The sequence below is a fragment of the Microtetraspora sp. NBRC 13810 genome, assembly GCF_030268685.1.
Taxonomy (GTDB): Bacteria; Actinomycetota; Actinomycetes; order Streptosporangiales; family Streptosporangiaceae; genus BSRQ01.
Genome location: NZ_BSRQ01000012.1, coordinates 114,961 through 170,801, shown reverse-complemented (window position 1 = coordinate 170,801; position 55,841 = coordinate 114,961). Strand labels below are relative to the sequence as shown.

General features: G+C 72.0%; 57 protein-coding genes and 1 pseudogene (2 of these 58 only partly in view). 29 read left to right on the top strand and 29 right to left on the bottom strand.

What is annotated here, in order from left to right; all coding sequences use genetic code 11:
• The 3 genes from QSK26_RS24040 to QSK26_RS24030 form a co-directional block, all read left to right on the top strand.
• Positions 1-245, top strand: the 3' end of a protein-coding gene (locus QSK26_RS24040; RefSeq protein WP_285777498.1) for a YceI family protein. It extends 616 nt beyond the left edge of the window; 245 of the gene's 861 nt are visible here — the last part of the coding sequence; its start codon lies off the left edge, out of view; its stop codon occupies positions 243-245.
• Between the two features lie 61 nt (positions 246-306).
• Positions 307-783, top strand: a complete 477-nt coding sequence (locus QSK26_RS24035; protein ID WP_285777497.1) for a MarR family winged helix-turn-helix transcriptional regulator — start codon at positions 307-309, stop codon at positions 781-783.
• Between the two features lie 94 nt (positions 784-877).
• The gene (locus QSK26_RS24030; RefSeq protein ID WP_285777496.1) at positions 878-1,039 is read left to right on the top strand and encodes a hypothetical protein; all 162 of its coding nucleotides are present in this window, start codon (positions 878-880) and stop codon (positions 1,037-1,039) included.
• Between the two features lie 7 nt (positions 1,040-1,046).
• On the opposite strand, the gene speB is transcribed toward QSK26_RS24030, so the two are convergent.
• The 3 genes from speB to QSK26_RS24015 all read right to left on the bottom strand — a co-directional run bounded on the left by speB (position 1,047) and on the right by QSK26_RS24015 (position 5,914).
• Entirely contained in the window at positions 1,047-2,009 is a 963-nt protein-coding gene (gene speB, locus QSK26_RS24025; protein WP_285777495.1) for an agmatinase, read from the bottom strand.
• A gap of 16 nt (positions 2,010-2,025) precedes the next feature.
• Complete coding sequence (codA, locus tag QSK26_RS24020) at positions 2,026-4,413, bottom strand: cytosine deaminase (RefSeq protein ID WP_285777494.1); 2,388 nt, start codon at positions 4,411-4,413, stop codon at positions 2,026-2,028.
• A gap of 79 nt (positions 4,414-4,492) precedes the next feature.
• Complete coding sequence (locus QSK26_RS24015; RefSeq protein ID WP_285777493.1) at positions 4,493-5,914, bottom strand: purine-cytosine permease family protein; 1,422 nt, start codon at positions 5,912-5,914, stop codon at positions 4,493-4,495.
• 142 nt (positions 5,915-6,056) lie between these two features.
• Here QSK26_RS24015 and QSK26_RS24010 point away from each other — a divergent pair, with 142 nt between their 5' ends.
• Positions 6,057-7,712: a PucR family transcriptional regulator gene (locus QSK26_RS24010; RefSeq protein ID WP_285777492.1), complete on the top strand. Its 1,656-nt coding sequence runs from the start codon at positions 6,057-6,059 to the stop codon at positions 7,710-7,712.
• Between the two features lie 73 nt (positions 7,713-7,785).
• Here QSK26_RS24010 and QSK26_RS24005 read toward each other — a convergent pair whose 3' ends face one another.
• The 5 genes from QSK26_RS24005 to QSK26_RS23985 all read right to left on the bottom strand — a co-directional run bounded on the left by QSK26_RS24005 (position 7,786) and on the right by QSK26_RS23985 (position 12,740).
• On the bottom strand, positions 7,786-8,931 hold the full coding sequence (locus tag QSK26_RS24005; protein ID WP_285777491.1) for an RNA polymerase sigma factor: 1,146 nt from the start codon (positions 8,929-8,931) through the stop codon (positions 7,786-7,788).
• Complete coding sequence (locus tag QSK26_RS24000; protein ID WP_285777490.1) at positions 8,928-9,347, bottom strand: YciI family protein; 420 nt, start codon at positions 9,345-9,347, stop codon at positions 8,928-8,930. The genes QSK26_RS24005 and QSK26_RS24000 overlap by 4 nt, the downstream gene beginning before the upstream one ends.
• A gap of 139 nt (positions 9,348-9,486) precedes the next feature.
• On the bottom strand, positions 9,487-9,981 hold the full coding sequence (locus tag QSK26_RS23995) for a GNAT family N-acetyltransferase (RefSeq protein WP_502888739.1): 495 nt from the start codon (positions 9,979-9,981) through the stop codon (positions 9,487-9,489).
• A gap of 240 nt (positions 9,982-10,221) precedes the next feature.
• Positions 10,222-11,349 carry an ARPP-2 domain-containing protein gene (locus QSK26_RS23990; protein WP_285777488.1) on the bottom strand — a complete coding sequence of 376 codons (1,128 nt, stop codon included), beginning with the start codon at positions 11,347-11,349 and terminating at the stop codon, positions 10,222-10,224.
• Positions 11,346-12,740 (bottom strand): hypothetical protein, encoded by a 1,395-nt coding sequence (locus QSK26_RS23985; RefSeq protein WP_285777487.1) that lies wholly within the window; start codon positions 12,738-12,740, stop codon positions 11,346-11,348. Before QSK26_RS23985 ends, QSK26_RS23990 begins: the two co-directional genes overlap by 4 nt.
• Positions 12,741-12,995: 255 nt before the next feature.
• Between QSK26_RS23985 and QSK26_RS23980 the strand changes: the two genes are divergently transcribed.
• From QSK26_RS23980 to QSK26_RS23965, 4 genes are all read left to right on the top strand, one after another.
• Complete coding sequence (locus tag QSK26_RS23980; protein WP_285777486.1) at positions 12,996-14,105, top strand: helix-turn-helix domain-containing protein; 1,110 nt, start codon at positions 12,996-12,998, stop codon at positions 14,103-14,105.
• A 690-nt stretch (positions 14,106-14,795) separates the two neighbouring features.
• The gene (locus QSK26_RS23975; RefSeq protein ID WP_285777485.1) at positions 14,796-15,185 is read left to right on the top strand and encodes a peptidase inhibitor family I36 protein; all 390 of its coding nucleotides are present in this window, start codon (positions 14,796-14,798) and stop codon (positions 15,183-15,185) included.
• A gap of 150 nt (positions 15,186-15,335) precedes the next feature.
• Positions 15,336-16,382, top strand: a complete 1,047-nt coding sequence (locus tag QSK26_RS23970; protein ID WP_285777484.1) for a sigma-70 family RNA polymerase sigma factor — start codon at positions 15,336-15,338, stop codon at positions 16,380-16,382.
• Between the two features lie 65 nt (positions 16,383-16,447).
• Positions 16,448-16,990 carry a dihydrofolate reductase family protein gene (locus tag QSK26_RS23965; RefSeq protein WP_285777483.1) on the top strand — a complete coding sequence of 181 codons (543 nt, stop codon included), beginning with the start codon at positions 16,448-16,450 and terminating at the stop codon, positions 16,988-16,990.
• 35 nt (positions 16,991-17,025) lie between these two features.
• Here the strand turns inward: QSK26_RS23965 and QSK26_RS23960 are convergent, their stop codons facing one another.
• Both QSK26_RS23960 and QSK26_RS23955 read right to left on the bottom strand, forming a co-directional pair.
• Positions 17,026-17,910, bottom strand: coding sequence for a helix-turn-helix domain-containing protein (locus QSK26_RS23960; RefSeq protein ID WP_285777482.1), 885 nt, complete (start codon positions 17,908-17,910; stop codon positions 17,026-17,028).
• A gap of 55 nt (positions 17,911-17,965) precedes the next feature.
• Positions 17,966-19,846: an ABC transporter ATP-binding protein gene (locus QSK26_RS23955; protein WP_285777481.1), complete on the bottom strand. Its 1,881-nt coding sequence runs from the start codon at positions 19,844-19,846 to the stop codon at positions 17,966-17,968.
• 528 nt (positions 19,847-20,374) lie between these two features.
• Here QSK26_RS23955 and QSK26_RS23950 point away from each other — a divergent pair.
• Positions 20,375-22,063, top strand: coding sequence for a phosphodiester glycosidase family protein (locus QSK26_RS23950; RefSeq protein WP_285777480.1), 1,689 nt, complete (start codon positions 20,375-20,377; stop codon positions 22,061-22,063).
• 98 nt (positions 22,064-22,161) lie between these two features.
• Here the strand turns inward: QSK26_RS23950 and QSK26_RS23945 are convergent, their stop codons facing one another.
• Positions 22,162-23,109: a DUF2218 domain-containing protein gene (locus tag QSK26_RS23945; RefSeq protein WP_502888738.1), complete on the bottom strand. Its 948-nt coding sequence runs from the start codon at positions 23,107-23,109 to the stop codon at positions 22,162-22,164.
• Between the two features lie 236 nt (positions 23,110-23,345).
• Between QSK26_RS23945 and QSK26_RS23935 the strand changes: the two genes are divergently transcribed.
• From QSK26_RS23935 to QSK26_RS23920, 4 genes are all read left to right on the top strand, one after another.
• Positions 23,346-24,428 (top strand): hypothetical protein, encoded by a 1,083-nt coding sequence (locus tag QSK26_RS23935; RefSeq protein ID WP_285777479.1) that lies wholly within the window; start codon positions 23,346-23,348, stop codon positions 24,426-24,428.
• Between the two features lie 82 nt (positions 24,429-24,510).
• Positions 24,511-25,056, top strand: coding sequence for a GNAT family N-acetyltransferase (locus QSK26_RS23930; protein ID WP_285777478.1), 546 nt, complete (start codon positions 24,511-24,513; stop codon positions 25,054-25,056).
• Positions 25,057-25,300: 244 nt separating this feature from the next.
• Positions 25,301-26,050, top strand: a complete 750-nt coding sequence (locus QSK26_RS23925) for a beta-phosphoglucomutase family hydrolase (RefSeq protein WP_285777477.1) — start codon at positions 25,301-25,303, stop codon at positions 26,048-26,050.
• Positions 26,047-28,401, top strand: a complete 2,355-nt coding sequence (locus QSK26_RS23920; protein WP_285777476.1) for a glycoside hydrolase family 65 protein — start codon at positions 26,047-26,049, stop codon at positions 28,399-28,401. Before QSK26_RS23925 ends, QSK26_RS23920 begins: the two co-directional genes overlap by 4 nt.
• A gap of 21 nt (positions 28,402-28,422) precedes the next feature.
• Here QSK26_RS23920 and QSK26_RS23915 read toward each other — a convergent pair whose 3' ends face one another.
• Positions 28,423-28,830 carry a hypothetical protein gene (locus QSK26_RS23915; RefSeq protein WP_285777475.1) on the bottom strand — a complete coding sequence of 136 codons (408 nt, stop codon included), beginning with the start codon at positions 28,828-28,830 and terminating at the stop codon, positions 28,423-28,425.
• A gap of 299 nt (positions 28,831-29,129) precedes the next feature.
• Between QSK26_RS23915 and QSK26_RS23910 the strand changes: the two genes are divergently transcribed.
• The gene (locus QSK26_RS23910) at positions 29,130-30,377 is read left to right on the top strand and encodes a cation:proton antiporter (RefSeq protein WP_285777474.1); all 1,248 of its coding nucleotides are present in this window, start codon (positions 29,130-29,132) and stop codon (positions 30,375-30,377) included.
• A 52-nt stretch (positions 30,378-30,429) separates the two neighbouring features.
• On the opposite strand, the gene QSK26_RS23905 is transcribed toward QSK26_RS23910, so the two are convergent.
• The 4 genes from QSK26_RS23905 to QSK26_RS23890 form a co-directional block, all read right to left on the bottom strand.
• Complete coding sequence (locus tag QSK26_RS23905) at positions 30,430-31,404, bottom strand: NAD(P)-dependent alcohol dehydrogenase (RefSeq protein ID WP_285777473.1); 975 nt, start codon at positions 31,402-31,404, stop codon at positions 30,430-30,432.
• A gap of 2 nt (positions 31,405-31,406) precedes the next feature.
• Positions 31,407-31,631, bottom strand: coding sequence for a helix-turn-helix transcriptional regulator (locus tag QSK26_RS23900; RefSeq protein WP_285777472.1), 225 nt, complete (start codon positions 31,629-31,631; stop codon positions 31,407-31,409).
• 2 nt (positions 31,632-31,633) lie between these two features.
• Positions 31,634-32,053: a hypothetical protein gene (locus QSK26_RS23895; RefSeq protein ID WP_285777471.1), complete on the bottom strand. Its 420-nt coding sequence runs from the start codon at positions 32,051-32,053 to the stop codon at positions 31,634-31,636.
• Positions 32,054-32,167: 114 nt separating this feature from the next.
• Positions 32,168-33,019, bottom strand: a complete 852-nt coding sequence (locus QSK26_RS23890) for a DUF72 domain-containing protein (RefSeq protein WP_502888737.1) — start codon at positions 33,017-33,019, stop codon at positions 32,168-32,170.
• Positions 33,020-33,157: 138 nt separating this feature from the next.
• On the opposite strand from QSK26_RS23890, the gene QSK26_RS23885 reads away from it, so the two are divergent.
• Positions 33,158-33,499, top strand: coding sequence for a hypothetical protein (locus QSK26_RS23885; RefSeq protein ID WP_285777469.1), 342 nt, complete (start codon positions 33,158-33,160; stop codon positions 33,497-33,499).
• A gap of 18 nt (positions 33,500-33,517) precedes the next feature.
• On the opposite strand, the gene QSK26_RS23880 is transcribed toward QSK26_RS23885, so the two are convergent.
• The 8 genes and pseudogenes from QSK26_RS23880 to QSK26_RS41860 all read right to left on the bottom strand — a co-directional run bounded on the left by QSK26_RS23880 (position 33,518) and on the right by QSK26_RS41860 (position 40,134).
• A complete protein-coding gene (locus tag QSK26_RS23880; protein ID WP_285777468.1) occupies positions 33,518-35,659 on the bottom strand; it encodes a peptidase domain-containing ABC transporter in 2,142 nt (713 codons plus the stop codon).
• Positions 35,656-36,672: a TIGR04500 family putative peptide maturation system protein gene (locus tag QSK26_RS23875; protein ID WP_285777467.1), complete on the bottom strand. Its 1,017-nt coding sequence runs from the start codon at positions 36,670-36,672 to the stop codon at positions 35,656-35,658. The genes QSK26_RS23880 and QSK26_RS23875 overlap by 4 nt, the downstream gene beginning before the upstream one ends.
• Positions 36,662-37,660, bottom strand: a complete 999-nt coding sequence (locus tag QSK26_RS23870; protein WP_285777466.1) for an MvdC/MvdD family ATP grasp protein — start codon at positions 37,658-37,660, stop codon at positions 36,662-36,664. The genes QSK26_RS23875 and QSK26_RS23870 overlap by 11 nt, the downstream gene beginning before the upstream one ends.
• A gap of 140 nt (positions 37,661-37,800) precedes the next feature.
• The gene (locus tag QSK26_RS23865; RefSeq protein ID WP_285777465.1) at positions 37,801-37,959 is read right to left on the bottom strand and encodes a hypothetical protein; all 159 of its coding nucleotides are present in this window, start codon (positions 37,957-37,959) and stop codon (positions 37,801-37,803) included.
• 168 nt (positions 37,960-38,127) lie between these two features.
• Complete coding sequence (locus QSK26_RS23860) at positions 38,128-38,586, bottom strand: hypothetical protein (RefSeq protein WP_285777464.1); 459 nt, start codon at positions 38,584-38,586, stop codon at positions 38,128-38,130.
• A 474-nt stretch (positions 38,587-39,060) separates the two neighbouring features.
• A complete protein-coding gene (locus QSK26_RS23855; protein ID WP_285777463.1) occupies positions 39,061-39,546 on the bottom strand; it encodes a hypothetical protein in 486 nt (161 codons plus the stop codon).
• Positions 39,547-39,615: 69 nt separating this feature from the next.
• Positions 39,616-39,858, bottom strand: a pseudogene (locus QSK26_RS41865) (sigma-70 family RNA polymerase sigma factor); the annotation flags it as partial.
• 63 nt (positions 39,859-39,921) lie between these two features.
• Positions 39,922-40,134 (bottom strand): sigma factor, encoded by a 213-nt coding sequence (locus QSK26_RS41860; RefSeq protein WP_352244382.1) that lies wholly within the window; start codon positions 40,132-40,134, stop codon positions 39,922-39,924.
• A 223-nt stretch (positions 40,135-40,357) separates the two neighbouring features.
• On the opposite strand from QSK26_RS41860, the gene QSK26_RS23845 reads away from it, so the two are divergent.
• Positions 40,358-40,744, top strand: coding sequence for a TraR/DksA family transcriptional regulator (locus tag QSK26_RS23845; protein ID WP_285777462.1), 387 nt, complete (start codon positions 40,358-40,360; stop codon positions 40,742-40,744).
• Positions 40,745-40,758: 14 nt separating this feature from the next.
• Complete coding sequence (locus tag QSK26_RS23840) at positions 40,759-41,232, top strand: sigma-70 family RNA polymerase sigma factor (protein WP_285777461.1); 474 nt, start codon at positions 40,759-40,761, stop codon at positions 41,230-41,232.
• Here QSK26_RS23840 and QSK26_RS23835 read toward each other — a convergent pair.
• Complete coding sequence (locus QSK26_RS23835; protein WP_285777460.1) at positions 41,204-41,689, bottom strand: glutathione peroxidase; 486 nt, start codon at positions 41,687-41,689, stop codon at positions 41,204-41,206. The genes QSK26_RS23840 and QSK26_RS23835 overlap by 29 nt on opposite strands.
• 129 nt (positions 41,690-41,818) lie before the next feature.
• Here QSK26_RS23835 and QSK26_RS23830 point away from each other — a divergent pair, with 129 nt between their 5' ends.
• From QSK26_RS23830 to QSK26_RS23780, 11 genes are all read left to right on the top strand, one after another.
• Positions 41,819-42,109 carry a hypothetical protein gene (locus tag QSK26_RS23830; RefSeq protein ID WP_285777459.1) on the top strand — a complete coding sequence of 97 codons (291 nt, stop codon included), beginning with the start codon at positions 41,819-41,821 and terminating at the stop codon, positions 42,107-42,109.
• 478 nt (positions 42,110-42,587) lie between these two features.
• Positions 42,588-43,535 (top strand): chlorinating enzyme, encoded by a 948-nt coding sequence (locus tag QSK26_RS23825; RefSeq protein ID WP_285777458.1) that lies wholly within the window; start codon positions 42,588-42,590, stop codon positions 43,533-43,535.
• A 15-nt stretch (positions 43,536-43,550) separates the two neighbouring features.
• Positions 43,551-45,119, top strand: coding sequence for an amino acid adenylation domain-containing protein (locus QSK26_RS23820; RefSeq protein ID WP_285777457.1), 1,569 nt, complete (start codon positions 43,551-43,553; stop codon positions 45,117-45,119).
• Entirely contained in the window at positions 45,119-45,367 is a 249-nt protein-coding gene (locus QSK26_RS23815; RefSeq protein WP_285777456.1) for a phosphopantetheine-binding protein, read from the top strand. Before QSK26_RS23820 ends, QSK26_RS23815 begins: the two co-directional genes overlap by 1 nt.
• Positions 45,368-45,378: 11 nt before the next feature.
• Positions 45,379-46,134, top strand: a complete 756-nt coding sequence (locus QSK26_RS23810) for a thioesterase II family protein (RefSeq protein ID WP_285777455.1) — start codon at positions 45,379-45,381, stop codon at positions 46,132-46,134.
• Positions 46,131-47,288 carry an acyl-CoA dehydrogenase family protein gene (locus tag QSK26_RS23805; RefSeq protein WP_285777454.1) on the top strand — a complete coding sequence of 386 codons (1,158 nt, stop codon included), beginning with the start codon at positions 46,131-46,133 and terminating at the stop codon, positions 47,286-47,288. Before QSK26_RS23810 ends, QSK26_RS23805 begins: the two co-directional genes overlap by 4 nt.
• A 2-nt stretch (positions 47,289-47,290) precedes the next feature.
• A complete protein-coding gene (locus QSK26_RS23800; protein ID WP_285777453.1) occupies positions 47,291-48,454 on the top strand; it encodes an aromatic ring-hydroxylating oxygenase subunit alpha in 1,164 nt (387 codons plus the stop codon).
• A complete protein-coding gene (locus QSK26_RS23795; RefSeq protein WP_285777452.1) occupies positions 48,454-49,638 on the top strand; it encodes a benzoate/H(+) symporter BenE family transporter in 1,185 nt (394 codons plus the stop codon). Before QSK26_RS23800 ends, QSK26_RS23795 begins: the two co-directional genes overlap by 1 nt.
• A gap of 134 nt (positions 49,639-49,772) precedes the next feature.
• Entirely contained in the window at positions 49,773-50,273 is a 501-nt protein-coding gene (locus QSK26_RS23790) for an SRPBCC family protein (protein ID WP_285777451.1), read from the top strand.
• Entirely contained in the window at positions 50,270-50,611 is a 342-nt protein-coding gene (locus QSK26_RS23785; RefSeq protein WP_285777450.1) for a YciI family protein, read from the top strand. The genes QSK26_RS23790 and QSK26_RS23785 overlap by 4 nt, the downstream gene beginning before the upstream one ends.
• A gap of 16 nt (positions 50,612-50,627) precedes the next feature.
• Positions 50,628-51,890, top strand: a complete 1,263-nt coding sequence (locus QSK26_RS23780) for an RNA polymerase sigma factor (protein WP_285777449.1) — start codon at positions 50,628-50,630, stop codon at positions 51,888-51,890.
• On the opposite strand, the gene QSK26_RS23775 is transcribed toward QSK26_RS23780, so the two are convergent.
• The 4 genes from QSK26_RS23775 to QSK26_RS23760 all read right to left on the bottom strand — a co-directional run bounded on the left by QSK26_RS23775 (position 51,844) and on the right by QSK26_RS23760 (position 55,169).
• Positions 51,844-53,022, bottom strand: a complete 1,179-nt coding sequence (locus QSK26_RS23775; RefSeq protein ID WP_285777448.1) for a winged helix DNA-binding domain-containing protein — start codon at positions 53,020-53,022, stop codon at positions 51,844-51,846. The genes QSK26_RS23780 and QSK26_RS23775 overlap by 47 nt on opposite strands.
• 210 nt (positions 53,023-53,232) lie before the next feature.
• Positions 53,233-54,357, bottom strand: coding sequence for a bifunctional WXG100 family type VII secretion target/C40 family peptidase (locus QSK26_RS23770; protein WP_285777447.1), 1,125 nt, complete (start codon positions 54,355-54,357; stop codon positions 53,233-53,235).
• Positions 54,354-54,668 carry a hypothetical protein gene (locus tag QSK26_RS23765; RefSeq protein ID WP_285777446.1) on the bottom strand — a complete coding sequence of 105 codons (315 nt, stop codon included), beginning with the start codon at positions 54,666-54,668 and terminating at the stop codon, positions 54,354-54,356. The genes QSK26_RS23770 and QSK26_RS23765 overlap by 4 nt, the downstream gene beginning before the upstream one ends.
• 144 nt (positions 54,669-54,812) lie before the next feature.
• On the bottom strand, positions 54,813-55,169 hold the full coding sequence (locus tag QSK26_RS23760) for a hypothetical protein (protein ID WP_285777445.1): 357 nt from the start codon (positions 55,167-55,169) through the stop codon (positions 54,813-54,815).
• Positions 55,170-55,247: 78 nt separating this feature from the next.
• On the opposite strand from QSK26_RS23760, the gene QSK26_RS23755 reads away from it, so the two are divergent.
• Positions 55,248-55,841: the 5' portion of an HAD family hydrolase gene (locus tag QSK26_RS23755; RefSeq protein ID WP_285777444.1), read on the top strand. It continues 57 nt past the right edge of the window; the window shows 594 of its 651 coding nt (coding positions 1-594); its start codon is at positions 55,248-55,250; its stop codon lies off the right edge, out of view.

The window sequence follows — 55,841 nt, the reverse complement described above, 5'->3', positions numbered from 1 at the left end:
ACGGCGAGCTGACCATGGCCGGCCACACCCGGCCGGTCGATCTCGACCTGTCCTACCTGGGCACCAGCCCGGACCCGTGGGGCGGGCTGCGCGCCGCTTTCCGCGCCGTCACCGAGCTGCGCCGGGAGGACTACGCCATGAACTACAACCAGGTCGTCGCGGCCGGGATCTCGCTCATCGGCGCCACCCTCAAGGTGGAGCTGGACATCCAGGCGGTCCAGGGGGAACTCCCGCCACAGGGTTGATCGTTCACCGGAATGAGGGCCGGACAGTCGGCAAACAGTCGGCAAGGAGGAGGGAGGAACAATGATGGCCGAGGCGCAGGCGACGACGATGCCCGTGGGCGAGTCCGCGGCGATCGACGCGGTGGAGCATCAGCTCGGCGTCCTCTTCCGGCGTTCCCGCGCGCTGTCCGCCGAGATGGGCCGGGCGGTGCACCCCGAGCTTGAGCCCGGCGCCTACAGCCTGATCGTGCGCATCGACGAGATCGCCCCGGCGCGGTCCAGCGACCTGGCCGCCTACTTCGGGGTCGGCAAGGCCACGATCAGCCGCCAGTTGAAGGTGCTGGAGGAGCTGGGCCTGATCAGGCGCGAGCCCGACCCGCTGGACGGCCGGGCCCACTTCCTCGACCTCACGGAAGAGGGCAGGCACCGCCTCGGCCACGCCCGCGCGGCCCGTCAGGAGCGCTTCCACGCGCTGCTCGCCACCTGGCCGGAGGAGGACGTCCGCCTCCTCGCCCGGATGCTCACCCGCCTCAACACCCTCACCGACAACCTGACCTGACCTGCCACCCCCGCCGTCGTGCGGGTTCTCTCAGGGCCGCCTCCGGGCTCCTCCCCGAAGCGCCCGCCGTACGGCACGCGGCAGAATCCCCATCGTGAAAGCGAAGAAGACGGCCGTCGCGGCACTCCTCCTGGCCTCCGGCCTCACCCTCACCGCCTGCGGCCTCCTCAACGCCACCCCACCCCACCACGACGCCGTCTCCTACGAAACCCCAGCCCAGTCGATCACCGTCCAGGTCCAGACCGGCCCCGCCTGACGGGGCGCTACGGGGTGGGGTTGGCCATCAGGGCGGTGAGGTCGTAGATGACGGTGGCGGCGGCGAGGGAGGTTATCTCGGCGTGGTCGTAGGCGGGGCTGACCTCGACGACGTCGGCGGCGACCAGGGAGTCGCCGGACAGGCCGCGGAGGAGGCGGAGGAGTTCGCGGGAGGTGAAGCCGCCGATCTCCGGGGTGCCGGTGCCGGGGGCGAAGGCGGGGTCGAGGACGTCGATGTCGACCGAGAGATACACCGGGGCGTCGCCCACCCTGCGGCGGATGCGGTCCAGCACGCCTTCGACGCCGAGCAGGTCGAGGTCGCCGGCCCGGATGACCTGGAAGCCGAAGCTCGCGTCGTCCACCAGGTCCTGCCGGCTGTAGAGCGGGCCGCGGATGCCGACGTGGATGGAGTGGTCCTCGATCAGCAGCCCCTCCTCGAAGGCGCGGCGGAAGATGGTGCCGTGGGTGCGGGGGGCGCCGAAGTACGTGTCCCAGGTGTCGAGGTGGGCGTCGAAGTGCACCAGGGCGACCGGGCCGTGCACCCTGGAGACGGCGCGGAGCAGCGGCAGCGCGACCGTGTGGTCGCCGCCGACGGTGATCAGCCGGTGCCGGTCGGACAGCAGGTCGGCGGCGTGCCGGTCGATCTGGGTCAGCGCCTCGTCGATCGAGAACGGGTTGCACGGGACGTCGCCCGCGTCCACGACCTGAATCCGCTGGTAGGGGGCCACGTCCAGGTCGGGGTGGTAGGCGGGGCGCAGGTTGCGGGACGCCTGCCGTACGGCGGCGGGGCCGAAGCGTGCGCCGGGGCGGAACGACGTGCCGCCGTCGAACGGCGCGCCGAGCACGGCCACCGCGTAGTCCGGCACCTCGTCCACCCGCGGCAGCCGGGCGAACGTCGGGCTGCCGGCGAACCGCGGCACCTGGGTGCCGGACACCGGCCCGACGACCTCCGGCGTGTTCTCGTCTGTCATGTGCGCTTTCCCCTGGTCAATCGATCAACGGCTGCGGGAAGTGGCGGGGGGTGAGGGCGAGGGAGGCGATGTGCCCGGCGACCTCGCCGGCGGGGGCGATCCAGACCGTGGAGAGCGACTTCATCAGCTCGACGAGTTGCTCCAGGGCGCGCAGGCGGGCGCCGCGGCCGGTCAGGAAGGGATGGTTGGTCAGGGAGAAGCAGCCGCCGTCCTCGTGGATCGCCCGGAGTTCCAGCGACCACATCTCCAGCGCCTTCGCGGGGCTCTCGATGAGCCCGGAGCCGAAGACCTCGGGCAGGTAGGCATACTGCTCCCAGTCGTCCAGCGCCCAGTGCACCGGGATCTCGACCAGGGACCGCGCGTCCGGGCCGCCGTGCTCGGCGAGGAGGTACGGCACGTCGCTGTCCATGAGGCTGCTGTCGTAGCCGAAGCCCCGGTCCAGCAGCAGGCCGTGCGTGGCGTAGGTGGTCTCCCACATGGGCGCCCGGTAACCGGCCGGCCGCAGCCCGGCCACCCGCCACAGCGCGTCGAGGCCACGGTCGATCATGGCGGCCTCCTCCGCGGGCGACATCCCGCGCACCGCCTCGTGCAGGTAGCCGTGGTGGGCGATCTCGTGCCCGTCGTCGGCGATCCTGCCCACGACCTCCGGGTACCGCTCGGCGGTGTAGCCGGGTACGTAGAACGTCGCGCGCAGGTCGTGCCGGCGCAGCAGGGAGAGGATGCGCGGCACGCCGGTCAGCGGGCCGTACGCCTGGTGGGACATCACCGACAGGCGGCTGGCGTGCGACGGGTCGGCGGTCAGCACGACCGCCTCCGCGTCGAGGTCGAAGCTCAGGACGGCTGCCGACGTCGCGCCGCCGGGCCATGTGACCGGCTCCGCGGGCCGCGTCACGTCCCGCCCGGCCACCGGGTGCGGCTCCGCCTCCGCCACCCGCGACGCGGCGAGCGAACCCGCCTCCGGACCGCCGCGCGGCGCCTCGGCGGTGGCGCGGGCCGCGGGTGAGGCGGCGAACGGGCGGGGGTCGGCGGTGGCGCGGGCCGCGAGTGAGGCGGCGAACGGGCGGGGGTCGGCGGTGGCGCGGGCCGGGGGCGCGGCGGCGAACGGGCGGGGGTCGGCGGCGCGGAGGAAGTCGACGGTGGCGGGGGGCTCGCCGGGCCAGTGCAGCACGGGGTCGGCGGGCGGGGCCTCGGCGACCAGGCGGCCGTGCGAGACGACGTAGCGGGGCCGTACCTGGCGGCGCAGGATGTCCACGCCGTCCAGCGCGGGCAGCACCAGGAAGGACGCGGGACGGCCCTCGGCCAGGCCGTACCGGTCGCCCAGGCCGAGGACGGCCGCGGCGCGGTCGGTCACCATGCGGTGGCACTCGGCGATCTCCGCCATGCCCGTGAGCTGGGTCGCGAGCGAGCCGACCAGGGCGACCTGGACCGGGTTGGCGGTGCCCAGGGGGAACCACGGGTCCATGACGTCGTCGTGGCCGAAGGCGACGTTCACCCCGGCGGCGAGCATCTCCTTGACCCTGGTCAGGCCGCGGCGCTTGGGATAGGCGTCGAAGCGGCCCTGGAGGTGCAGGTTCACCATCGGGTTGCAGACCAGGTTGACGCCGGAGCGCAGCAGCAGCCGTTGCAGCTTGTAGGCGTAGGCGCCGTTGTAGGAGCCCATGGCCGTGGTGTGGCTGGCGGTGACCCGGTCCCGCAGGCCGGTGCGCAGGGCCTGGGCCGCGAGCACCTCGATGAACCGGGACTGCTCGTCGTCGATCTCGTCGCAGTGCACGTCCACCATCAGGCCGTGCTCGGCGGCGAGCGCCACCGCGTACTCCAGGGAGCGCACGCCGTCCTCCCTGGTGTCCTCGTAGTGCGGGATGGCCCCCACCACGTCGGCCCCCGCGCGCACGGCCTCGGCGAGCAGTCGCTCCCCGCCGGGGAAGGAGCAGACGCCCTCCTGCGGGAAGGCGACGATCTGCAGGTCCAGCACGTCGCGGACGATGTCGCGCACCTCGGCCATGGCGCGCAGCGCGACCAGGGACGGGTCGGTGACGTCCACGTGGGTGCGCACGTGCAGGACGCCGTTGGCGACGTACCAGCGCAGCACCTGGAGGACCCGGCCGACGACGTCGTCCCGGCTGAGCAGGGGCTTGCGCTCGGTCCACCGGGCGATGCCCTCCCACAGGGTGCCGCTCTCGTTCCAGCTCGGCTCGCCGGCGGTGAGCACCGAGTCGAGGTGGACGTGCGGTTCCACGTAGGGCGGGGTGAGCAGGCCGCCCGCGGCGTCCAGGACGGTGGCCGGGCCGTCGGCGGGGGGCGGGCCGGCGGGCCTGATCTCCGCGATCCGCCCGTCCCTGACCACCACGTCGAGCAGGTCCGGCCGCCCCGGCAGCCGTCCGCCCCGCACCAGCAGATCCGTCAACTCGTCCCCCCGATCGAACCGATACCCGTCATGCGCACACCGCTCCCGTGCTCGGGACGGCGAACCTCGGACGCCGCTCTCACGCGGCCTCCGCTGCCGGGACGGCGGCCCGGCGCGGCCCGGCGGCGTAGTAGACGACGCCGGACACGAGGGCGCCGGCCAGCCAGGACAGGTCGATGCCGCCGAGCGCGCGGGCGCCGGGGCCCTGCAGGATCTCCGGTACGCCGTAGGAGAACGCCCAGGTGGCGACGATGCCGGCCAGGAAGGCCACGACGGCCGACCAGCGGATGTCGACGAGCCGGCGACCGCCCGGCGGGTCGAAGAGCGCGGCCACGTCGACGCGCTCCCTCGCGAAGATCCAGTAGTGGATGAGCATGATCGCCGCCCACGGGGCCACCCAGGTGACCATCCCGGCGAGCCAGGCGTCCAGGGTGTGCGCGAAGTCCTGCTGGAAGATCAGGAAGATGGTGAAGACGGTGGCGAGGACGCCCACGCCGTAGGTGAGCCTGCGGCGGTCCACGTTCCAGTCCAGGGTCTGGGCGGACAGGGTGCACGAGTACATGTTGAGGATGTTCGTGGCGACCGGCCCGTGCAGGACGAGCAGGATCAGCGGGATGGCCAGTGCGCCGAACGCGCGCACGACCAGCTCGCCCGGGTCCACCCGCTGGCTCACCGTGGCCAGGGTCGCGCCCAGCACGCCGAGCCAGACGACCGGGATGAACTGCCCGAGCACCGAGGACAGGAAGAGCTTCCCACGGGACATGCCCACCGGGACGAACCTGGAGTAGTCGGACGCGTAGGCGAACCAGGTGATGCCCCAGCCGATCCCGATCGCGGTCATCACGGTGCTCATCGCCGAGAGCCGCGCGGTGCCGGTGAGGTTCTGGCCGGCCCAGTCCCAGTGCACGCCGGTCCGGGTCCAGGCGATGATCGACATGCCGAGGACGACGACGAGGCTGAGCGGGACCGTCCAGCGTTCGAAGGCGACGATGGCGCGGAAGCCGTACGCGGCGATGAGCACCTGGGCGCCCATGACCAGCAGGGCGATGACGATCTTCAGGCCGACGCCGCCGGAGATGCCGATCTGGCCGAGGAGCGCGACGACCAGGTCGAGGATGATCCAGGTGTTGACCGCGCACCAGCCGGTCGCGATCAGGCCCTGGATGGCTGCGGGCAGGTAGGCGCCCCTGCGGCCGAACGCCATCCGGGACAGCACCATCTGGCTGACCCCGGTGCGCTGGCCCATCAGGACGAAGAACCCGAAGATCACCATGCCGACGAGGTTGCCCACGACCAGCACGAGCACGGTGTCGGCGAGGCTGAGCCCCAGGCCGATGCCGAGCGCGCCGAGGACCCAGTTGATCGGGGCGAGGTTCGCGCCCGCCCAGATCCAGAACTGGTGGGCGGCGGTGGAGGTCCTGGCCTCCTCCGGCACCGGCAGCAACTGATGTTCGACGGCCTCTTCGGAGGGGGCCGCCTCGGACGGCGACGTTCGATTCATTCCCGCTCCCTTTGAGCTGGGGGCCTCAAAGCAGGTGAACAGCACCAGGCGGCCACTTAAGTAAGAAGTGTCACCTTATGCACTATTTGGCGGCAATAGACGATCTGTCGGTAGTATCCGGGTCTGTGGTAGACAGTGTGTCGTGTCGATCCGGATGTCGGACCTGATCAGCCATCCCGTGGTGCAACGGGGCGACCCCGTGGTGCTGTCCGGCGACCACCTGCTCGACCGGCAGATCCGCTGGCTGCACTCCAGCGACATCTACGAGATCGCCCCGCTGCTCCGCGACGGTGACATGCTGCTCACCACCGGCCTCGGCCTGAAAGGGCGCACCGAGGCGGAACTGCGCGGCTTCGTCCGGCAGCTCGCCACCCGCCGGGTGGCCGGCTTCGCGCTGGAGCTGTGCCGCTACTTCACGACCGCCCCGGCGGACATGGTGCAGGAGGCGCGGCATCTGGGGCTGCCGATGCTCGGGTTCCGCGCCCTGGTGCCGTTCGTCGAGGTGGCCGAGGCGGTGAACAGCACGATCGTGGACGTCGCCGTGCACCGGCTGCGCCGGATGGACGAGGTCTCCCGGGCCCTGTCGGAGGTGCTCGCCGAGAACGCCGGCGTCGGCGAACTACTCACCCGGCTCGCCGCCGTACTCGACCGGCCCGTCCTGCTCGCCGGCCCGCTGGGCGAGATCGTCGCCGACGGCTCGCACGCCCGCACCCGCGACGGCTCCGCGACCGCGCATGGCGAGCGTGACGGGCATGGCCAGCGTGACGGGCATGGCGCGCGGGACCTGCCCGACCGGGCGCCGGTGATGGTCAACGGCGCCGTCTGGGGGTGGTTGCACACCCGGCACGGCGACGGCGAGCACTTCATCGAACAGGCGGCACTGGAACGCGCGGCCGAGATCGTCGCGCTCGCCCTGCTCCGCGGCGAACGGGAAGCCGTGTCGCGCAGCGCGGAAAGCCGCCGGCTGGTCGGCGCCCTGCTCTCCGGCCGCGGCGACCGCGAGGGCCTGCGCGCCCGCCTCAAGGCCGCGGGCCTGCCGCTGACCGCGAGCGGCTACGTCGTCGCGCTCGCCTACGACGACGACCCGGCCCGCGCGCTGACCGCCCTCGACCGCGCCGCCTGGGCGGTGACGGCCGACCCGAGCGGCTCCCGGACGGCGGCGGCCGGGCAGCCGGGCGGCGCGACGGGGACGCCGAGCGCCGACGAGCACGGACGTTCCCCCGCCGTGGTGTCGGCGGAGGCGGACGGACTCTGCTGCATGGTGATGGCCGCGCCCGGGTCGCCGCGCCGCCTCGCCGTACGGCTGGCCGCCGAACTCGCCGCCGCCCTGCCCGGCAGCGCGGTGGCGGCGGTAGGGCCGCCGGTCCGCACCGCCGAGGAACTCGTGCACGGCACCACCGAGGCGCGGCTCGTGCTGCGGATCGCCCGCCAGGTGGCCCCGCGCACGCACGTCGCCGACGCCACCGTGCTCGGCATGGAACGCGCGCTGATGCGGGCCTACGACGTGGACGGACTCGCCCGGTACGTCAGGGAACAGCTCGGCCCGCTCATCGACGCGGACCGGCGGCGCGGCTCCCGGCTGATCGACACGCTCGAAGCGGTGCTGACCGCCCCCGAGGGCAAGGCCGACGCGGCCCGCCGGCTGCACCTGCACCGGCAGACCCTCTACCAGCGGCTGCGGCGCATCGGCGAACTCCTCGACGCCGACCTCGACGAACCCCTCACCCGGACCGCGCTGCTCATGGCCCTGCGCGCCCGCCGCCTCCTGGGCGAGGACCCGGACCCCCGCCCCTGGTGACCTTGGTGACGGAAACCACGGCATGGAGATCTCAGCGCACCTCCCCGCGTCCGGCGTGGTGCGGCTGGGTCCGTCATCGGCCCCGGCGGGCGTTGAGCCGGGCGGCCTGGCGGGTCAGGTGGTCGCGTTCGGCGAGGTTGGGCGCCTTCCGGGCCGCCTCGGCGTACAGCCGTGCCGCCGTCGCCAGGTCGCCGTCGCGCTCGTGGAGGTACGCCGCCACCGCGGCGTGGCGGGGCAGCGAGTCGTCCAGCGCCGCGAGGGCCGCCAGGCCGGCCCGCGGTCCGTCGGCCTCGCCGACGGCCACCGCGCGGTTGAGCCGGACGACCGGGCTGTCGGTCAGGAGCGCCAGCTCGTCGTACCACTCGACGATCTGCACCCAGTCGGTCTCCTCGGCGGTGGGCGCGTCGGCGTGGAGTGCCGCGATGGCGGCCTGGGCCTGGAACTCGCCCAGCCGGTCGCGGGCGAGGGCCGCCTGGAGGATCTCGACGCCCTCGGCGATCGACTCGGTGTCCCACCGGCCGCGGTCCTGCTCGGCGAGCGGCACCAGGCTGCCGTCGGGCGCGGTCCGGGTGGCGCGCCGGGCGTGGTGGAGCAGCATGAGGGCGAGCAGCCCCGCCACCTCGGGGTGGTCGATCGCGGCCGCGAGCTGCCGGGTGAGCCGGATGGCCTCGGCGGCGAGGTCGACGTCGCCGGAGTAGCCCTCGTTGAAGACGAGGTAGAGGACGCGCAGCACGGTGGCGACGTCGCCGGGCTGGTCGAACCGCACACCGGAGACGGTGCGCTTGGCCCGGCTGACGCGCTGCGCCATGGTCGCCTCGGGCACCAGGTACGCCTGGGCGATCTGGCGGGTGGTCAGCCCGCCGACGGCGCGCAGGGTGAGCGCGACCGCCGACGACGGCGTCAGCGACGGGTGGGCGCACAGGAAGTAGAGCTGGAGCGTGTCGTCCACCGCGGGCGCGGGCCCGGGCGCCGGCTGATCCTCGACGAGGTCCTCACGCCGGCGGCGGGCGGCCTCCGCCCGGGTCGCGTCGAGGAACCGGTTCCAGGCCACCGTGACCAGCCAGCCCTTCGGGTCCCGTGGCGGATCGGCCGGCCAGACGCGGACCGCCTGGACCAGCGCGTCCTGCACGGCGTCCTCGGCCGCCGCGAAGTCGGCTCCGCGGCGGACGAGGATCCCGAGCACGCTCGGAGTGAGGCTCCGGAGCAGGACCTCGTTCACCTGTGCGGACAGTCCGAGATGGTGGGCGGGGCGGCCAGGAACGGGCGCACCTCCAGCCACTCGTGGATCGGCTTCCCGCCCGCCCCGGGAGCGGCCGACAGCTCACCGGCCAGCTCGACGGCGCGCTCGTAGCTGTCGACGTCGATCACCATCCAGCCGGCGATGAGATCCTTGGTCTCGGCGAACGGTCCGTCGGTGACCGGCGGGCGACCCTCGCCGTCGTACCGGACGAACATCCCCTCGGGAGCGAGCGCCTTGCTGTCGACGAACTCGCCGGTCCCCTCCAGCCGGACCGCGAAGTCGTTCATGTACTTCACATGGGCCGAGATCTCCTCCGGCGTCCACCGGTCCATGGGCACGTCGTTGACCGCCGCCGGGGCGCCGCGGTAGTGCTTGAGCAGCAAGTACTTGGCCATCGAATTTCTCCTCGGTGCTGACGTGACCTATTTTGGTCGCGTTCACAGCGGGGACGGAGCCGGCCACGGGTTCTCGACATCGCCTCCAGATTTTTTCGGCTCTCGTGGACGAGCCCGGCGAATGGTGACCCAGATCCGGTCACACAGTGTGCAGCCAGGTGAGCAGCTCGTAGCTGCGTCCCTTGTCGGCGACCTGCTGGGGTGCCTCGTCCGTGAGCTGGAACCCGGTCGCCTTGGCCACCGCCATGCTGGCGTGGTTGTCCGGCTCGATCTGCGCGTACAGCCGGGGCATGGCCAGCGTCTCGTGGGCGTGCTCGACCAGCAGCCGCACCGCGCGCGCGGCCAGCCCCTGCCCGCGGTGCGCGGCGCCGACAGCCCAGCCCATGCTGCTCGCCGCCAGGTTCACCAGCACCTCGCCGCGAGCCTGCCCGCCATCCGTGGTGACGGCGAAGTGCACCCGCTGCTCGCCGGACCGGCGGATCATCTCCAGGTACTCCCGGGCGGCGGTCAGGTCGAAGGGCGAGGCGAGCGGCGTGCGGTAGGCGATGCCGGGATCGTCGAACAGCTCCGCCATGGTCGCCAGGTCGTCCTCGGTCCACGGCCGCAGGACGACGTCATAACCGGTCAACTGCATGGGCACCTCGGTCGATCAAGGGAAGAATGTCGGATCCCAGTCTCCCGGACGCACCGGAGCCCCGTCCCGGCCCCGCCGGCCGATCCCGGCCACCGTCTGGCCCACGACCCTGCCGGAGACGCGCCACGACCGGGCGCGCGGCCGGAGACGCGCCACGGCCGGGCACGGGGTCGGAGGTGCGCCACGGCCGGGCGTCGAGCCGGAGGCGCGCTACGGCCGGGGCACGCGGCCGGAGGGGCGCTATGGCTGGGTGCGGCGTGCGGCCTTGCGGTAGCCGTCCAGGACGTCCTGGCGGAGCAGGTATCCGAAGCCGGCCACCGCCAGCCGTACCCCGAGCGCGGCCTCGGTGCAGCCGAGCGCGGCGGCGGCGCCCGCCATGCTCCAGTCGTGCGCGGCCAGCGTGCGCAGCAGGTAGCCGCGCCGGGTCTGCGCCTCGGACAGCCGGAAGGTCTTCAGGTAGGCGAGCCGGCCGTCCTCGTCGGTGATCGTCTCGCCGATGTGGTTCTCTGCCCGCCGCTCGAACGAGGGCAGGAAGCGGCTGAGCCGGAACCGGCCGAGCCGGTACACCTCCTCCACCCGGTCCGGGGCGCCGAGCAGGCCGGCCGCCATCACCGAGTCGTGGAAGCCGGCCCACTCCCGCTCCTGCCGTACGGCCTCGGCGCGCAGGCCGGCGATCGACGACACCCTGCTCTCGTCGAGCACCGCGGGGAAGTCCCTGACCGGGTGGAACAGCGCGTACTCCCAGATCAGCTCGCCGTACAGGTCGCGGACCAGGGTGGGGTGCAGCGCGCGGTAGTCCTCGGGGTGCGGGACCACGAAGGCGCTCGCCAGGGCGTCGGCGACGTACAGCAGCAGGCCGCACTGGCCCGGGTAGATCTCGAAGACGCGGAGCGCGTCGTCGAGGCCGCGGATCTCCGCGCCGGTGTACGCCTCCTCGGCGCGCGGCGACAGGCCGCGGGTGATCGCCCGGTGCGACCACTCCTCCCAGGCGATCTCCGGGCCGCCGAAGTGCAGCGCCAGGAAGCCCTCCAGCGCGAGGTGCAGGGGCAGGAAGCGCAGCCGGTTCTTGTCCGCCCGCCGTGCCATCCGGCGGTGGAGCCTGATGCCCACCTGCCGCCGGGGGTCGCCGAGCTGCGTGCCGTACGCGGCGGCGGGCGTGCCGTCGCCGGTCCACGACGCGACGAAGGCATGCGGAACAAAGGCAACGTAGTGCGATTTGTCCGGCAGGGACACCAGGGACAGCTCGTCGCCGTACACCTTGGCGTCGAGCCGCAGGTCCGTGATCGGCTCCGGGCGCACCAGCGGCACCAGCCGGACCGCGCCCCAGGTCTGCGCGGGCCGCGTCTCCAGCCCGGTGAGGTCGATCATCGCTGCGCCACCCGATCCGCCAGGTAGGCGCGCAGCTCGCCCAGACCGGTACGGCCCTCGGCGAACGTCGCCAGCTCGACCAGCGCCGGCAGGTCCTCCGCGTCCCGGATCCCGGCCGTCGGCACCATCGGCGACAGCCGCCGCACGTCGAACTCGTCGGCGTCGTAGACCGGGTTCAGGTGCACGACACCGACCTCGCCCGCCGGGTCCAGCCTGCGCCGCCAGACCCGCAGCACCTCGGCGGCCAGGCCGGGGGGCGCGTTGTCCCAGCCGTCGGAGACGATGACGAGCCGGTCGGGACGCCGCTCCAGGGCGTCGATGATCCGCTGCCCCAGCGGCGTCGGCCCCGACGGCCTGACCTTCAGCGGGTCGGTGCGCCGGGAGAGCCACAGGCCGGTGTAGTCGCCGGCCAGCGCCTCCAGCAGGTAGTGGCAGGCCAGTGCGACCGCCAGCGGGCGGCGCTTCACCGGCGACCCGAAGGAGGAGAAGCTGTCGTCCAGCACCGCCGCGACGCTTCCCCACGTGCCCGCCCGCGCCCCCGCCGCCCGCGCCGCCGACCTCCGCAGCGCGCCGGTGAGCTCGCCGCGCCGCTCCTCCCGGGTCGCCGCCGGCAGCGCCAGCACGTAGGACGCCAGCCGGACCAGCGGCATGGCGGCCAGGTCGGCCAGGTCGGGCCCCGTGCGCACGCCGCCCGCCCGCCCGGACTCCGCCAGCCGCAGCCGCTCCAACCGGGTCAGCCGGGGCGCGATCCGCTCCAGGAACGTCTTCCTGTCGATCCCGTGCCGCGCCGCGAACCCCTCGGCCACCGTGTACGGCAGCTCGTACAACGCCGTCTTGTCGTAGTGGGCCCGCCGCCACGCCTCCAGCACCGGCGTCTCGAACCGGGTACGGCTGCGCGGCGCGAACAGGAAGTCGCCAAGCTCCCCCTCCAGCGGCAGGTGCGCGTGCCGCACGGCGGCCTTCACCGCCGACCGGTACTTGACCGCGTCGAAGGCGAGATCCCGCCGCCCGGCCAGCCAGTCGCGCATGATCGCCCGGGTCCGCCGGTTGTTCACCCCGTCCCGCCGCAGCTCGCCGAAGAGCCGGTAGACCCGGGGCGGGCTCATCCGGCCCAGCCGCCACGCGATCAGCCGCCCGTCCCCGCTCCCCGCCCCCGGCGCGCGCAGCACGTTCCGGATGATCAGCGCGGCGTTGTGGTCGTTGATGTCCAGCGCGAGGATCGCCGGATAGATGTCCGGGTAGTTCCCGTGGACGTATCTGTGCAGGAAGTCCAGCGAGAACCGCTGCTCATGCCCCGTGCCGTGAAACTCCCGCTGCCCCGTGCCCGTGATCGCCGCGTTCACGAACAGCAGCACGTCCTCACAGGCGACCAGGTCGGCATAGGTGTCCATCGCTCCACCCCCGCAACTGAGGGACCGGCCGGGGAATGGGGGAACGAACTGCGAATCATCGCTTAAGAGGCGGGTTCCGGAAGTCGCACCGAAGTCCCGCGGCCAGTCTCCCCGGGACCTTACCAAGGCCCTCCACGATCATGCGAGGCGATTTCCACCGGTGCTGTCCCCGACACTGCACCACGAACGTTCATCGACTCGGCGCCCCGGTTGACGTCTAATGGGTGCACCGAGGTTCAAGTGAATGAGGCGGGAATGAGCGGCGATGAGCCTGCGCGAACCAAACTCGCACGACGGCTACGCGAGCTTCGCGACAACCATTGGCCGAACACGCGGGTCACTCAGGCTCAACTATGCGACGCGCTCGGGGTCAGCGTCCCGCTGATCTCGTCCTGGGAGTCCCTCCGCGCCCCCAAGATCCCGCCGGTCGCCAGGATCGAGGGTTACGCGGCGTTCTTCGCCACCAGGCGCTCGATCGCGGACGGGACGGCCCGCGTGCTCCCGTTGTCCGACCTGACCCCCGACGAGCTCGGCCGGCACGCGGTGCTCCTCGACGAGCTGAACCTCTTACGGCATGACGCACTACGCGCCCAGCACGCGAGAATCGCCACCGAGGACGAGACCTCACCGGCGTCGCACACCCTCGACGCCGATCCGTGGTCCTTCGCGGACGGCTGGCCGATCACCATTGTGTGCTCGCGGGTCCCGGACGAACATCTAGCCAAGATCGAGTACGCGAATCCCGGCAGTCCCGACTACATCGAACTCTACAAGTACTCGGATCTGGATTCTCTTCTCGACGTGCACGGGCACCTCCGCGCCGCGAACCCGCAGAGCACGGTGACCCTGCGCGCGCCGGACGAGCTCGACCGCGACGACCTCACCACCCACCTGGTGCTGCTGGGCGGCGTGGACTGGAACGAGAGCACCGCGTCCATGCTCGCGAAGATCAGACTTCCCGTGGAGCAGGTGGCCGACTGGACCGGCGAGAGGGGGCCGTACTTCGAGGTGACCGACGGCGCGGGCACACACAGGCACCACCCGCTCACCCGGAAGACCGGAGACGGCCTGCGCCTGCTGGAGGACGTCGGTTTCTTCTATCGCGGCGCGAATCCCTACAACCGGAAACGCACACTGACCATCTGCAACGGGATGTACGCCAGGGGCGTCTACGGCGTGGTCCGCGCCTTGACAGACATGCGGTTCCGCGACCGGAACATTTCCTACTTGCGCGCACGCTTCAGCACGGCCGACTCTTACAGCATTCTCACCCGCGTGCAGATCGAAGGCCGGCATGTCGTCACGCCGGACTGGACCCTGGACACGGTTCGGCTGCACGAGTGGCCGGAACCCGGCGACGGGTGACAAAGCCCTCGACCTGCGTCGCGGCTTTCACCTTGCTTCAGGCCGGACGCTGAATATTCGATGAGTTCAGGACAAGCGTTAGTGAAGCCTATGTGGACGAGCAGCATATCTTCCGATTTCACATGTAAACGGCCAGAATATCTCCGCCATCTTGCCTCCCGATGCCAAAAGGTTTCACACTGAATCCGATTGGCCTCGGAGTCAAGATGGAGGAGGACATGGAATACATCGACGAGCTCGTATTGAATCTCGTCGCGTCCTTGCTAGGCGCTTTTGTGATCTGGCTGCCACTGGCCCTCCTACGGAAAGTGCGTGCGCGCCTTCGAAAGAATCGGCTCGGCGGCCGCCGGTCGCCTGCCGTCCGCCCCCCGTACAGTTGCTCCACCGGCTGGCGTTGGGTTCACCACGCCAGAAGAGAGACGGTCGAACGGGCGCCCGACGGATCGCCGTAAGGGTGTTCACCACCCGCGCTCGACCGGACTGGGACCCAGGACGGCGAAAACGTCGCCCTGCTTGGGTGGGCGGGAGTTGCGGCCCGAGGTGTGCCGGATCATGGTGCGGCGGATCGATTCGGCGGGGTGAGGGGCATCCGGCGTACCAACTTTTCTCTGCGTGACGGCATGAACACGTAAAGTAATGGTAACAATCACGGGGTCCGGCTCTACACAGAGCTAACAAGGAGGACCCAACGTGAGTTCCACCCATCGGGGGCGCATCGCGACGGCGATGATCGCCATCGCGCTGTCCGGCGCGGTCGCGGCGCCGGCGCAGGCGGTGACCGGCGACTCGGCCGAGCAGGCGGCGCTGAAGCGCGCGGCGGCGGCCTGCGGATCCGGCGAGATCTGCCTCTGGCGCGACCGCAACTACTCCGGCACTCCCTGGCGCTGGACCCCCGGCTCCGGTTACCGCGACATGCCGAGTTACCTGCACGACCACGTCTACTCGTTCTACGCCAACGCGCGCGGCTGCTTCATCGACTGGAACCCCCAGGAGAAGCGTCCGGTCAACCCCGGCGACTACGCCAAGGCGTACGACACCAACTTCGGGAGGCGGATCGATGCCATAGCCCCCAACTGCTGATCCCTCAGCACGTCCGAGCCGGTGGCCCCCGACCCCCACGGGGGCCACCATCGGACCGGCCACCATCGGACCGGCCACCGGCGGGCGGGGGACCGAGCGCTCGCCACCTGCCGTAGCGTGCCGTGAGGGGACGGAACGGAGGACGGGCCGTTGGGGACGGGTGACGACGACGTGGTGGCCGCGGCGCGCGCGGGGGACGAGCCGGCGTTCGCCGCCCTGGTCGAGCGGCACCGGCGGGAGTTGCTGGTGCACTGCTACCGGATGCTGGGCTCGTTCGACGAGTCGGAGGATCTAGTGCAGGAGACGTTCCTGCGCGCCTGGAAGGGCCTGCGCGGGTTCGAGGGGCGTTCGACGTTCCGCGGCTGGTTGTACCGGATCGCGACGAACGCATGCCTCGACTTCCTCGACGGCCGGGCGCGCCGGGTGCTGCCGCAGCACATCGCGGAGCCGTCCGACCCCGGTGTCGGGCTGCCGCCCAGGACCGACATCCCGTGGCTGCACCCCTTCCCCGACCGCCTGTGGGAACCGGCCGGGCCGGTGGACGCGGAACCGGACGCCGTGGTGGTCGCCAGGGAGACGATCGAGCTGGCGTTCCTGGCCGCGATCCAGCACCTGCCGCCCAGGCAGCGGGCCGCGCTGATCCTGCGCGACGTGCTTGGCTGGCCGGCCGCGCAGACCGCCGGGCTGCTGGACCTCAGCGTCGCGGCGGTCAACAGCGCGGTGCAGCGGGCCCGCGCCACGCTCAGGGAGCACCTGCCGCCGGGCCGCCTGGACTGGGCGCCGGCGGCGGAGCCCACCGAGCGGGAGCGGGCGGTGCTGCGGCGGTACATGGAGGCGGTGGAGCGCGCCGACCTCACCGCGGTGGCCGGCCTGCTGGCCGAGGAGGTCCGCGCGGCGATGCCGCCCTACCCGATGTGGTACCAGGGCCGGGACGCGGTCATGGCGACGCTGGCCGCCAGCTGGGACGCCGGCTCGCCGGACTACGTCGGCCGGCTGCGGATGACGCCGACCCGGGCCAACGGGCGCCCGGCGGCTGCCGTCTACGTCCGGCCGCCCGGCGAGCCCGCCCACCGGGCCTTCGCGATCAGCGTGCCGCGGATCGACGGCGACCTCATCACGGAGATCACCGCCTTCCACGATCCCGGCCTGTTCGCGGCGTTCGCCCTGCCCATGACGTTGCCGCCGGCGAACCGATGAGTTTCCCGGCCGCCCGCCGTCCCAACAGGGGTCAGCCGACACCCGACCCCGCACGGAGGTACCCCATGGCCAGGTTGCTGTATTCGGCCGCCATGTCGCTGGACGGCTTCATCGCCGGGCACGGCGGCGACATGTCCTGGCTGGCCGACCATCTTGGACCGAACCAGGAGGTGGACGAGCTCGCCGGGCGGATCGGCGCCCTGCTCGTCGGCAACCGCACCTTCCGCGGCGACGACCCGTACGAGGGCCGGCCGGGCGAGGGCGAGGCGTTCGGCGGGGGGTGGAGCGGGCCGCAGTTCGTGCTCACCCACCACGCGCCGGACGTCCCGGTGCCGGGCGTCACCTTCGTCGGCGACCTGGCCGGCGGGGTCGCCGCGGCGAAGGCCGCCGCCGGTGACAGGTACGTCAACGTCCTCGGCGCCGACGTCGCCCGGCAGTGCCTCGAAGCGGGCCTGCTCGACGAGGTCTTCGTGTCCGTCGTGCCCGTGCTGCTCGGCGACGGCGTCCGGCTGTTCGACCACCCGGGCGGGACCAGGATCAGGCTGGAGACCGTCGCCGTGTCCCAGGCGCCGAACGCGACGAACCTGTGGCTGCGCGTCGCCCGGTGAGCCGGGGCGGCGGCCGGTCGGGGGTGGGGAGCGGGTCAGCGGTCGGAGGGCGGGGCGCCCGCGCTTCTGGCGATCCGGCCGTCCGCGGTCCAGCTCGCCAGCACGCGCAGCGCGTTCTCCGACGGCGAGCCCGGTTCCACGGTGTGCAGGCCGAAGGTCTGGTCGGGGTCGCCGACCGGGTGGAACGCCTCGTAGCCCAGGGTCAGCTCGCCCACCAGCGGGTGGCGGTAGTGCTTGGTGCCGTTCTCCCGGACGAACACGTCGTGCTCCGCCCACCACCGCCGGAAGTCCGGGTCGGCGACCGACAGCTCGCCGACCAGCTCGGCCAGCCGCGGATCGTGCGGATGGGCCCCCGCGTAGACGTGCAGGGTGCCGACGACGCCGCGCGCGGTCGCGGCCCAGTCGGCGTAGAGCGCGCGGGCCTGGTCGCCGAGGAAGACGAACCGCGCCATGTTGCGCTCCCGGACCGGGAGGGCGTCGAAGTCGGTGTAGAAGGCGCGGGCCAGGTGGTTGGCCGCCAGGACGTCCATCCGGCGGCCGAGGATCAGGGCGGGCACGTCGGCCAGCGTGTCCAGCGCGCTCAGCAGGCCGGGCCGTACCCGCTGCGGCGCCATCGCGCGGGGCCGGGTCCTCGCCGGCCTGGCCAGCGCGAACAGGTGGTCGCGCTCGACGGCGTTGAGCCGCAGCGCGCGGGCCACCGCGTCCAGGACGGACGCCGACACGCCGCCGTTGCGCCCGCGCTCCAGCCGGATGTAGTAGTCGACGCTGACCCCGGCGAGATGGGCCACCTCCTCCCGCCTCAGCCCCGGCACCCGCCGGATCCCCGGCCGCGGCGGGAGACCGGCCTGCTCGGGCGTGATCCGAGCCCGGCGGGTGCGCAGGAACTCCCGCAGCTCGGCACCGGCGTTCTGCTCGCTCATGGTTTCCGATGCTAGGACGGCGCGCGGGCCCGGTCACCGGCCGTGAGGGGCCCTGTCACACCCCCTCTGCGACGGCGGCCGGCTGGTCGAACTGGGTGTGGTGAAGCTCCCGGTAACGGCCGCCGGCGGCGAGGAGCTCGGCGTGGGTGCCGCGCTCCACCACCCGGCCGTCCTCCACCACCAGGATCAGGTCGGCGGCCCGCACGGTGGACAGCCGGTGGGCGATCACCAGCGACGTCCGCCCGGCCAGCGCCTCGCCCAGCGCCTCTTGGACGGCCGCCTCCGAGGTGGAGTCCAGGTGCGCGGTCGCCTCGTCGAGGATCACCACCTGGGGACGGGCCAGCAGCAGCCGGGCGATGGTCAGCCGCTGCCGCTCGCCGCCGGACAGCCGGTAGCCGCGCTCGCCGACGACGGTGTCCAGCCCGTCGGGCAGCGAGCTGACCAGCGTGGCGAGCCGCGCCCTGTGCAGCACCTCCCACACCTCCTCCTCGGTGGCCTCCGGCCGGGCGAGCAGCAGGTTGGCCCGGATCGACTCGTGGAACAGGTGGCCGTCCTGCGTCACCATGCCGAGCGTCTCGCGGATCGAGTCGGCGGTGAGGTCCCGCACGTCCACCCCGCCCAGCCGTACGGCTCCCGCGTCGGCGTCGTACAGCCGGGCGGCGAGCTGGGCGATGGTGGACTTGCCCGCTCCAGAGGAGCCCACCAGCGCGACCATCTGCCCGGCCTCGGCGCGGAAGGACACCTGGTGCAGCACGTCGACGCCGCCGCGGTCGTCGAGTTGCGCGACGTCCTCCAGGGAGGCGAGCGACACCTTGTCCGCCGCCGGGTAGCCGAAGGTCACCTCGTCGAACTCCAGCGACACCGGCTCGTCGGGCACCCGGCGGGCGTCCGGCTTCTCCGCCACCAGCGGCTTGAGGTCGAGCACCTCGAAGACCCGCTCGAAGCTCACCAGCGCGCTCATCACCTCGACCCGCGCGCCGGCCAGCGCGGTCAGCGGCGCGTAGAGCCGGGTCAGCAGCAGCGCGAGCGAGACGATGGCGCCGGCGTCGAGCGTCCCGCGCAGCGCGTGGAAGCCGCCGAGGCCGTAGACCAGCGCCAGCGCCAGCGCGGAGACCAGGGTCAGCGCGGTGACGAAGGTGGACTGGGCCATCGCGATGCGCACCCCGATGTCCCTGACCCGCCCGGCCCGGCCGGCGAACTCCGCGGACTCCTCCGCGGGCCTGCCGAAGAGCTTCACCAGCGTCGCGCCGGGCGCGGAGAAGCGCTCGGTCATCCGGGTGCCCATCGCCGCGTTGTGGTCCGCCGCCTCGCGCTGGAGCCTGGCCAGCCGGGTGCCCATCCGCCGGGCGGGCAGCACGAACACCGGCAGCAGGAGCAGCGCCAGCGCGGTGATCTGCCAGGAGATCCCGATCATCACGACCAGTGTGAGGAGCAGCGTCACCAGGTTGCCCGCCACCCCGGACAGCGTGTCGCTGAACGCCCGCTGGGCGCCGATCACGTCGTTGTTCAGGCGGCTGACCAGGGCGCCGGTGCGGGTCCTGGTGAAGAAGGCGACCGGCATCCGCTGCACGTGGTCGAAGACGGCGGTGCGCAGGTGCAGGATCAGCCCCTCACCGATGCTCGCCGACAGCCAGCGGGTCACCAGCCCGAGCCCCGCCTCGGCCACCGCGATGACCGCGATCAGCACCGCCAGCCGGACGACGACGCCCGGGTCGTCGCCCGCGACGATCGCGTTCACCACCGCGCCCGCGAGCACCGGCGTCACCACGGCCAGGCCCGCCATCGCCACACTGAGCAGCAGGAACCAGCTCAGCATCAGCCGGTGCGGCCGGGCGAACCCGGCGATCCGCCGCAACGTCTCCCGGGACAGCCTGCGCCGCTCCTGGGCGTGTGTCGCCCGGTAGAGCGCGTGCCACGCGGTCATCTCCATGCTCATGGCCGGTCCCCTTCGCCACCCTCGTCAGTGCGAGAAGCCTAAAACCTCAAGGAATATTGAGGTCAATCTCCGAGCAGGCCGGCGTCACGTACCTCCATGGCGACGTGGCCCCCGCCCCCGCCGCGCCCGCGGATCATGCTCTCAAGCCTGCCACGACAACCGGGCGTCCAGGACTATCCACCCATCCCGTATGACGTGGCCGCCCATGCCGAGGTCCCCCTCCCTGCCGGGCCGGACGCCGATCGGCAGGGAGGGACGCAGGTGGGGCGCGGACCGGCAGAGAGGGATGCGGGCGGGGCGCGGACCCGCGGGGAGGGACGCGGGTGGGGCGCGGACCCGCCGGGAGGGACGCGGGCGGGGCGCGGACCGCCGGGAGGGGGCGTGCCACCGAGCGTTCATTTCGTTGTTCACGGCCGCACCCTCGCTTCCGCCTCGGCGTTCGTCTCGGCACGCTGGACTGCCGACTTGGTCATTTTGGCTGGAATCGGTCATACCGTCCGGCCATCCACCGAGTCTCAAGGATGTGTCATGGACAACCGCCCAGGCCGCGGTCGCGGCTCCCGTGCCCGGCTCGCGCTCGGCGTGGCCGTACTGGCGGCCGTGGCGCCGCTGTCGGTCTCCGGAGTGGCCGCCGCGGACACGCCGGCCGCACCCGCGGCGGTGGACACGCCGGCCCCGTCCGCCGCCCAGTCCGCCGCCCCGGCCGCCACCCAGCCCGCCGCCCCGGCCACCGGCGGGACCACGGCGCAGTGGACGACGCGGACCGTCGCCCCGGGTGTGGAGGTGCGCACCGGGACCCTCAGGAACCCCGCCGCCGCGCCCGCGTGGACCGTCACCGTGCAGGCCGAGGTGAAGGCGCGGTACACCGGCGCCCAGGCGTGGGCCGTGGTGGGCACCGAGGCGTGGGCCGCGCAGACCGCGGACCGGCTGCGCGGCGCCGGGTTCGAGCCGGTGGTGACGAGGATCCCGTGGCCGGACTACGCGGACACGCCGCGCGGCCTGATGGGCGTACGGGTCCGGGTCGGCTCCTACCCGACCCAGGACGCGGCCCGATCCGTGGCGGCCCGGATCACCGCCGCGGGGCTGCGCAACGTCGTGGAGTGGACCGGCTACGACGCCGACCAGCCGGCCGACGTGGAGAACGTCAACGTCGCGGTCATCGACCCGCGCAGGTTCCGCGGCACGGTCGAGGCCACCCACGACGGCAACGTGGCCCAGCGGGAGACGACCTCGTCGGTGGCGGCCAAGCTCGGTTCGCTGGTGGGCGTCAACGGCGGTTTCTTCCTCACCTCCGACGCCGACGGCGTCCAGGGCACCATGGCGGGCATCGGCGCCTACGACGGCGAGCTGACCTCGATGGCGGTCGGTTCGCGGGCGGCGCTGATCCTCCAGGACGGCGGCCGGCGCACCCGGATCGCGGACCTGAGCACCACCGTCACCGCCCGCGCCGGCCGCGCCGAGCACGCGGTCGAGGGCGTCAACCGCACCCCCGGCCTGCTGCGGAACTGCGGCCGGCCCGGCGCGCTCCCCACCGCCGACCCGCGGCACGACACCACCTGCACGAAGCCCGACGACCTGGTGAAGTTCACCGACGACTACGTGCACGCGCTGCCGACCGGCGCCGGCGTCCAGGTGGTGCTGAGCGCCAAGGACCGGGTCGTGTCGGTCGGCGACAGGGCCGGCACCGTCGCGGCCGGCCAGACCGTGCTCCAGGGGATCGGCCCGGCGGCCGACTGGCTCACCGAGCACGCCGAGGTGGGCAAGAAGATCACCGTGACGGAGGACATCCGCGACGAAGAGGGCCGCAGGGTCAGGCTGGGCGCGGACGACAGCATCGTCAGCGCCGCCCCGACGCTGGTGCGGGACGGCCGGATCCGGATCGACGCCGCCACCGAGGGCACCCTCGACCCGCTGGACCTGTCCTTCGGCTTCGCCTGGGCCAACAACCGCCAGCCGCGCACGATGGCCGGTCTCGACCGGCAGGGCAGGTTGCTGCTGGTCACCGTGGACGGCCGGCTCAGCGGCGGCAGCGAGGGCTTCACGCTCGCCGAGGGCGCGGCCTTCATGCGGTCCCTCGGCGCGGTGGACGCCCTCAACCTGGACGGCGGCGGCTCCTCCGCGATGGCGGTGAACGGCGCCCTCGTCAACCGCCCGTCCGACGCGACCGGCGAGCGCCCCGTGGGCGACACGATCCAGGTCCTGCCCCGCACCCGCTGACACCGCGGGCGGCCCGGGCCGGCACGTCCCGGGCCGCCCCGCGGGGCGGGGACCGCGCGAGGCGAGGACCGCGCGGGGCAAGGACCGCGCGGGGCGGGTCAGCGCCTGCGGGCGAGGGTGACGCCGTCGCGGACCGGGAGCATCACCGACTCGACCCGCTCGTCCCGCACCAGGAGGTCGTTCAGCCGGCGCATCGCCACGTGGTGCTCCTCCTGGTGGGCCGGATCGACGACACGGCCGCCGAGGAACACGTTGTCCAGCACGACGAGCCCGCCGGGACGCAGCCGTCGCACGATCTCCTCGTAGTAGAGCGGGTAGTTCACCTTGTCCGCGTCGATGAAGGCGATGTCGAGGGTCGGCTCGTCGGGCAGGGCGCGCAGCGTGTCGATCGCCGGGCCGATCTTCAGGTCGATCCGGTCGGACACCCCCGCGCGTTCCCAGTAGCGCCTGGCGATGGAGGTCCACTCGTCGCTCACGTCGCAGGCGAGGAGCCGGCCGCCCTCGGCGAGACCGCGGGCGATGCAGATCGACGAGTAGCCGGTGAACACGCCCACCTCGACCGCGTTCCGCGCGCCGGTCAGCCGGACCAGCATGGTCAGGAAGGCGCCCTCGTCGTGCGAGATCTGCATCCCCGACGCCCCGCCGGTGGCCTCCCGCGTCTCCACCACCAGGTCCTGGAGCACCTCGTCGGCCGGTGTGCAGTGGGTGAGCAGGTAGTCGCCGATGACGGGGTCGATGATCTGCATGGACTCCGCCGTGACGGGCGCCGTCCACTCGACGGCGAGCTCCTCCTGGGTGGCGAAGCGCAGCAGGTGCCGGGTGATGACCTCCTGGACGCCCGCCAGGGCTTCGACGTCCCCGGCCGTGGCGATGAGGTCCAGGTGGCCGCCGGACGGCGTGAGCACGCAGGTGCCCCCGCTGAGCGTGATGGTCCCCCGGCCGTCGCCGGCGATCTCGGTCGTGGTCCGGTGGCCCATGTGCGAGACGAGTTGCCTGACATAGCGCGCCGGGCGGTCGGTCGCGACGTGCGCGGTGGAGGAGGGCATGCGAGGTCCTTCTGATCGGTGCCGGCGACCGGGGGGCGGACCTGGCGGGTGCCGGGCTGTTGCGGGTGCCTGAAGTCTCCGGCGCTCGGGCCGGAGCCACCTCCCCAGCCTAGTTACGCCGGCACGGCCCCGATCGTCCCGCGCCCCGGATCGCCGGATCGGCCCGGTGGCGGCGGCCGGGGTCGATGTAACGGTTCGGCCTCTCTCCCGCTCCGGCCTGTGATCGAATGAGCCGCATGCTCAAGATCACCGCCTCGGCCGTCGTCCTGGCGACCGCCCTGCTCCCCGGTCCCGCTTCCGCCGCCGGGCCGGGCGACTGGCGTCCGACCTACCGCGGCGGCCCCGTCGGCGACACGTCGCTGCGCCAGATCACCGGCACCGGCGACCGGGCGTGGGCGATCAGCTATGACGGCGGCGTCTCCACATGGTCGATGATGACCTGGAACGGCAAGGCGTGGAAGAAGGCCGCCGTCCCCCCGCCGCTCAAGGACGCCGACGCCGACACCGTGCTGACCAGAGCGGTCTCCGGGGGCACGCCGTGGATCGTCGCCCAGGAGTGGACCGGCCGGCGGGTCCGCGCCTGGCGCCTCGAAGGCACCGCGTGGCGTGCCCTCCCCGCGCTGCCGGCCGGGCACGGCGTCGCCGACGCCGTGGTCGTCTCCGCCCGTGACGTCTGGGTGGCCGGTGGGAACGGCCGGCTGTCCCACTGGGACGGCACCTCCTGGCGGCGCGTCCCGGCGCCCAGGCGGGTGGACCGTCTCACTGCGGCCGGCCCGGACGCCGTGTGGGCCATGGGCGGCGGCACGGTGATGAGGTGGGACGGAAGGCGCTGGGCCGCGCAGGCGCTCCCGAAGATCGGACTGCCCGCCGCCCCGGCCCCCCGGAAGCCCGAGTACGGCTGCGCGGGCGTCTTCAACGCGCCCAGGATGGAGCTGACCGGCCTGGCCGCCGCCTCCGCCGCCGACGTGTGGGTCGCCGGCGCCCTGGTCAGCCGCGACCGGAAATGCGAGGGCGTCGCCACCGGAGTCGGCGACGCGGTGTTCCACTGGGACGGCAGGCGGTGGAAGCGGATGCGGGTGGCCCTCAAGGGCGCCGAGCTGGACGCCGTCGAAGCCGCCGGGGGCCGCGCGTGGCTGGCTGCGGGGCGGTACGTGCACGAGTACCGCGGTGGAAAGTGGCGGGCGGCGGCGCTGCCGCGGCAGCCGGACGGGCGGCCGTGGGTGAGCGATCTGGCCTCAATGCCCGGCGGCCGGGTATGGGTGTACGCGAGCGTGAGCAGCGAATCCGAAGGAGATAACCTGATTTACCAGTTTTCGTAGGGCTTTATCCAGAGCGTAGGGCTTGATCCAGATGAGCAAGGCTGACGTCCGGATCCGAGGACCGAGGCCCGGAGAACCCGGCATGATCACGTGGCGACGGCTGAAGGAGCGGGACTTCCCGCTGCTGAAGGCGTGGCTTGAGCAACCGCACGTGGCCCGGTGGTGGAACCACGAGACGTCGCCCGAGGCGGTGGCGCGCGACTTCGGCCCGTCGGCCAGGGGCGAGAGGCCCTCCGAGGACCTGCTCGTCCTCCTCGACGGCCGGCCGCTCGGCCTGGTCCAGCGGGTGATGCTGGCCGACGCCCCGCACTCCGTGGCCGAGCTGGCCGCCGTCCTCCCCGTACCGGAGGGCGCGGTGGGCATCGACTACCTGATCGGCGAGCCGGAACAGGTCGGCAGGGGGCTCGGACCGGCGATGATCCGCGCCTTGGTCGAGCGGACCTGGACCGACCTGCCGTCCGCCACCTGCGTCATGGTCCCGGTGTCCGCGGCCAACCGGGCCTCCTGGCGGGCGCTGGAGAAGGCCGGGCTGCGCCGCGTCGCGGAGGGCGAGATGGAGCCGGACAACCCGATCGACGGCCCCGTCCACTACGTCTACCGGATCGACCGCGCGCCCCGGGCCTCATAAGGCGTGCCGGTGAATACCCGGCGATCAGTACGTTGACCGCGACGGCGGGCGGCCATTCCGGTCATGCGGGCGATTGTGCCGGATAATCGATCACCATCGCCCTGCCGTTCTCTTCGCGGGAAACGCGCCCCTTCTTCGCGGGAAAGGCCGCCCCGTTTCTCCTCACGCCTTCCGGCGGCCCCGCCGGTGATATGAGGCCCCCACCGGGGGTAGGCGCAGGTGAGGGGGCGCGGGAGGAGGGCCGATGCTCGGATTGCCTGACGGGGTGCGCGGGTGTCTGTTCGACATGGACGGCGTGCTCACCCGCACCGCGACGGTGCACGCCGCCGCGTGGAAGTCGATGTTCGACGAGTTCCTGCGCGGATGGGCCGGCCGGACGGGTCATCCCTTCGTGCCGTTCGACGCGGTCGCCGACTACGACACGTACGTGGACGGGAAGGCACGGCTGGACGGGACGAGGAGCTTCCTGGACTCGCGCGGGATCAGCCTGCCCGTGGGTTCGCCGGACGACCCGCCGGACGCCCGGACCGTGTACGCGCTGAGCGACCGGAAGAACGCCCTCGTCCAGGAGATCATGGACAGGGACGGCGTGGAGGTGTTCCCCGGTTCGGTCCGGTACGTGACGGCCGCCAGGGAAGCCGGGCTGCGCAGGGCCGTGGTGTCGGCGAGCGCCAACACCGAGCGCGTCCTGTCGGCCGCCGGGCTCACCGGGTACTTCGAGGCGCGGATCGACGGCGTCGTCGCAAAGCGCCGCCGTCTCGCCGGCAAGCCGGCCCCGGACATGTACCTCGCGGGCGCCGAGGCGCTCGGCCTGGAGGCCGCCGAGGCGGCGGTGTTCGAGGACGCGCTGGCCGGGGTGGCGGCCGGCCACGCGGGCGGGTTCGCCTGCGTCGTCGGCGTGGACCGGGCCGGGCAGGCACGCGAGTTGCGCGAGCACGGCGCGGACATCGTGGTCACCGACCTCGCCGACCTGCTGGAGGAGGGGACGGAATGATCCAGCATCCCGCGTTCACGGTGGAGCCGTGGTCGGTGCGGGAGTGCCGGTTGCACCTCGACGTGCTGGCCCAGACGGAGTCGGTGTTCGCGCTGTCCAACGGGCACATCGGCCTGCGCGGCAACCTGGAGGAGGGCGAGCCGTACGGGCAGCCGGGCACCTACCTCAACTCGGTCTACGACCTCCGGCCGCTGCCGTACGCCGAGGCCGGCTACGGGTACCCCGAATCGGGGCAGACGGTGGTGAACGTCACCAACGGCAAGCTGATCCGGCTGCTGGTGGACGACGAGCCGTTCGACGTGCGGTACGGCACGCTGCACGAGCACGAGCGGGTCCTCGACATGCGCGCCGGGACGCTGACCCGCCGGGCGAACTGGAGCTCCCCGACCGGCGGCCAGGTGCGGGTCACCTCCACCCGGCTGGTGTCCTTCACCCACCGCGCGGTCGCCGCGATCCTGTACGAGGTCGAGGCGATCGACCGGCCGCGGCGTGTGGTCGTGCAGTCCGAGCTGGTCGCCAACGAGACCCTGGGCTCCCTGGGCGGCGACCCGCGGGCGGCCTCCGTGCTGGAGTCGCCGCTGGTCCTGGAGGAGAACGTACCGGCGAAGGACGGGGTGGCGATCATGGTCCACTGCACCCGGTCCAGCGGGCTGCGGGTGGCCGCCGCAATGTGGCACGACGTGGACGGGCCCGAGGGCACCCGGGTGGAGGCGGAGGGCAGCGGCGACGTCAGCCGGGTGACGGTCGCCACCCAGTTGGAGCCCGGCCGGCCGCTGCGGCTGGTCAAGCTGTTCTCCTACGGCTGGTCGGCCAAGCGGTCCAGGGCCGCCATGCACGACCAGGTCGTCGCGGCGCTGGCCGCCGCCCGGCTGGTCGGCTGGGAGGGCCTGTGCGCCGACCAGCGGCAGTTCCTCGACGACTTCTGGGACGGCGCGGACGTGGAGGTCGAGGGCGACGCCGAGGTGCAGCAGGCCGTCCGTTTCGCGCTGTTCCACCTGTTGCAGTCGGCCGCCCGCCTGGAGGACCGGCCCATCGCGGGCAAGGGCCTGACCGGCTCCGGGTACGACGGGCACGCCTTCTGGGACAGCGAGATCTTCGTGCTGCCCGTGCTCACCTTCACCTACTCGCGGGCCGCCGCGTACGCGCTGGCGTGGCGGAAGTCGACCCTGCCCTCGGCCGAGGAGCGCGCCCGCCAGCTCGGCCTGACCGGGGCCGCCTTCCCGTGGCGGACGATCAACGGCGAGGAGGGTTCCGGCTACTGGCCGGCCGGTACCGCGGCCTTCCATGTCAACGCCGACATCGCGCACGCGGTCACCGCGTACGTGGACGCCACCGGGGACACCGCGTTCGAGCGGGACACCGGCCTGCCGCTGCTGGTCGCGACGGCCCGGCTGTGGTGCGCCCTCGGGCACCACGACGCCGACGGGCGTTACCGCATCGACGGCGTGACCGGCCCCGACGAGTACAGCGCCGTCGCGGACAACAACGTGTACACCAACCTGATGGCCCAGCAGAACCTGCGCGAGGCCGCCGAGGTCGCCACCCGCCACCCTGACCTGGCCGCCGGGCTCGGGGTCAGCGTGGAGGAGACCGCGACGTGGCGCGACGCGGCGAAGGCCATGACGATCCCCTACGACGACCGGCTCGGCGTCCACCCGCAGAGCGAGGGCTTCACCAAGCACGGCCTGTGGAACTTCGCCGCCACCGGGCCGGACCGGTATCCGCTGCTCCTGCACTTCCCCTACTTCGACCTCTACCGCAGGCAGGTCGTCAAACAGGCCGATCTGGTGCTGGCGATGCACCTGCGCGGGGACGCGTTCACCCCCGAGGAGAAGGCTCGCAACTTCGCCTACTACGAGGCGCTGACGGTCCGCGACTCGTCGCTGTCCGCGTGCACCCAGGCGGTCATGGCGGCCGAGGTGGGGCAGCTCGAACTCGCCTACCGCTACCTCGGCGAGGCGGCGCTGATGGACCTGAAGGATCTGGAGAACAACACCGTCGACGGGATCCACATGGCGTCGCTGGCGGGGGCGTGGGTCGCCCTGGTCGCCGGGTTCGGCGGCATGCGCGCCGGTCAGGGCCGGCTGTGCTTCGCTCCCAGGCTGCCCTCGGGCATCACCCGGCTGGCCTTCCGGCTGCGCTACCGGGGCAGCCTGGTGTGCGTCACCGTCACGCGGAAGGCGACGCACTACCGGCTCCGCGAGGGGCCGCCGATCACGCTCACCCATCACGGCGAGCGGTTCCGGCTGAACACCGAGCCGGTCACCCGGCCGAACCCGCTGACCCCGGTGCCGGAGCAGCACATCCACCAGCCGCCCGGCCGGGAGCCCGCCCCCCGCCACTCCAACTGAGCGCCCCCGGCCCGAGCGGGGTCAGCGCACCGGTGAGAGGCTGAGCACCGCCTTGCCGCCGGACAGCGACACCACCCGCACGCCGATGCCGTTCACCGAGCCCGACGTGCCGCGGCCGAGGTACGCCTGGGACGTCACGCCCGGTCCGGTGGCCTTCACCCGCACCCGGCTCGAACTCAGGTAGATGGCCACCTGGGTGACCCCGAACCGGGGGCTGACCTTGAACTTCACCGACTTCTTGAGAGTCAGCCGGCATTTGCCGTCGTAGCAGGCGCGCAGGTTCGGCCGCGCCGCGGCGGCGGTGCCGGACGCCGGCGCGACGGCGACCGTACGAGCCTGCGCCGGCGCTGGTCCGGCCTGCGCCTGGAGCGTGCCGCCGGCCGCGAGGCCGGAGGCGAGCATCAGGAGGGCGACGGATGTCGAAGCCATGATCTTCCTTCCATCGTCCGCCGTACGGGGGTACGGCGGCGGAGGGGTGGGAGGGTCGGCGGAGGTTTGCGGCGTATCTCCACCTTCTGACAACGCTGATCATTTTTCCAGGGTTCTCCGGGTGCCCTCCCGGGGGAATTTTTCACAGTTGCCAGAACCATGCGGAAAGTACAGGCTCGTCACGGGGCCCGATCTTTCACGGAGGACACATCGTGCTTGCCGCTCTGGAGGCGCCTGTGGCGCCCATTCCCGCACATCAACTTCTGATTTTCCTGTTACAGATCGGCCTGCTACTCCTGATGGCCATCGCGCTCGGCCGGCTCGCCATGCGTTTCGGCATGCCCGCGGTCGTCGGCGAACTCTCCGTGGGCGTGATCCTGGGCCCGTCCTTCCTCGCGCACGTGGCGCCGGACTTCTCCCAGTGGCTGTTCCCGGCCGCCACGGAACAGTTCCACCTGCTTGACGCGGTCGGCCAGATCGGCGTGCTGCTGCTGGTCGGCATCACCGGCATCCACATGGACATGGGCCTGGTGCGCCGGAAGGGGGGCACGGCGGCCGGAGTGAGCCTCGGCGGGCTGGTGGTGCCGCTCGCCTTCGGCATCGGCGCCGGGTTCCTGATGCCCACCTCGCTGATCCCGGCGAACACCGACGTTTCGGTCTTCGCGCTGTTCCTCGGCGTGGCGATGTGCGTCAGCGCCATCCCGGTGATCGCCAAGACCCTGATGGACATGAAGCTGCTGCACCGGAACATCGGTCAGCTCACCCTCACCGCCGGCATGATCGACGACGCCATCGGCTGGTTCCTGCTGTCCATCGTGTCGGCGATGGCCACCACCGGCCTGCGTACCGGCACCGTCGTCACCTCCCTGGTCTACCTGGTCCTCGTCGTGGTGTTCGCGGCGACGGTCGGCCGCCCGCTGGTCCGCGTCTCGCTCCAGGCTGCGGCGCGCTCCTCGGAGGCGGGCCCCACCGTGGCCACCGCCGCCGTGCTGATCCTGCTCTCCGCCGCGGCCACCCACGCGATGGGCCTGGAGGCGGTCTTCGGCGCGTTCGTCTGCGGCATCCTGATCGGCAGCAGCAAGGGGCTGGACCCGGCCAGGCTGGCCCCGCTCCGCACCGTGGTGCTGTCCGGCTTCGCGCCGATCTTCTTCGCCACCGCCGGCCTGCGGATGGACCTCACCTCGCTGGCCGACCCCCTGGTGCTGGTGGCCGGGCTGGCCGTGCTCGCCATCGCCATCCTGGGCAAGTTCATCGGCGCGTACGCCGGTGCCCGGGCCAGCCGGTTGTCCCGCTGGGAGGGGCTGGCGCTGGGCGCCGGGCTGAACGCCCGCGGGGTGATCGAGGTGGTGGTCGCCATGGTGGGCCTGCGACTGGGCATCCTGAGCGTCGAGGTGTACACGATCGTGATTCTGGTCGCCATCGTCACCTCGCTGATGGCCCCGCCGCTGCTGCGCCTGTCCATGAGCAGGATCCAGCAGACCGAGGAGGAGGACCTGCGGGCCAAGAGGGTGATGGACCCGCTTCCCGGGACGCCGGTCGGCAGCTAGTCACGGCCGCGGCGTATCCCCTGCCGGCCTGCCACGTCGTCACCGGCCTCGCCTAGGAGACGGTGATGACGACCTTCCCGCTCGCGTGGCCTTCCCGCAGGTATCTGATGGCCGCGGGGACCTCGCCGAGCGGGAAGGTCCGGTCGACGATCGGCGTGACCGCGCCGGTGTCGACCAGCTCCCGGAGCAGCAGGAGGTCCTTCTCCCGCTCGGCCGAGAACACGGCGCCGAGCCGCTGGCGGACGAACGGGGTGAGGAGCAGCGCCCGGAGCTGACGGTCCACGCCCTGCAACCAGCGCCCGCCCCCCTCGCTGCCCACGATCACCAGGGTGCCGCGGGGGGTGAGGGCGCGCCGGAGCAGGGACAGCGGGCGGTGTCCCGCGGTGTCCAGGATGAGGTCGTAGTGGCGGGAGCCGTCCGCGAAGTCCTCGCGGGTGTAGTCGACGACGTCCTCGGCGCCGATCGAGCGGACCAGGTCCGCCTTCCCCGGACCGCACACGCCGGTGACCCGCGCCCCGAACGCCCTGGCCAGCTGCACCGCGAGCGTCCCGACGCCGCCGCCCGCACCGATGACCAGCACCCGCTGCCCGGCCCGGAGCCGCCCGGCGTCCCGAAGCCCCTGGAGGGCGACGTAGCCGGCGCCGGGGACCGCCGCCGCCTGCTCGAAGGAGACGCCCGCCGGCTTGGCCGCGAACCTGTGCTGCCGGCCGCACGCGTACTCGGCGAGGGCCCCGTCGCAGACGCCGAACACGTCGTCGCCGGGCCGGAACCGGGTCACCTCCGAGCCGACCGCCTCCACCCGCCCCGCGACGTCCAGCCCCGGAACGGGGGACTTCGGCCGCAGCACCCCGAATCCGGCCAGCCTGGTGAGGTACGGCAGGCCGGTGACGGCGTGCCAGACGCCCTGGTCGACGCCGGCCGCGCGAACCCGTACGAGCACGTCGTCAGGTCCCACGGCCGGCCTGCCGACGTCCCTGAGCTCCAGCAGGTCCGGGGCGCAGTATGCCTCTCTGACCATCGCTTTCATCGTCACACCTCCGTGCCGGGATACTGGAAGACCTCGTCGAGCGGTACGCCGAACACCCGGGCGATCCGGAACGCCGTCTCCAGCGACGGCGAGTAACGGCCCTGTTCGATGGCGATGAGGGTCTGGCGGGTCACGCCGACGCGCTCGGCCAGGTCGGCCTGCGTCATCTCGCCGTGCGTGAACCGCAGGGCCCGGATCGAGTTCGTGACCCTGGTGGGCTTGACCATGATCAGAAACCTCGGCGGTAGGCGACGATCCGCGCGGCCGAGGAGGTGAGCGCCGACAGGACGAACGCCAGGTAGATCGTGTTGGCGATCCAGAAGTGCGCGAACTCCGCCAGCGTCAGGCCGAGTGCCGCGACGACCCCGACGGCCAGGACGTAGAACTCCGGGCGCCTGCCGTACAGCTGGATGTCCGCGTCCCGCTCGTCCCGCCGGTTCGCCTCCTTGGGCGAGAGCATCCCGGCCACGATGTTCGCGCCGACGTTGGCGGCTATCGCGACGACGATGGCCGTGAGCATCGGCCCCGCGTACGCGATCTCGTCGGCTCCCGTGGTCCGGAGCCGGCCGAGGATGATCGCGAAGTAGACCACCGGCACGCCGATCGCCACCATCGCGTAGATCCACACGCGTTTCTCTTCGATTGACACGTCCACTCCCAGGTCTCGTCGGATCTGAGAGGAATGTAAAACAATGGCGACACGATGTCTAGTTTTCTTTACATGCTTCGGCGTGAGCCTTCCGTACCGGGGCCCGCCGGCAGGTCAGAAGAGGGTGAGCGGCTCCGCGGGGAGGGGGTCGGGCAGCGGCTCCAGTTCGGGGAGGCGGGCTCGCACCTCGTCGTGGAAGCGGCGGGCGAGCATCAGGGCGTCGGCGTTGTCGGGGGTGTGGATGAAGACCGTCGGCGAGCGGCCCTCGCGGAGCCAGCCGGCGACCGTGCCGACCCACGGCCGCCAGCCCTCGACCGTGGCCTCCTCGGCGTCCCTGCCCAGGTAGCGGACGATCGGGCGGTCGGTGAGGGCGGCCGACCGGCGCGGCACCCGCGGCTTCTTCGTCCACGCGTCACGCTCGGCGTCGCTGGTCGGCGGGCTGCGGAAGAGCACGGTGGTGTCGAAGGGGACCCACTCGGCGCCCACGCCGGCCAGCACCCTTTCGAGCTGCCGCGCGGACCGCTCGTCGTCGAAGAACGCCCGATGCCGGACCTCGACCGCATACCGCTGCGAACCCGGCAGCGTGCGGAGGAATCCCGCCAGAGCGCCGAGGTCCCCCGGCCCGAACGACCCCGGCAACTGTATCCACAGGCTGTGGATACGTGGCCCGAGCGGCTCCATCGTGTCCAGGAACGACCGGAGCTCCTCGTCCACCCCGGTGAGGCGGCGCTCATGGGTGATCGTTTTCGGGAGTTTCACCACGAACCGGAAGTCCGGCCCGGTCTGCCGCGCCCACGACTCCACCGTGCTCTTCGCCGGTGTCGCGTAGAACGTCGTGTTGCCCTCCACCGCGTCGCACCAGGTCGCATAAGCCCGCAACCGCTCGCCGGGCGGCAGCGGATGGGGCAGGAACCGCCCCTGCCACGGCGCGTGCGTCCACATCGCACATCCCACATGAAGCCGCATACCCCCGACGCTACCGGTCTTCCGGCCACCGGCCCGTCCTCGCGTCGTGCAGCCGCCCTGCTGTTCGCCGTGTGACGGGAGTCAGCCCCGGCACGCCGGGAAGCGACCGGGGAGCGGCCACCGATCTACCATCGTGCGGTGACGAAACCCCCTGAGCTGTGGCGTCAGCTGAAAGGCCACGTCCACCCCGAGCCCTTCCTCGTCGCCACCGAAGACGCTCTGGCGGCCTTCGAGGCCGACCTCGGCCGGCTGCGCACGCCGTCCGACGACGAGGTTCTCGACGTGGTGAAACGCGTGGTCCTCGCGCTCAACGACATCGCGGAAAGCCACGAGGACGGCGACTTCGACACCGTGGACCGCGAAGAGCTGTGCGACTACATCGACATCACGCTCGGCGCGGCGGGAATCGACGTCGACGCCCTGGCCACCCGCCAGGGCATCGGCGAAGGTTCGATCACCGACCGGTGGCGCGACTGGTAGCCCGCAGCACCGCTCCGCTCAGCGGAGGCCGGGGACGAGGCCGGCGGCCTGGTGCTGGTAGCGGACCAGGTGGGCGTAGTGGCCGGCGCGGGCCAGGAGGTCCTGGTGGGTGCCGGCTTCGACGATCTGGCCGCGGTTCAGGACGACGATCAGGTCGGCGTTCTGGATGGTGGACAGCCGGTGGGCGATGACGATCTGCGTCTGGCCCAGTCTCAGCAGGTTGCGGCGGATGCGTTCCTCGGTGATCGCGTCCAGGCTGGCGGTCGGCTCGTCCAGCAGCAGGATGCGGGGCCGGCCGGCGAGCGCGCGGGCGATGGCGAGCCGCTGGCGCTGCCCGCCGGACAGCCGCGCGCCGCCCTCGCCGATGTCGGTGTCGTAGCCCTGCGGCAGCCGGACGATCTCGTCGTGGATCTCGGCCACCCGGGCGGCGTGCTCGGCCGCCTGCCTGCTCAGCCTGGAGAAGCCGGCGATGTTGGCCATGATGGTGCCGGCGAACAGGTGCGGCTGCTGGGTGACGACTCCCACCTGCCCGCGCAGCCACCGCCGGTCGAGCTCCTCCAGCGGTATCCCGTCGAAGCGGACCTGCCCGGCGGAGGGCTCCACCAGGCCGATCAGCACCCGGCCGAGCGTGGTCTTGCCGGAACCGGAGGCGCCGACGAGCGCGACCCGCGCGCCGGGCGGGACCCGCAGGGAGATGTTCCGCAGCACCGGCGTGCGCACGTCGTAGCCGGCGCTGAGCGCGGTGACGGTGATGCCGCCGCGCAGCCCGCCGTCCAGCCGGACGCCGCCCGGCCGTTCCGGGGCGGTGCCCATCAGGTCGGCGATCCGCCCGACGTGCGCGGCGGCGAGCTGGAGCTGGTACACGATGCCGAGCAGCGACGCGAGCGGCGTGGTCGCCGACACGGCCAGGGTCACCAGGGCGAGCTGGTCGCCCAGCGTCGCGCCGCCGCCGGTGGTGGCGAACACGAAGACGAGCAGCCCCAGGTGGAGCGCGGTCTGCAGGGCGTTGCTCGCCGCCTGCACTCCGGCCACGTGCCGGTCCCTGGCCGCCCCGGTGACGAGTTCCTCGTCGTGGTGGGCGCGCCAGCGGGACACGGCGGCCGTCTCCCCGCCGGAGGCTTTGATCGCCTCGATGCCGGCGAGGCTGTCGACCAGGGTGGTCTGGGTGGTGGCGTTGGTGTGCAGCGCTGCGAACGCGAGGTGCATCCCGCGGCCCGCGGTGACCGACACCACGGCGGCCTGGGCGGCGGCGGCCGCGAGCGTCAGCAGCGCCAGCCCGGGCGAGGCCACGAACAGCAGCGTCACGTACGACACGACGGTGAACAGGTCGAACAGGAAGGTCAGCGACTGTTCCGTGAGCAGGTCGCGCAGCATCGCCACCCCGCTGAGCCTGCTCAGCAGGTCACCGCTGGAACGCCGCTGGAAGAAGCGGTACGGCAGCGCCAGCGTGTGACCGACGAGCCTGCGCATCACCTCGGCCGCGACCGAGGTCTGCAACCTGATCAGCACCCGGGCCCGGATCCACGCGAGCAGCGCGTGCCCGAGGACGACGCAACCGGCGGCCAGGGCGAGCGTCGTCACCTCCGGCTCCACCGGCCGGTCCACCACGAGCTTGGTGAACAGCGGCACGACCAGTCCGAGGAGCTGCACACCGAGCGAGGCCAGCAGGACGGCGACGACCAGCCGCCGGTTCGCCAGCGCGGGCGCGACCAGCGGGCGCAGCACCCGCCACGGCCGGGGCCTCGCGGCGGGGGTGAGCCCGGCGGGAGCGTCGGCCAGCAGCGCCGTGCCGGAGTACCCGGCCCTGAACTGCCGCGGCGACAGCCGCCGCCGTCCGCGCGCCGGATCGAGTACGGCGACGCCGCGCCGGGTGATCCGTTCGACCACGACGAAATGGTTGTTCTCCCACAGGGCGACGAACGGCGCGGGCAGCCCGGCGACGGTGTCCAGCGGGGCGCGGCAGGCGCGCAGCCGCAGCCCGAACCGGGCGCCGGCCTGGATCATGTCGCGCAGGCTCACCCCGTCGACGCCCTCGGCGAGATGTTCGCGCACCTCGGCCAGGCTGGTGCGGCGGCCGAGCCCGCCGAGCACCATGGCCAGGCAGGCGGCGCCGCAGTCGCTGCGGGCGAGCTGCATCCGCAGCGGCACTCGCCTGCTCACAGCCAGAACCACCTGATGTCCGACCCGCGCCGCCGTTCGTCCAGCCACGCCTGGAACGCCGCGTCCCGCGCCGCGTCGAGCACCTCGGGCGCCTCGGGATCCGGCGGGACGACCTCGTGCACGACCCCGGCCAGATAGCCGCCTTCGTGGCGGACCGGCCCGACCGCCGTGCCCGCGGACGCGGCCCGCAGCGGCTCGGGCAGCCGGGGGGTGAGCGTCGCGGCGGCCTGGAGGCGGAGTTCCCGCTCGGCCGGCAGCGCCGCGGCGACCCGGCCGGCGAAGTCGGCCGCCGGGCCGTCGAGGAGGCGGCGCAACCCGTCCGCCCGGGGTCCGGTCGCCCAGGCGGCCCGCCGCAGGGCGAACTCCTCCGGGTGCTCGGCGAGACGGCGCCGCGCGGGCTCACCGGCGAAGCGTTCGCGGACCCGGGCGATGAGCGCCTGCGTCTCGACGTGGCTGCGGAACGCCTCCTCGGACAGGCCGGCCTCGGCGAGCCAGGCCAGCGTCCGGTCCCGGCCGGTCAGCCCGCGTCGCCGGCGGAACTCGTCGGCGGCCCGCTGCGTCTCGGCCAGCGTCGGCGGGTGCGGGTCGTCGGCCAGCTCGGTGAGCAGGATGCGGTGGTCCACCAGCCGTTCGTGCAGGCGCCGGTCGCGGTCGCCGAGCGCGCGGATGGTGGACAGCGCGGCGGCGACCGGCAGCCCGATCCCGTCGACGCTGAGGATCTGCCCCGCCGCCCAGTGCGTGGAATGGTCGACGAGCCAGGGAACGCCGTCGTCCACCTCGGCGGACAGCGCGACCGTACCTCCCTCGGGGTGGTCGAGCAGCAGGTCGTAGCCGACCCTGGTCGTGCCGGGCGGCTCGTCGACGACGAGCTGGGCGCGCAGGTGCGGTCGCCGGTCACCCCAGTCCCGTACGCGGCGGTGCGCGTCGTCCACCGCGTCTCGGAGGGTCGGCAGCCCGCGCAGCAGCGCGACCGCGTCGGCGAGGTCGGCGGGAAAACCGGAGTCAGTGGGCATCGGCGGGGTCCTCGGAGTCGATATGAGTGGCGGCGGCGAGCCAGTCGGCGATCGCGTCCCCGATGGGCAGGCCGGTGAGCATCTCGACGAAGGCCCACTGCCCGTTGACGTTGAGCTCCAGGAAGACGTACCGGCCGTCCGGCGTCACGACGAAGTCCAGGGCGCCGAAGGTCAGGCCGAGCCCGGCGACCAGGCGGGCACAGCGCTTCCCGACCTCCGGCGGCAGGTCGTAGGCGGAGTAGCCGACCTTGGCGTCCTCGTAGTGCCGCCAGTCGACGGCGGTCAGCCGGGAGTTCTGCGAGTCGATCCGGGCGGCGAACACCCGCTCGCCGACGACGGTCACCCGCAGCTCGTACGCCTTCGGCAGGTTGGGCTGCACCATCGCCGGGCCGTGCCGGAACCGGTGCCGGCCGGACAGCCGCCGCCGGGGCACCACCGTGGTGAACAGGTGCCGCTCCTCGCCGTCCAGGGTGAACGGGTGGTAGCCGAGCGCCTTGGTGATGAGCCGGCCGCCGGCCCGGTTCCACGCCGGGACGAGCGCGGCCGGGTCGTTCGTCACGACCGTCTCCGGCACGGTGAACCCGAGCTCGACGGCCCGGTGCAGATGCAGCAGCTTGTTGTCCACCGCCACGGCGTGCTGCGGCGGCGCCGGCATCCACCGAGCCCTCACCATGAGGTGGTACGCGCCGCGCAGCGCCAGCCTGGCCGCGTGCTCGGCGAACGCCCGCTGCGACGGCTCGCGCACCCCGGCGGCGGACGGCCGGTCGGGCCGGCGGTCCCAGACCGCGGTGACCTTCGACAGGTCGTACGTCTCGCCCCGGTATGTCAGCGTCTGCTGCCAGCGTCCCCCGGCGAAGCCGGTGGTGAGGGTGCAGGCCGCGGGATAGTCGGCCTCGTCCCACCACAGCAGCGGCACGCCGCGCGCCGCCAGCTTCGGCAGGACGGCGCGCACCGAGTCGTCACGGGCGCTGCTGATGATCAACAACACGGTCCCGCGCTCCTTCCACGTCATGGACCGGGGAGCCGGCGCCCGCGGGCACCGGCTCCCCCTGTGCGTCCCGCGACCCGCGGCGGGCGGCCGGGCTCGGCTGTACCCGGCCCGCCCGGACCGTCGGGTCCCGGCCCGCGTCAGTCGTTCTTGCAGTCCATGCCGCTGGCGGCGGAGCTGCAGGCGTAGCCCGAGCCGGGCTTCATCTGCGCCTGGATACCCGCGACGATCTCCAGCTCCTCGCCGGCGAGCTCGGACACCCCGGCGGGCAGGTCGTCGATCGTGAAGGTGTCACGCATGACACACACCCCTCATCTGTTGCGCGGAACCGCTCTCTGCGGCCCTGTGCAGATGCTGGACGGCACGTCTTGGGCTCCTCTGGAAACCCACTGGAAGGGGGCGCTCACGGAACCGTCGTCGCGGCGTGCTCACCGGCCTGGCGGCCTCTGGCGGTGACCCGGCGAAGGTCAGAAGGAGCGGTTGTAGTACTTGTTCCAGTCGAGGTCACGCGAACCGCCCTCACCGATCCGCACCCGGAACCCGTCGAACCCGCCCTTACGGCTGTAGCTGAACTTCCACTCGTCGTGCCCCCGGGTGGAGAAACGGCGGCCCAGGTGCCAGCCCCGGTCGTCGTGGTACCAGAACTCGACGTACGTGCTCTCCCGGTCCCGGTCACGGTCCCAGGCGTTCAGGTCGAAGTGGTAACGGCCGTCGGAGAAGTACCAGTAACCCTTGTAGTACGAGCGCTCGTTCCGGTGCTCACCCCGGCCGAAGCTCGAATACCCCTCGAACCAGTGCTTCGTGGACTGGACCTGGGCGGCGGAGGCGCTGCCCGCGGTCGCCGCCTGAGCGGGCACGGCCACGACCCCCGCCGCCAGCGCACCGGCGAGAACGGTACCGGCGAGAACATGACGAAGCTTCAACACAGCGAATTCCTTTTCCTATGAGAGTGCCCGGGAGAATCATTTCCGGCGCCCGGAGCGAGCCCCTTTTTCGGTGCTTTCCGCTCCGGACGACACTCACATTAGGCAGCCGTCCAGCCCCCTTCTGCGTACAAACACACACACGCCCCCGAGCGTGCACTACTACACACAAGCGGCTTGTCCCGGGACGATCCCCGATAAAACGATCAAGGCTCTTGAGCCACCTGGAGAATCCGGTGCGAGCCGGAAGAAGGGCCCGCGGCGGCCGCGGATGTCGTGCTAGCGGTGCCGGATCGCCGGCGGCCTGCGTGCCTGGTGGCGCAGCAGGGCGGCCCTGGCGAGGCACAGGCAGGCCAGGACCATCGACGCCACGGACACCACCAGCCTCCTCGACGCCCTCGACGATCTTCTCCGAGGGGCCGGCCGAGGTCAAGGAGGGTCCGGCCCCTGGCCCGGGGGGCGGGCCAGGGGGATCCCTCATCCGATGCCGGCGGTTCCCGGCAGGATCACGTTCTTCGCGGCGGTGCCGGGGAGGTGGGTGAGCCGGCGGGCCTGTCCGGTGTTGACGTCGACCGCCAAGGTGCCCGAGAAGGCCGGGCCCGTGTAGGTGATCGTGAGCACGGAACCGCTTCGCCAGACGGAGGTGCCGGAGACGGCGCCGTGACGGCCCTCGGGCAGGCCCCGGATGGTGACCTTCCGCAGGACGCGCCCGGTCCTGGTGTCGAGGAGGGCGAGCCTGCCCTCCCTGTACTCCGGCCACTCGAAGGCGGCCACTGTCCGGCCGTCCGGGGCCAGTTCGCTGAACATGATGAACTTTCCGGCGAAACGCACCGGTTCGCCGCCGCCGGTGACCGGCATCAGCCACACGTCGGTCTGGCGGTACCGGACCAGCTCGGCGACGCCGTCCTTGATGCTGACCGCCTCGTACCTGCCCGGCACCGAGACCGTCCTGCCGGTGCGCATGTCGATCAACAGTGCGGTCGGCAGGCGGGGCCTCGTCGGCGATGCCGTCCAGCGCCTCACGCAGCCTTGTCATCGAGCCACCTCCGCGACCTCGGGATCAGAGAGCAGATGCGCCAGTTCGGGCGCGACCGAACGCAGGCGGGCCAGCGCGCGATGGGCCTGGCTCTTCACGGTGCCGACGGAGCAGCCGAGCGCCTCGGCCGTCTGCGTCTCGGTGAGGTCCTCCCAGAAGCGCAGCACGATCACGGCGCGTTGGCTGGGGGTCAGCCTGGCCAGCGCCTGGCGCAGCACCATCCGGTTGAGCGCGGCCTCTTCGTAGGAGAAGCCGCGGTCGGGCGGGTCCGCGCTCGGCGACTCGGGATACGGCCGGCGCCTCTAGGAGATGTACTGGTTGACCAGCGCCTTACGCGTGTATGCCTTGGGATTGCCCGCCCTGGACAGCTTGGGCCACTTCCCCACGATCTTGATGAGGACGCTCTGCAGGAGGTCCTCGGCGAGATAGGCGTCTCCCGTGAGCAAGTAAGCCATCCGCATCAGCGCCTGCTGACGGGCGAGCACGAACTCGCGGAAGCCGTCGTGATCAGTCAAAGCGATCTCCTCTCGCCCGTTCCCAACGCGAACCATCGAGCGAAAGGTTGCAGCTCTCCCCATATCAACGACCCGCGATCATCCACGGCGGCACCACCGAATTCCACGCTCCCGGGTCGCATCACTTGACCGTCCCCCACCGAAATCCGCGATCATGCCGGACATGTGGTAGGGAGCACCTCGGGCATCTTTCTAGGCTGGGACGAGGAGGTGAGGCCCCGTGATGGCCGAGCGACCCCGGGACACCGTGCTCTCTCCTGCCGGGCGGGCGGCCATGCGGGAGCTGCTGGACGCCGACCGCGAGCGGACCGTGGCGCGGGCCGCCGCGCTGCGGCGCGACTGGGACGCCGTCGTCCAGTCGGCCGCACTCGTGGCCACCGACGACGAACACGACCCGGAAGGATCGTCCACCGCCTTCGAACGCGCCCACATCCAGGCCCTGCTCGACCAGGCACGACGCCATCTCGCCGACCTGGACACCGCTCTGGAACGGCTCCGCGACGGCACCTACGGAGTGTGCGAGCGATGCGGGCGCCCCATAGCCGTCGAACGGCTGGAGGCGCGCCCGGCGGCGAAGACCTGTGTCCCCTGCGCGACCACCCAACGCTGAACGAAGGGCACGACGTGGACCTCGAACGGCACCGCGGAGAACTCACCGGTTACTGCTACCGCATGCTCGCCTCGGGGTTCGAGGCCGAGGACGCGGTGCAGGAGACGTTCGTCCGGGCGTGGCGGACGTACGATCCCGCGCGCGGGCCGTTGCGCCCGTGGCTGTTCCACCTGGCCACCACCGTCTGCCTCGACATGCTTCGCGGCCCGCAGCGCCGCGCCCGCGCCATGGACCTCGGCCCCGCCGCCGTACCCGGGGCCGAGCTGGGCGAACCGCTCCCGCCGGACAGGTGGGTCCTCCCCATCCCGGACTCCCGCCTGGACCCGGCGGAGCTGGCGGTGACGAGGGACACCGTCCGCCTGGCCTTCGTGGCGGCGCTCCAGCACCTGCCGCCCAGGCAGCGGGCCGTCCTCATTCTCCGTGACGTCCTGAAGTGGAGCGCCGCCCTCGGGACCGCGCTCAGAGCAGCTTCTCGACGGCCGAGGTGATCGCCGGGTCCTCGGGGGCGGTGCCGGGACGGAACCGGGCCACGACCTGGCCCTCGCGGTCGACGAGGAACTTCTCGAAGTTCCACTGGACGTCGCCGGCCTCGCCGTCCCCGTCGGAGGTCCGCGTCAGCTCGGCGTAGAGCGGGTGCCGGTCGGGGCCGTTGACGTCGGCCTTCGCCAGCAGCGGGAAGTCCACGCCGTACGTCGTCGAGCAGAACTCCTGGATCTCCTCCGCCGTGCCCGGCTCCTGGCCGGCGAACTGGTTGCAGGGCATGCCGACCACCGTGAAGCCGCGCGTGCCGTACTCCTCCTGGAGCTTGACCAGGCCGCTGTACTGCGGGGTGAGGCCGCACCGGGAGGCGACGTTGACGATGAGGACGGCCTTGCCGGGGGCCAGCTCGCCCAGGGTGGTGGGGGCGTCCGCGAGGGTGCGAAGCGGAATGTCGCTGAGGCTCATGCCCTGACACTACAGAAGCCGGGGTCCCGCCCCGGCAGTGCAGACCTGCCGGCTGTGGGTGCTGTTCGCAGGGGCGGGGCGCGCGTTCATGGTGCATTCTGGAGACCGGCAACCACGAGGAGAGAAGTGATGACCCACCCCCTCGGCACGCAGCCCGCGCCCAGGCGTACCCCTCTCGACGCGGAGGAGAAGGCGCGGGCCGAGGCGGCCTTCGTTCCCCTCGTCGCCGAGCACCTCGCCGCGAGCGGCCGGTTCAGGGTGAGCGCCGACACTCCGGAGCTGGTGGAGTTGTTCCAGAAGGTCGCCCGCAGGGTGGGTGACCTGCTCAGGCGGCCCGTGGTCAGCTACTCCAACGGCAGGTACATCGTGATCACGTTCGGCCAGGAGGAGGCGGCGGACGGCACCGTGTCGCCGCGCTGACGGGCGGGGGGCCGCCGAGGTGCGGCCGTGGCGCCGGGTGATGCCGTGGGCGGCCCGGTCGGGTCGCGCATAACGGGGGTGTTTCGGAAAGCCCATACTCGCCGGAATACCGGCAGTAAATTGTTGACACCGTTCCGGGACGGCAGGCGCGTACGACTCCGCATGCCAGGTGAGAAAGCCGACAGCCGTCTCGGATTCGCACAGGACGCCCTGTCAGAAGTCCTGACGACGGTAACATGTCACTTATCGACACATTCGCCGTCGGAAGCCCGGATGTGACCTACGCCACACAAAATTTCTCTTGTTGGCGGCCGGAGCGCGATCGTAGTCTTTTGCCGCACAGGGGGTCCTCTTCCGGACAGCAGGCCATCGAACGCTTTTAACGGGGGTAAGGCGTCTGCGCGCACGCCTTTGACACCTCACCGTGAAATTCAATGCCGTTTCTTCGAGCATTTCTCCGGCGACGTCGAGGTGAATGATGGGCGCACTGACGGAAAGCCACGCGCTGAGCGGGCAAGAGATCGAGAAGTTCCACCGGGATGGCTACATCGGCCCGTTCGACCTGTACGAACCGGAGGAGATGGAGCAGAACCTCAGGGCTCTGCGGCCGAAGCTGCTCAACACCAGGAACGCCATCTACGGCCAGGGCAGGACCGTCTCCGGTGTGACGAACCTGGCCAACTACGACCGGCACATCGACGTCGACTTCCTCGCCGACCACCTCACCCGGCCCGAGATCGTGGACCGGGTCTCCAGCCTTCTCGGCCCCGACGTGCTGTGCTGGCGCAGCGAGTTCTTCCCGAAGTACCCGGGTGACGAGGGCACCGACTGGCACCAGGCCGACAACTTCTCCAACGTCGCCGGTTCCAAGCACCCGCAGATCGTCTGGCCCGAGGACGCCGACTTCGGCGGCACCATCACCGTCTGGGCGGCCTTCACCGAGGCCAGCGTCGAGACCGCCTGCCTACAGTTCATCCCGGGTTCGCACAAGACGATGAACTACGACGAGTCCAAGGTGATGGGCTACGACGCGGACTCCATCGGGAAAGTCGAGAAGAACGGCGTCCGGCGCGGTTTCTTCGGCTACGACTACCGGCAGCTGCAAAAGGATCCGAACTGGAGCCCGGACGAGTCCAAGGCGAAGTCCATGGTCATGCGGCAGGGCCAGTTCATCATCTTCTGGTCCACGCTGATGCACGCATCCCACCCGCACGCCGGCCTGACCGACCAGATGCGCCTGGGCTTCGCGGGTCGTTATCTGCCGACCTCGGTGCGCGTTTATCCGTTCTCCGAGACCCTTCAGGAATTCGGCGGCGAGGCCACCCTGGACAAATTCGGATGCGTCCTGGTCTCGGGAACCGATTCGTTCGGCCACAACCGTTTCATCGACCAGACCGTCAACGGAACCCCGTTCCGTAAGCGCTGAACGGGAAAGCCGGCAGTGCAGCGGTTGGCGTACTCCGATCCGGCGTTGGCGATCCACCGCCTGATCAACCAGACGGCGGTCGGCTATCCGCGTGAGAGCGGCGTGCCCGAGCTCTTCGAAAGGTGCGCCGACCTCCGGCCCGACGCGCCCGCGGTCGTCCAGGGCGACCGCGGGCTCACCTACCGGCAGCTCGACCGGCTGGCCAACGGCCTGGCCCGGGAACTGCTGGCCCGCGGCCTGACGCCCGGCTCCACCGTCGGGGTCAGCCTTCCCCGCTCGCCGGAGCTGATCGTCGCCCTGCTGGCGATCCTCAAGTGCGGCGGATCGTACCTGCCGTTCGACCCGGCCTACTCCGACGAGCGGCTGCGCCACCTGTTCGGCGAGTCGGGCTGCCGCTGGGTGCTGTCCGACCGGGCCGACCTGGGCGCGCGGCTGGACTGCGAGGTCGTCGCACCGGACGCGCCGCCCGCGGACCGCGGGCCCGGCGTGGCGGTGGCCGCCGACGCCATCGCCTACATCAACTTCACCTCGGGCTCGACCGGCAGGCCGAAGGGCGTGCCGATCCGGCACCGGAGCATCGCCCGGCTCGTGCACGGCGCCACGTACGCCCGCCTGGACGAGGGCACCCGCCTGCTTCACCTGTCCCCCGTCACGTTCGACGCCGCGACGTTCGAGATCTGGGGCGCGCTGCTGCGCGGCGGCACGTGCGTCCTGTACCCCGACGGCTTCGTGCGCCTGTCCCGGCTGGGACAGGTCCTGCGCGAGCACGGCGTGACCGTGCTGTTCCTCACCACCGCCCTGTTCAACGCGGTGATCGACGAGGCGCCGGAGATCCTCTCCGGCCTGCGGACGATCCTCACCGGCGGCGAGGCCCACTCGGTCAGGCACATCGCCGAGGCGTTGCGGACCTACGGTCCCGGACGCCTGGTGAGCGTGTACGGTCCCACCGAGGCGACGACCTTCGCCACCTTCCACCCGGTCGACGAACTGGCGGACGACGTCGTCTCCCTGCCCATCGGCCGGCCGATCCAGAACACGCGGCTCTACGTCGTGGACGGCGAGACCCTGTGCGCCCCCGGGCGGAGCGGCGAGATCTGGCTCGCCGGCGACGGCCTGTCCCCCGGCTACCTGGGGATGCCGGAGCTGACCGCCGACCGTTTCGTCGAGCGGGTGATCGACGGCGTGACCGAGAGGCTCTACCGGACCGGCGACCACGGGCACCTGCTTCCCGGCGGCGACGTCGCCTTCGAGGGACGCAAGGACGACCAGGTCAAGATCAACGGTTTCCGGATCGAGCTCGGCGAGATCTCCTACCACCTGAACCGCCACCCGGCGGTCAGGCAGAGCCACGTCGCGGTGAGCACGCTCGGCGGCAGGTCGCTGCTCGCCTTCGTGGTCACCGACGACCCGGCGTGCACGGCGGCGTCCGTGCGCGACCACCTGCGCGCCCGGCTGCCCGCCTACATGGTGCCCGCCCGCGTCCACCTCTGCGACGCACTCCCCCTGACGGCGACCGGCAAGATCGACCGGCACGCCCTCCTGGCCGCTCACGAGGGCGGCCCTTCGCAAGCTAGGAGCCGATGATGAGTCTCACGCCCACCGAGGAAGCGATCGCCGAGATCTGGACCGAGCTGTTCGGAGTCACCGAGGTCGGCTCGGAGGACGACTTCTTCGCCTTCGGCGGCAACTCCCTCACCGCGATCAAGTTCCTGGCGCGGGTGGAGGAGCGGTTCGGCGTGGACGCCCTCCTCCCGGAGACCCTCTACGAGGACGCCAGAGTCGCCAGCCTGGCCAAGGCCATCGACCAGGCGACGGCGTCCGCGACCACGTGAACACGGCCGCGGTGACACCGGGAACACCGCTCGTCCGGTTCTCCGGCGAGGCACCGGTCGCCCTCCAGCTCCTCTGCTTCCCGTACGCCGGTGGCGGCGCGCAGCTCTTCCGGAGCTGGCAGGCGCTGCTGCCGCCGGACGTCGGGGTCACCGGGGTCAGCCTGCCGGGGCGCGAACAGCGCTTCCGCGAACCGCCCGTCGGCACGTGGCCGGAGGCCGTCGAGACGCTGGCCGGTGTCTTCGCCCGTGAGGTCGTCCAGCGGCCCTACGCGCTCTTCGGGCACAGCCTCGGCGCGCGCCTGGCCTACGAGCTGACCCACCGGCTCCAGGCGGACGGCCACCGCCCGCCCGAACTCCTCGTGGTGTCGGCCTGCCGGGCGCCCGGCGTGCCGCCGCGCTGGCCGCCGATGCACAGCATGGACGGCCCGGCGCTGACCGACAGGCTCCGCGAGATGAACGGCGTCCCGGAGGAGGTGCTGGCCAACCGGCACATGATGGCCCTGCTCGACCGCGTCCTGCGGGCCGACCTGCGGCTCGCGGAGACGTGGGTCGCGTCCACCGGCCGGGTCGGCGCGCCGATCCTCGCGCTGTGCGGAGAGCGCGACGACATCGACCCCTACCAGGACATGGTGGGGTGGCGTGACCACACGTCCGCGGACTTCGCCATCCGCTCCTTCCCGGCCGGCCACTTCGTGCTCCAGGAGCGGCAGGAGGACTTCGTCGCGACTATCGCCGCCCGGCTGCACACCCTGCGGATGGCGACATGACCGGCTCGCCCTATCTCACCGACGAGCACGAAGCGTTCCGGCAGTCCGTGCGCACGTTCCTGCGCAAGGAAGTGACCCCGTACGCCCCCGACTGGGAGCGGGACGGGACGATGCCCCGCTCGGCGTGGCTGGCCTTCGCGGCCGAGGGGCTGCTGGGCCTCAACCACCCGCGCTCCGTCGGCGGAGCCGAGAAGGACATCTTCCACTCGGTCGTCTTCCTGGAGGAACTGGGCCGCATGGGGTTCGGCGGGGTACGGTTCGCCGTCGCCCTGCACGCCTACATGGCCACGAGTTACCTGAGCACCGGCGGCTCGGCCGACCTCCGGGAGCGGTACCTGCGCCCGGCGGTGGCCGGTGAGAGGATCGCCGCACTGGCGATCACCGAACCGCAGGCCGGCTCCGACCTGTCCCTGCTGGCGGCGACGGTCCGGGACGACGGCGACGACCTCGTCATCGACGGCGAGAAGCGCTTCATCGTCAACGGCCTCTTCGCCGACTTCTTCGTGACCGCCATCCGTACGGGCGCGTCGGCGACGGGCCAGGGCGACCTGTCCCTGTGCGTGGTGGACGGCGACAGCCCCGGCGTCCGGGTCGTGCCCAACGACTGCGTCTCCTGGCGGGCCTCGGGCATGGCCGACGTCACGTTCACCGGCGTACGCGTCCCGAAGGCGAACCTGATCGGCCGCCGCAACTCCGGCTTCATGCAGATCATGAAGAACATGCAGCTGGAACGGCTCGCCGCGGGGATCACGGCGGTCGGCGACGCGGCGGAGCGGCTGGAGGCCACCTGGCGGTTCCTGAGGGAGCGCGAGATGTTCGGCTCGACGCTCAGCGCCAAGCAGGCGGTCCGGCATCAGATGGCCGACCTGCTCACCGAGGTGACCGCCACCCGCCAGCTCGCCTACCACGCCGCCTGGAGCTACGCCCGCGACCCCCTGTCGATCAACGAGTGCTCGATGATCAAACTGAAGGCGACCGAGCTGGCCCGGACCGTCGCCGAACACTGCCAGCGCCTGCACGGCGCCGAGGGCTTCCGGGCGCAGTCCCCCTTCGTCCGCCGCGTGCAGGACGCCCAAGCCGCCACCGTCGCCGCCGGAGCCAGCGAGGTCATGCGCGACATCGTGGCCCGGAGCGGATTCGAGGAGCTGAGATAGCCATGGACCGTGCCGAGGAACTGCGGCTGCTGGACCACGCCCTGGACCGGGTCCGGGGCAAGGATCTCGCGCTGACCGACACCGACACCCGGATCAGCCTGGAGCGGTACCAGTCGGAGAGCTGGTACCGGATGGAACTCGACCGGATCTTCCACCGGGTGCCGTCCATGCTCGCGCACGGCTCCGAACTCCCCGAGCCGGGGACGTTCGTGACGATGGTCCACTTCGGCCGTCCGCTGCTGGTCAGCCGGGACCGGGAGGGCGTCGCCCACGTCTTCCTCAACGTCTGCCGGCACCGGGGGGCGCGCCTGGAGAAGGAGCCCGCGGGCAGGCGCAAGAACTTCACCTGCTCCTACCACGCCTGGAAGTACGGCACCGACGGCACCCTGGTGAACGTGCCCAGCGAACAGTGCTTCCCCACGCTGGAGAGAAGCGAGCGCAACCTGGTGGCGCTGCCCTCCGTCGAAGCCCACGGGTTCGTCTGGCTGATGCCGGAGGAGGCGCCGCACCGGGCCGACCTCGACCGCTTCCTCGGCGGCATCCGGCCCGACTTCGCCGACCTCGGCCTGGAGTCGTTCGAGATCTACGGGGCCGAGAGCCACGAATGGGAGATCAACTGGAAGCTGTTCGTGGAGGGGACGCTTGAGGGCTACCACTTCCCGTTCCTGCACCCCAAGAGCGCCAACCCGCTGTTCGAGAACGGGATCTTCTTCTTCGACAGCTTCGGCCCCCATCTCCGCTCGATCCTGCCGAAACGGTCGATCAACTTCGTGACCCGGACCGCGCCCGCCGACCGGCGGCTGCACGCGGTCGCCAACGTGATCCACACCCTTTTCCCCAACGAGACCGTCCTGCACCAGTCCGACCACTTCCTGTGGATGACCGCGCACCCGCTCGGACCGACCCGGACGCTGGTGAAGCTGCGCCTCATCGTGCCGAAGGGCTCGCTCGCCGGGGACGGCGCCGAGCGGTGGGAGGAGAACCGGAAGCTGACCTACCAGGTACAGTACGAGGACTTGGAGATCTACCGAGAGATTCAGATCGGCCTTTCGGCGGGTGCCAACAAGGAACACTGCTTCGGCACCCAGGAGCACGCGTTGCAGCGGTACAACGAGGCCATCGAGAGCTATCTGTTCGGAGACGGCCCAGGCCAGGCCGGGGCCTGATGGCGGCCGTCAACCGGTTCGCGCCCGCCTCGGCGGTGACCGCCGGCCTGATCGCGGTGCTCGTCGGGGTGACCAGCTCGGCGGCGATCGTCTTCACCGCGGCCCAGGCGGCGGGGGCCACCGCGGAGCAACTCAGCTCGTGGATGCTGGCGCTCGGCGTCGGCATGGGAGTGACCTGCATCGGGCTGTCCCTGCGCTACCGGACGCCGGTGGTGACCGCCTGGTCGACGCCCGGGGCGGCGCTGCTCGCCGTCGGCCTCGAAGGCGTGCCGATGGCCCAGGCCATCGGTGCCTTCGTGGTGTCCGCGGCGCTGATCACGTTGAGCGGGCTGACCGGCTGGTTCGAACGCGTCATGAACCGGATCCCGGTGCCGCTGGCCGCGGCGCTGCTGGCCGGTGTGCTCGTCCAGTTCGGCGCCGGCCTGTTCACCGCGATGGAGGGAAACTTCGCGGTCGCGTTCGGGATGTTCGCCGCGTACCTGCTGTGCCGCCGCTGGCTGCCCCGGTACGCGATCATCATCGCGCTGGCGGCCGGGATCCTGGTGGCCGCGATACAGGGCACCCTGCGCCTGGAGACGGTGAACCTGACGCTGGCCCAACCGGTCTTCGTCTGGCCCGAGTTCTCCTGGCAGGTGATCGTGGGCATCGGCCTGCCGCTGTTCGTGGTGACGATGGCCTCGCAGAACCTGCCCGGGGTGGCGGTCCTGCGCAACGACGGGTACGACGTGCCGATCTCGCCGCTGATCACCTGGACCGGGGCGGTGAACGTGGTGCTCGCGCCGTTCGGCTGCTTCGGGCTCAACCTCGCCGCGATCACCGCGGCCATCTGCACCGGCCGCGAAGCCCACCCGGACCCCCGGCGGCGCTACCTGGCGGCCGTGTGGGCCGGCGTGTTCATCCTGTGCGTGGGACTCCTCGGCGGGACCGTGGGCCTGCTCCTCACCGCCCTGCCCAGCGCCCTCATCCTGGGCATCGCCGGTCTCGGACTGCTCGGCACCATCGGCGGTTCCCTCACCTCCGCCCTGGCCGACGACCGCCTGCGCGAGCCCGCGGTGGTCACGTTCCTGGCCACCGCGTCCGGCATGACCCTGTTCGGCATCGGCTCGGCCTTCTGGGGCCTGACCGCCGGAGTCCTCACCGCCGCGGTCCTCCACTTCAGACGCCGCCAGCCCGCCCACGTGTGACCTCTCTCCCCGGCTCCGCGTCGCCGTCAGACCAAGGTCACTGAGCAGCCGCTTGGAAGAATCTTGAGGTGAGCCTGTAGTGGAGAGCCTCTCCCGTTCGTCATCCACCTGACGAACGAGAGAGGAGAACACCCATGGACCTGGTCACCGGTGCACAGGTGGCGGTCGTGCTGACCGTCCCGGTGCCACGGGAGCGCATGTGGGATCTGGTCACCGCGGTGGACCGGATCGGCGAGTGGAGCCCGGAGGCCACCGGCGGCGCCTGGTGCGACGGCGCCGGCGCGGCTCCGGGTGCCCGGTTCACCTGCCGTAACCGGTTCGCCGACGGGTTTGAAAGTATGGTGACCTGCGTGGTCACGGCAGCGGAACGGCCGGGCGTCTTCGCCTGGACCGTTCTGGACCACGCCGGCCTGGTCGGCTCGGCGTGGCGCTACGAGCTCACGGATGGCGACGAGCCGGGGAGCACCCGGGTCGGTCACTCGTTCACCCATGGCCCCGGCGCCAGCGGCGCCCGCACGAGTGCCGAAGCCGACCCGCGGGCGCTCGACAGGCGCCTGGTCACCCTCTGCCGGAACATGACCACCACGATCGCCGCGATGGCCACCGCCGATCTCACGACAGGAGTAGCCCGATGAAGTACCTCATGCTGGTGTGCACCGACCCGAACTACACGCCCGGCCAGGACGACGGCGCCCCGGATGTGGAGGACTGGGTCAAGGAGATGGACGACAGGGGGATCCGGCTGGCGGGCAGCCGTACCCGGCCGGCGGGCGACGCGACCACGGTCCGGGTGCGCAACCGCGAGGTGCTGCTGACCGACGGCCCGTACGCGGAGACCAAGGACCAGATGGCCGGGTTCGACATCCTCGACTGCGCCGACCTCGACGAGGCCATCGACGTCGCGTCCAGACACCCGATGGCGTGGGCCGGGATGATCGAGCTGCGGCCGTTCTGGCCGGATGACGAGGACTAGCGTTCGGACGACGCCGGTGACAGCTCAGATCCGGGACCGGATCACCGGGATCTACGCCGAAGGGTGGAGCCGGATCGTGGCCACCATGATCCGGTTCACCGGCGGCGACTGGGACCTGGCCGAGGAGTGCACGCAGGACGCGTTCGCCAAGGCACTCCAGAGGTGGCCGGAATCGGGCATACCTGACCAGCCGCTGGCGTGGCTGACCACCACGGCACGGCACCGCGCGATCGACCGCATGCGTCGCGCGTCGGCCGAGGCGGCGAAACTACGGGAGGCGGCCACGATGGACCCGGAGCCGCAGCCCTACCTGAGTGACGGCGAGATCCCCGACGAGCGTCTGGAGCTCATGTTCACCTGCTGCCATCCGTCGCTGAGTCTCGACGCCCAGGTGGCGTTGACCCTGCGCAGCCTGGCCGGTATGAGCACCGCCGAGATCGCGCGCGCGTTCCTGGTGCCGGAACGCACCATGGGCCAGCGGATCTTCCGGGCCAAACAGAAGGTCGCGCACGCGGGCATCCCGTTCCGGGTGCCGCCCGCGCACCTGCTGCCGGACCGCCTTCCCGCCGTGCTCCACGTGCTCTACCTGCTGTTCAACGAAGGTTACGGAGACCTGCGGAAGGCCCGGCTGTGCCAGGAGGCCATCCGCCTGGCGCGGGTGGTGACGGCGTTGATGCCCGACGAGCCCGAAGCTCAGGGCATGCTCGCGCTGATGCTGCTGCACGACGCGCGGCGGCCGGCCCGCGTGGACGCGGCGGGCGACCTGGTCACCCTGGACGAGCAGGACCGCACGCTGTGGGACCGGGCGCGGATCGCGGAGGGCGCCGCGCTCTGCGAACGAGCGCTACGCCGGGGCCGCGCCGGACCGTTCCAGCTTCAGGCGGCCATCGCGGCGTGCCACGCGACCGCGCCGCTCGCGGCGCAGACGGACTGGCCACAGATCGTCGGGCTGTACACGCAGCTCGCGCGCATCGCACCGAGCCCGGTCGTGGATCTGAACCGTGCCGTGGCGATCGGCATGGCCGACGGTCCCGAGGCGGCGCTCCCCCTGGTCGACGCGATCGCCGGGGCCGGGCAGCTCGACGACTACCACCTGCTGCACGCCACCCGCGCCGACCTGCTACGCCGCGCCGGCCGTACCCGGGAGGCGGCCGACGGCTACCGCTCGGCGCTCGCCCTCGCCCCCACCGACGCCGAACGCCGTTTCCTGCGCAACCGGCTGTCCGAGTGCCTCACCCGGTCAGCTCCTTCTCCAGAGGCGTCCGGAAGCGGGGAGTGACCTGGATGCCGCCCAGCCGCCCCCGAAGCTCGCCCGCCGCGTGCTCCACCGCCCGGACCGCCTCCGCGCCGGCGTCCTCCAGCATCCGGAACACGACCTCGCCATCCTTACGCTGGGCCCACCCGCCGACGATCCGGCCCTCCCACCACACCGTCGGGCCGATGTTCCCGGTACGGTCGAACAACGCCGCCCGATGTCCGCCCAGGTACCAGTCCCGCTGCGCCCAGCCCATCGGGGTCGCGTCCAGGGCCGGCAGCAGGGCCGCCCACGGCTCGGGCGCGGCCACCGGTTCGAGGTCGTCGGCGAGCACGTAGCCGGTGGTCCCGTCGTCGAGTTCCACCTCGGCCGCGCCGACCTTCGCGAGGGCGCGCCGAACCTCGCGGACCGTCCACCGGGTCCACCACCTGACGTCGTCGGACGTGGCGGGCCCGAAGGCCGCGAGCCAGTGCCGCAGCAACTCGGCCTGGGCGACGTCGGCCGCCGGTTCGGCCGTGCCGCCCGGCAGCCAGGACTCCGCGGTGGCCCACTGGTACTGGCTGCTGAGCCACGAGCCGCCGGGCCGGCCGCGCACGATGCGCCCGGCGGCCGAGAGGAGGAACAGCACCCGGCCGGTCAGCCGCTGCCGCCCTCCGTAGCTCTTGTCCGGGTGCATCGTGATCTCCTCGCGCAGCCCCGGCACCTCCGCCGCGAGCTCCGCCGCGGTCGCCGGGCCGCGGGCCGCCAGCGCCCGGACCGTGGCGTCCTCCAGCTCCGCCAGCCACCCGTCCCCGTCGGCCGCGATGCCGTGCTCCTCGATCAGCCTGACCAGCCGCCGCCGCTCACCCGGGATCAGCGCCCGGGTGCTGGACGCCTGTACCACCGGCCCCAGCTCGACCGGCACCACGAACACCGTCCGCCGCATGCCGAGCAGCCTGACCAGCGTGCGCTCCTCGTACAGGGCGCTCTCCACCGCCTCCGGCCCGCCCGCCCGCAGTCGCGCCAGCGCCGAGATCACCACCGTCGCCGGATCCGTGGCATGCAACGCCACCAGGCTGCGCGCCACCTCCACGGCACTCGCGGCACGACTCTCCCGAGCCAGCCGGTGCCGCACCCCCAGCCGCGCCCGCCGCTCCCCCACCCCGATCCGCCTCACACCCGGCCTCCCCAGGACACCCCGCCGCTACAGATGGTCATGCGCGCCCCTTTCCGGTACGCCGGTCACCTGGGTTTGAGTCTGCCGGACATACCTGACGAACCACGACAGGTACGCCCTCGGGCGTCTTCCCGTGTGCTCCGTCCAGCGACACCGGCTTACGTGATCACACGTCACCGGGTTTCGGGTTCCAGCCGTGGGAAGGGCGGGTCAGTTCATTCCCGGGCGGGTGAAGCCCATGGGGGTGCCGCCGTAGGGGGCGATCTTGACGTCGGAGCCTGTTCTGGGGGCGTGGATCATCGTGTTCTTCTCGGGGTCGAGCACGATGCCCACATGGTCGGCGACGCCGTCACCGGTGTTGTCGAAGAAGACGAGATCCCCGGGCTGCGCACTGCCGTCAGGGATGCGCGGTCCGCGCAGCCACTGATCGTTGGCGACCCGGGGGATGGCGGTCCCCGCCGACTCGTACGCGCGTAGTGTCAGCCCGGAGCAGTCGAAGGAGTCGGGGCCGGTCGCTCCCCACCTGTACGGGTCGCCGATCTGCTTGAGGGCGTAGTCGATGACGGCCTGGGCGCGGGGGTTGGGCGCCAGGCTGTGGGCGTTCGGCGGGACGGCCAGCGAAGGAGCGCCCGCACCGCCGCCGCCGCCGCCACCGCCCGCCCCGGTCGTGCCGTACCCGCCGCCGGCGGCCGGCGCGCCGTTCCCGTTGGAGGACGCCAGCTGCGTGCCCTGGGGCCGGAAGTCGGGGTCGGGGACCCAGCGCGCCGCGGGATCGTTGCCCGGGACGAAGACCTGATCGCCGGGAGCGGGGATGCCGGTGAAGAACCGCACCTCGCCGAGGTACTTGTCGATCTCGGCGGTGGCCTGGCCGAGGGCCTCGGTCGCCTTGTCCGTATGTACTCTGGCCCGCTCAAGGGCGTCGGACACCTGGGACCTGATGCTCGTCATCGAGATCGTGCTGCTGTCGGAGTCGCTGCGCTGCGCATCCAGCCAGGCGCGTTTCTCCCGGTAGAGGGCCTGGACCTCGCTCCTGGCCGTGTCGAGCGCGGTCCCCGCGGCGTCCAGCTTGCCGGCGCAGCCGATCAGGGCGTCGCTCAACGCCGTACCGGACTGGGGATACCTGGCCATGTAGGTGGCGAAGTCCTCGGCGGCGTCGCCGTTCCACGCGTTGTTCACCGTGGTGACCGCGCGTCTTACGGCGCCGGTCTCCGTGGTGATGTCGGTCGCCAGCGCCCGCCAGCGCTTCGAGATCCTGGTGATCTCGGCCTGGTCGCCGTTCAGGTCGTCGATGACGGCCTGGATGGGGCTGAGGTACCCGTCCCAGACATCCGTCACGCCTGCTCCGTCCGGGGGACGTCGGGACGGTCGGTCCTGCGGATGTTGCCGACGACCTGATGGATCGCCGCCTCGACCTTGGTGAGGTTCTGCTGGGCGTGCCGGGTCTCGGCGTCGATCTTCGCCTCAAGGTCGTTGACGGCCTTGGTGAGCTTGTCGGAGAAGCCTTCGAGACCACCGAAACAGGAGGCGCCGACGCTCGCGGGAGCCTCGTCAGCCGCGCTCTTGAACTGGTTCGCGACTCCCTTGACCTTGGTCGCGCAGTCCTCCAGCGCGTCGAAGTAGATCTCCAGCCCTGCCACGTGAGTCATGCCTCTGCTGTCAGACCAACATCAATAGCCCCGACAATCTAGCATCTTCGGTCATTTATCCGGCAGCGATTCCCTAGCCGCCCCTATCCGGCAGCGATTCCCGGACCGCCCCTTCCGGTGTGAGCGCAGGGTGCCATACGGCTGTCAGAGGTCCGGCCAGGTGTGCGGTTCGATGTAGCTGTGGAATCCGCGGAAGAACCAGTCGGCAAGGTCGTCGAGCCGTTCCAGGCACGCGTCGTGGTACTCGGCGGGCTTCGGCCGCGGGAAGTGCGGATGGGAAGTCCAGTCCCGCACCCAGCGCGAGACGTCGTAGAACCCCTCGGCGACCCAGCGGTCCAGCCGGTCGCGCCCCTGGTACAGCTCACACGCCGCCCGCATCGCCCGCTCCAACCGGCTGAAGGCGTCCCTGTCCCATTCCAGGCGATCACCCCGCAGCTTCAGCAGGAAGGTGTCATCCCCCGCTTCGAACTCCCGCCGAAGCCCCGCCAGCACATCGTCCACATCCCGATCATGCCGTCCGGCTCCGACATCCTGGATCAGCGGTCGAGTTTCGCAAGACCGTCGAGCGGGTGAGCCGCTGTGCGACGCCTCGCGCTCTTCGACCTGGACAACACCCTCGTGGACCGCGCTGCCGGCCTTCGCCTGTGGGCGCAGGAGTTCCGCGCGTCGCACGGGCTCAGAGCAGACGACGTCGAGTGGATCGTCAAGGCCGACGGTGACGGCCTCGTGCCCAAGGAGACGTTCTTCGCCCAGATCAAGGAGCGGTACTCGCTCGCCGAGCCGGTGGCGGAGCTGTGGGCGCAGTACCGCAGGCGCCACCCTGCCCTGATCCCCGCCTTCCCCGGCGCGCTGGCCGGACTCGCCCGGCTGCGCCGGCAGGACTGGCTCGTCGGCCTGGTCACCAACGGCCTGGCCGACGTCCAGCTCGCCACCATCACGAGCAGCGGCGTCGCCGGGCACGTGCACGGATGGGCGATCTCCGGAGCCGAGAACGCACGCAAGCCGGAAAGGCGGCTCTTCGAGATCGCGGCCGAGCGATGCGGTACGACCTTGGCGGGCGGCGGCTGGATGATCGGCGACAGCGCGGCGGCGGACATGGCCGGCGGGCGAGCGGCCGGCCTGCGAACGGTGTGGATCGACCGTGGCCGCCCCTGGCTCCACGACATCCCCGGC

Bases quoted from the DNA above. Each gene is read 5' to 3' on its own strand.
- QSK26_RS23865 (WP_285777465.1), bottom strand. From the start codon at position 37,959: ATGCGTGACACCTTCACGATCGACGACCTGCCCGCCGGGGTGTCCGAG.
- QSK26_RS23965 (WP_285777483.1), top strand. From the start codon at position 16,448: ATGGCCAGGTTGCTGTATTCGGCCGCCATGTCGCTGGACGGCTTCATC.
- QSK26_RS24015 (WP_285777493.1), bottom strand. From the start codon at position 5,914: ATGAATCGAACGTCGCCGTCCGAGGCGGCCCCCTCCGAAGAGGCCGTC.
- QSK26_RS23995 (WP_502888739.1), bottom strand. From the start codon at position 9,981: ATGCAGTTGACCGGTTATGACGTCGTCCTGCGGCCGTGGACCGAGGAC.
- QSK26_RS23900 (WP_285777472.1), bottom strand. From the start codon at position 31,631: ATGGTCAAGCCCACCAGGGTCACGAACTCGATCCGGGCCCTGCGGTTC.
- QSK26_RS23835 (WP_285777460.1), bottom strand. From the start codon at position 41,689: ATGAGCCTCAGCGACATTCCGCTTCGCACCCTCGCGGACGCCCCCACC.
- QSK26_RS23955 (WP_285777481.1), bottom strand. From the start codon at position 19,846: ATGAGCATGGAGATGACCGCGTGGCACGCGCTCTACCGGGCGACACAC.
- QSK26_RS23935 (WP_285777479.1), top strand. From the start codon at position 23,346: ATGCTCAAGATCACCGCCTCGGCCGTCGTCCTGGCGACCGCCCTGCTC.
- QSK26_RS23925 (WP_285777477.1), top strand. From the start codon at position 25,301: ATGCTCGGATTGCCTGACGGGGTGCGCGGGTGTCTGTTCGACATGGAC.
- QSK26_RS23830 (WP_285777459.1), top strand. From the start codon at position 41,819: ATGACCCACCCCCTCGGCACGCAGCCCGCGCCCAGGCGTACCCCTCTC.
- QSK26_RS23920 (WP_285777476.1), top strand. From the start codon at position 26,047: ATGATCCAGCATCCCGCGTTCACGGTGGAGCCGTGGTCGGTGCGGGAG.
- QSK26_RS23845 (WP_285777462.1), top strand. From the start codon at position 40,358: ATGGCCGAGCGACCCCGGGACACCGTGCTCTCTCCTGCCGGGCGGGCG.
- QSK26_RS23855 (WP_285777463.1), bottom strand. From the start codon at position 39,546: ATGCGCACCGGCAGGACGGTCTCGGTGCCGGGCAGGTACGAGGCGGTC.
- QSK26_RS23800 (WP_285777453.1), top strand. From the start codon at position 47,291: ATGGACCGTGCCGAGGAACTGCGGCTGCTGGACCACGCCCTGGACCGG.
- QSK26_RS23825 (WP_285777458.1), top strand. From the start codon at position 42,588: ATGGGCGCACTGACGGAAAGCCACGCGCTGAGCGGGCAAGAGATCGAG.
- QSK26_RS23790 (WP_285777451.1), top strand. From the start codon at position 49,773: ATGGACCTGGTCACCGGTGCACAGGTGGCGGTCGTGCTGACCGTCCCG.
- QSK26_RS23915 (WP_285777475.1), bottom strand. From the start codon at position 28,830: ATGGCTTCGACATCCGTCGCCCTCCTGATGCTCGCCTCCGGCCTCGCG.
- QSK26_RS23785 (WP_285777450.1), top strand. From the start codon at position 50,270: ATGAAGTACCTCATGCTGGTGTGCACCGACCCGAACTACACGCCCGGC.
- QSK26_RS23765 (WP_285777446.1), bottom strand. From the start codon at position 54,668: ATGACTCACGTGGCAGGGCTGGAGATCTACTTCGACGCGCTGGAGGAC.
- QSK26_RS24035 (WP_285777497.1), top strand. From the start codon at position 307: ATGATGGCCGAGGCGCAGGCGACGACGATGCCCGTGGGCGAGTCCGCG.
- QSK26_RS23945 (WP_502888738.1), bottom strand. From the start codon at position 23,109: ATGCCCTCCTCCACCGCGCACGTCGCGACCGACCGCCCGGCGCGCTAT.
- QSK26_RS23795 (WP_285777452.1), top strand. From the start codon at position 48,454: ATGGCGGCCGTCAACCGGTTCGCGCCCGCCTCGGCGGTGACCGCCGGC.
- QSK26_RS23875 (WP_285777467.1), bottom strand. From the start codon at position 36,672: ATGCCCACTGACTCCGGTTTTCCCGCCGACCTCGCCGACGCGGTCGCG.
- QSK26_RS23960 (WP_285777482.1), bottom strand. From the start codon at position 17,910: ATGAGCGAGCAGAACGCCGGTGCCGAGCTGCGGGAGTTCCTGCGCACC.
- QSK26_RS23980 (WP_285777486.1), top strand. From the start codon at position 12,996: ATGAGCGGCGATGAGCCTGCGCGAACCAAACTCGCACGACGGCTACGC.
- QSK26_RS23805 (WP_285777454.1), top strand. From the start codon at position 46,131: ATGACCGGCTCGCCCTATCTCACCGACGAGCACGAAGCGTTCCGGCAG.
- QSK26_RS23985 (WP_285777487.1), bottom strand. From the start codon at position 12,740: ATGGACACCTATGCCGACCTGGTCGCCTGTGAGGACGTGCTGCTGTTC.
- QSK26_RS23930 (WP_285777478.1), top strand. From the start codon at position 24,511: ATGATCACGTGGCGACGGCTGAAGGAGCGGGACTTCCCGCTGCTGAAG.
- speB (WP_285777495.1), bottom strand. From the start codon at position 2,009: ATGACAGACGAGAACACGCCGGAGGTCGTCGGGCCGGTGTCCGGCACC.
- QSK26_RS23815 (WP_285777456.1), top strand. From the start codon at position 45,119: ATGAGTCTCACGCCCACCGAGGAAGCGATCGCCGAGATCTGGACCGAG.
- QSK26_RS24000 (WP_285777490.1), bottom strand. From the start codon at position 9,347: ATGGCCAAGTACTTGCTGCTCAAGCACTACCGCGGCGCCCCGGCGGCG.
- QSK26_RS23990 (WP_285777488.1), bottom strand. From the start codon at position 11,349: ATGATCGACCTCACCGGGCTGGAGACGCGGCCCGCGCAGACCTGGGGC.
- QSK26_RS23890 (WP_502888737.1), bottom strand. From the start codon at position 33,019: ATGCGGCTTCATGTGGGATGTGCGATGTGGACGCACGCGCCGTGGCAG.
- QSK26_RS23910 (WP_285777474.1), top strand. From the start codon at position 29,130: ATGGCCATCGCGCTCGGCCGGCTCGCCATGCGTTTCGGCATGCCCGCG.
- QSK26_RS23905 (WP_285777473.1), bottom strand. From the start codon at position 31,404: ATGAAAGCGATGGTCAGAGAGGCATACTGCGCCCCGGACCTGCTGGAG.
- QSK26_RS23950 (WP_285777480.1), top strand. From the start codon at position 20,375: ATGGACAACCGCCCAGGCCGCGGTCGCGGCTCCCGTGCCCGGCTCGCG.